This is a genomic window from Nocardioides bruguierae (assembly GCF_023656415.1).
GTDB classification, from domain to species: domain Bacteria; phylum Actinomycetota; class Actinomycetes; order Propionibacteriales; family Nocardioidaceae; genus Nocardioides; species Nocardioides bruguierae.
The window spans coordinates 1-57,671 of the sequence record NZ_JAMOIL010000007.1 but is presented as its reverse complement, the minus strand read 5'-3'; the positions used below and the strand labels follow the sequence as shown (position 1 = coordinate 57,671).

The 57,671-nt window shown below is 74.4% G+C and carries 45 protein-coding genes and 1 pseudogene (1 of these 46 running past the window's edge); 24 read left to right on the top strand and 22 right to left on the bottom strand.

Annotation, left to right across the window (positions count from 1 at the left end; all coding sequences use genetic code 11):
- Positions 1-2,220, bottom strand: partial view of an amidase family protein gene (locus M8330_RS06655; protein WP_250826681.1) — the 5' portion only. 357 nt of this gene lie to the left of the window's left edge; 2,220 of the gene's 2,577 nt are visible here — the first part of the coding sequence; it begins with the start codon at positions 2,218-2,220; its stop codon lies off the left edge, out of view.
- 263 nt (positions 2,221-2,483) lie between these two features.
- On the opposite strand from M8330_RS06655, the gene M8330_RS06650 reads away from it, so the two are divergent.
- The gene (locus M8330_RS06650; protein ID WP_250826680.1) at positions 2,484-3,443 is read left to right on the top strand and encodes an endonuclease domain-containing protein; all 960 of its coding nucleotides are present in this window, start codon (positions 2,484-2,486) and stop codon (positions 3,441-3,443) included.
- 43 nt (positions 3,444-3,486) lie between these two features.
- Here the strand turns inward: M8330_RS06650 and M8330_RS06645 are convergent, their stop codons facing one another.
- Together M8330_RS06645 and glmS are read right to left on the bottom strand one after the other, a co-directional pair.
- Positions 3,487-3,840 (bottom strand): holo-ACP synthase, encoded by a 354-nt coding sequence (locus M8330_RS06645; protein ID WP_250826679.1) that lies wholly within the window; start codon positions 3,838-3,840, stop codon positions 3,487-3,489.
- A 7-nt stretch (positions 3,841-3,847) separates the two neighbouring features.
- The gene (gene glmS, locus M8330_RS06640) at positions 3,848-5,692 is read right to left on the bottom strand and encodes a glutamine--fructose-6-phosphate transaminase (isomerizing) (protein WP_250826678.1); all 1,845 of its coding nucleotides are present in this window, start codon (positions 5,690-5,692) and stop codon (positions 3,848-3,850) included.
- Between the two features lie 190 nt (positions 5,693-5,882).
- Here glmS and coaA point away from each other — a divergent pair, with 190 nt between their 5' ends.
- A complete protein-coding gene (gene coaA / locus M8330_RS06635; protein ID WP_250826677.1) occupies positions 5,883-6,905 on the top strand; it encodes a type I pantothenate kinase in 1,023 nt (340 codons plus the stop codon).
- A 26-nt stretch (positions 6,906-6,931) separates the two neighbouring features.
- On the opposite strand, the gene M8330_RS06630 is transcribed toward coaA, so the two are convergent.
- The 5 genes and pseudogenes from M8330_RS06630 to rplM all read right to left on the bottom strand — a co-directional run bounded on the left by M8330_RS06630 (position 6,932) and on the right by rplM (position 11,053).
- Entirely contained in the window at positions 6,932-7,738 is an 807-nt protein-coding gene (locus M8330_RS06630; RefSeq protein ID WP_250826675.1) for an ABC-2 transporter permease, read from the bottom strand.
- Complete coding sequence (locus tag M8330_RS06625; protein ID WP_250826674.1) at positions 7,735-8,706, bottom strand: ABC transporter ATP-binding protein; 972 nt, start codon at positions 8,704-8,706, stop codon at positions 7,735-7,737. The genes M8330_RS06630 and M8330_RS06625 overlap by 4 nt, the downstream gene beginning before the upstream one ends.
- A 60-nt stretch (positions 8,707-8,766) precedes the next feature.
- A pseudogene (glmM, locus tag M8330_RS06620) lies at positions 8,767-10,064 on the bottom strand (phosphoglucosamine mutase).
- A 12-nt stretch (positions 10,065-10,076) separates the two neighbouring features.
- Complete coding sequence (gene rpsI / locus M8330_RS06615; RefSeq protein WP_250826673.1) at positions 10,077-10,577, bottom strand: 30S ribosomal protein S9; 501 nt, start codon at positions 10,575-10,577, stop codon at positions 10,077-10,079.
- A 32-nt stretch (positions 10,578-10,609) separates the two neighbouring features.
- The gene (rplM, locus tag M8330_RS06610; RefSeq protein WP_250056825.1) at positions 10,610-11,053 is read right to left on the bottom strand and encodes a 50S ribosomal protein L13; all 444 of its coding nucleotides are present in this window, start codon (positions 11,051-11,053) and stop codon (positions 10,610-10,612) included.
- 465 nt (positions 11,054-11,518) lie between these two features.
- On the opposite strand from rplM, the gene M8330_RS06605 reads away from it, so the two are divergent.
- Positions 11,519-12,808: a citrate synthase gene (locus tag M8330_RS06605; protein WP_250826672.1), complete on the top strand. Its 1,290-nt coding sequence runs from the start codon at positions 11,519-11,521 to the stop codon at positions 12,806-12,808.
- Positions 12,809-12,908: 100 nt separating this feature from the next.
- On the opposite strand, the gene M8330_RS06600 is transcribed toward M8330_RS06605, so the two are convergent.
- Both M8330_RS06600 and M8330_RS06595 read right to left on the bottom strand, forming a co-directional pair.
- Complete coding sequence (locus tag M8330_RS06600) at positions 12,909-13,346, bottom strand: hypothetical protein (RefSeq protein WP_250826671.1); 438 nt, start codon at positions 13,344-13,346, stop codon at positions 12,909-12,911.
- Positions 13,347-13,417: 71 nt separating this feature from the next.
- Positions 13,418-16,549 (bottom strand): choice-of-anchor A family protein, encoded by a 3,132-nt coding sequence (locus tag M8330_RS06595; RefSeq protein ID WP_250826670.1) that lies wholly within the window; start codon positions 16,547-16,549, stop codon positions 13,418-13,420.
- A gap of 397 nt (positions 16,550-16,946) precedes the next feature.
- Here M8330_RS06595 and M8330_RS06590 point away from each other — a divergent pair, with 397 nt between their 5' ends.
- The 4 genes from M8330_RS06590 (at position 16,947) to M8330_RS06575 (ending at position 22,301) form a co-directional block, all read left to right on the top strand.
- Complete coding sequence (locus M8330_RS06590) at positions 16,947-18,452, top strand: S1C family serine protease (protein ID WP_250826669.1); 1,506 nt, start codon at positions 16,947-16,949, stop codon at positions 18,450-18,452.
- A 780-nt stretch (positions 18,453-19,232) separates the two neighbouring features.
- Entirely contained in the window at positions 19,233-20,477 is a 1,245-nt protein-coding gene (locus M8330_RS06585; RefSeq protein WP_250826668.1) for a sensor histidine kinase, read from the top strand.
- A 209-nt stretch (positions 20,478-20,686) separates the two neighbouring features.
- On the top strand, positions 20,687-21,625 hold the full coding sequence (locus tag M8330_RS22370) for a sensor histidine kinase (RefSeq protein ID WP_250826667.1): 939 nt from the start codon (positions 20,687-20,689) through the stop codon (positions 21,623-21,625).
- Positions 21,618-22,301 (top strand): LuxR C-terminal-related transcriptional regulator, encoded by a 684-nt coding sequence (locus M8330_RS06575; protein WP_250056837.1) that lies wholly within the window; start codon positions 21,618-21,620, stop codon positions 22,299-22,301. The genes M8330_RS22370 and M8330_RS06575 overlap by 8 nt, the downstream gene beginning before the upstream one ends.
- Before the next feature lie 77 nt (positions 22,302-22,378).
- On the opposite strand, the gene M8330_RS06570 is transcribed toward M8330_RS06575, so the two are convergent.
- Positions 22,379-23,185, bottom strand: coding sequence for a response regulator transcription factor (locus M8330_RS06570; protein ID WP_250826666.1), 807 nt, complete (start codon positions 23,183-23,185; stop codon positions 22,379-22,381).
- A 536-nt stretch (positions 23,186-23,721) separates the two neighbouring features.
- On the opposite strand from M8330_RS06570, the gene M8330_RS22365 reads away from it, so the two are divergent.
- From M8330_RS22365 to M8330_RS06555, 3 genes are read left to right on the top strand one after another with little or no spacing between them, the layout of a single operon-like run.
- On the top strand, positions 23,722-24,738 hold the full coding sequence (locus M8330_RS22365) for a sensor histidine kinase (protein WP_250056839.1): 1,017 nt from the start codon (positions 23,722-23,724) through the stop codon (positions 24,736-24,738).
- A complete protein-coding gene (locus M8330_RS06560; RefSeq protein ID WP_250056840.1) occupies positions 24,704-25,402 on the top strand; it encodes a response regulator transcription factor in 699 nt (232 codons plus the stop codon). Before M8330_RS22365 ends, M8330_RS06560 begins: the two co-directional genes overlap by 35 nt.
- The gene (locus M8330_RS06555; protein WP_250826665.1) at positions 25,399-26,871 is read left to right on the top strand and encodes an exopolysaccharide biosynthesis polyprenyl glycosylphosphotransferase; all 1,473 of its coding nucleotides are present in this window, start codon (positions 25,399-25,401) and stop codon (positions 26,869-26,871) included. The genes M8330_RS06560 and M8330_RS06555 overlap by 4 nt, the downstream gene beginning before the upstream one ends.
- A gap of 781 nt (positions 26,872-27,652) precedes the next feature.
- Here M8330_RS06555 and M8330_RS06550 read toward each other — a convergent pair.
- The 3 genes from M8330_RS06550 to M8330_RS06540 form a co-directional block, all read right to left on the bottom strand.
- Positions 27,653-28,384: a hypothetical protein gene (locus M8330_RS06550; RefSeq protein WP_250826664.1), complete on the bottom strand. Its 732-nt coding sequence runs from the start codon at positions 28,382-28,384 to the stop codon at positions 27,653-27,655.
- A complete protein-coding gene (locus tag M8330_RS06545; protein WP_250826662.1) occupies positions 28,381-32,034 on the bottom strand; it encodes a PKD domain-containing protein in 3,654 nt (1,217 codons plus the stop codon). Before M8330_RS06545 ends, M8330_RS06550 begins: the two co-directional genes overlap by 4 nt.
- A gap of 102 nt (positions 32,035-32,136) precedes the next feature.
- Positions 32,137-33,360 (bottom strand): glycoside hydrolase family 26 protein, encoded by a 1,224-nt coding sequence (locus M8330_RS06540; RefSeq protein ID WP_250826661.1) that lies wholly within the window; start codon positions 33,358-33,360, stop codon positions 32,137-32,139.
- A gap of 272 nt (positions 33,361-33,632) precedes the next feature.
- On the opposite strand from M8330_RS06540, the gene M8330_RS06535 reads away from it, so the two are divergent.
- From M8330_RS06535 to M8330_RS06500, 8 genes are all read left to right on the top strand, one after another.
- Positions 33,633-35,375 carry a GumC domain-containing protein gene (locus M8330_RS06535; RefSeq protein WP_250826660.1) on the top strand — a complete coding sequence of 581 codons (1,743 nt, stop codon included), beginning with the start codon at positions 33,633-33,635 and terminating at the stop codon, positions 35,373-35,375.
- Positions 35,368-36,903: an O-antigen ligase family protein gene (locus M8330_RS22360; RefSeq protein ID WP_250826659.1), complete on the top strand. Its 1,536-nt coding sequence runs from the start codon at positions 35,368-35,370 to the stop codon at positions 36,901-36,903. The genes M8330_RS06535 and M8330_RS22360 overlap by 8 nt, the downstream gene beginning before the upstream one ends.
- Complete coding sequence (locus M8330_RS06525; RefSeq protein WP_250826658.1) at positions 36,900-38,120, top strand: hypothetical protein; 1,221 nt, start codon at positions 36,900-36,902, stop codon at positions 38,118-38,120. The genes M8330_RS22360 and M8330_RS06525 overlap by 4 nt, the downstream gene beginning before the upstream one ends.
- Positions 38,121-38,192: 72 nt before the next feature.
- Positions 38,193-39,104: a sulfotransferase gene (locus M8330_RS06520; protein WP_250826657.1), complete on the top strand. Its 912-nt coding sequence runs from the start codon at positions 38,193-38,195 to the stop codon at positions 39,102-39,104.
- Positions 39,101-40,672: a lipopolysaccharide biosynthesis protein gene (locus M8330_RS06515; RefSeq protein WP_250826656.1), complete on the top strand. Its 1,572-nt coding sequence runs from the start codon at positions 39,101-39,103 to the stop codon at positions 40,670-40,672. The genes M8330_RS06520 and M8330_RS06515 overlap by 4 nt, the downstream gene beginning before the upstream one ends.
- Entirely contained in the window at positions 40,669-41,661 is a 993-nt protein-coding gene (locus M8330_RS06510) for a sulfotransferase (RefSeq protein ID WP_250826655.1), read from the top strand. The genes M8330_RS06515 and M8330_RS06510 overlap by 4 nt, the downstream gene beginning before the upstream one ends.
- Before the next feature lie 8 nt (positions 41,662-41,669).
- Positions 41,670-42,635 carry a glycosyltransferase family A protein gene (locus M8330_RS06505; RefSeq protein WP_250826654.1) on the top strand — a complete coding sequence of 322 codons (966 nt, stop codon included), beginning with the start codon at positions 41,670-41,672 and terminating at the stop codon, positions 42,633-42,635.
- A complete protein-coding gene (locus tag M8330_RS06500; RefSeq protein ID WP_250826653.1) occupies positions 42,632-43,240 on the top strand; it encodes an LbetaH domain-containing protein in 609 nt (202 codons plus the stop codon). The genes M8330_RS06505 and M8330_RS06500 overlap by 4 nt, the downstream gene beginning before the upstream one ends.
- A 102-nt stretch (positions 43,241-43,342) precedes the next feature.
- On the opposite strand, the gene M8330_RS06495 is transcribed toward M8330_RS06500, so the two are convergent.
- Positions 43,343-44,407, bottom strand: a complete 1,065-nt coding sequence (locus M8330_RS06495; RefSeq protein WP_250826652.1) for a glycosyltransferase — start codon at positions 44,405-44,407, stop codon at positions 43,343-43,345.
- A 237-nt stretch (positions 44,408-44,644) separates the two neighbouring features.
- On the opposite strand from M8330_RS06495, the gene M8330_RS22355 reads away from it, so the two are divergent.
- On the top strand, positions 44,645-45,886 hold the full coding sequence (locus tag M8330_RS22355; protein WP_250826651.1) for an LCP family protein: 1,242 nt from the start codon (positions 44,645-44,647) through the stop codon (positions 45,884-45,886).
- Between the two features lie 224 nt (positions 45,887-46,110).
- Complete coding sequence (locus tag M8330_RS06485; protein ID WP_250826650.1) at positions 46,111-46,413, top strand: GIY-YIG nuclease family protein; 303 nt, start codon at positions 46,111-46,113, stop codon at positions 46,411-46,413.
- A 200-nt stretch (positions 46,414-46,613) separates the two neighbouring features.
- Here M8330_RS06485 and M8330_RS06480 read toward each other — a convergent pair whose 3' ends face one another.
- Positions 46,614-47,654, bottom strand: a complete 1,041-nt coding sequence (locus M8330_RS06480; RefSeq protein WP_250826649.1) for a GNAT family N-acetyltransferase — start codon at positions 47,652-47,654, stop codon at positions 46,614-46,616.
- Entirely contained in the window at positions 47,651-49,345 is a 1,695-nt protein-coding gene (locus M8330_RS06475) for an ABC-F family ATP-binding cassette domain-containing protein (protein ID WP_250826648.1), read from the bottom strand. Before M8330_RS06475 ends, M8330_RS06480 begins: the two co-directional genes overlap by 4 nt.
- 127 nt (positions 49,346-49,472) lie before the next feature.
- Between M8330_RS06475 and M8330_RS06470 the strand changes: the two genes are divergently transcribed.
- Positions 49,473-50,174, top strand: coding sequence for a maleylpyruvate isomerase family mycothiol-dependent enzyme (locus tag M8330_RS06470; protein WP_250826646.1), 702 nt, complete (start codon positions 49,473-49,475; stop codon positions 50,172-50,174).
- Positions 50,175-50,177: 3 nt separating this feature from the next.
- On the opposite strand, the gene M8330_RS06465 is transcribed toward M8330_RS06470, so the two are convergent.
- Genes M8330_RS06465 through M8330_RS06455 form a run of 3 tightly spaced genes read right to left on the bottom strand, consistent with a single transcriptional unit; the run spans position 50,178 to position 52,572 of the window.
- Positions 50,178-50,786: a class I SAM-dependent methyltransferase gene (locus M8330_RS06465; protein WP_250826645.1), complete on the bottom strand. Its 609-nt coding sequence runs from the start codon at positions 50,784-50,786 to the stop codon at positions 50,178-50,180.
- Positions 50,783-51,703 (bottom strand): tRNA pseudouridine(38-40) synthase TruA, encoded by a 921-nt coding sequence (gene truA, locus M8330_RS06460; RefSeq protein ID WP_250826644.1) that lies wholly within the window; start codon positions 51,701-51,703, stop codon positions 50,783-50,785. The genes M8330_RS06465 and truA overlap by 4 nt, the downstream gene beginning before the upstream one ends.
- 50 nt (positions 51,704-51,753) lie before the next feature.
- Positions 51,754-52,572 carry a hypothetical protein gene (locus tag M8330_RS06455; RefSeq protein ID WP_250826643.1) on the bottom strand — a complete coding sequence of 273 codons (819 nt, stop codon included), beginning with the start codon at positions 52,570-52,572 and terminating at the stop codon, positions 51,754-51,756.
- A 159-nt stretch (positions 52,573-52,731) separates the two neighbouring features.
- On the opposite strand from M8330_RS06455, the gene M8330_RS06450 reads away from it, so the two are divergent.
- On the top strand, positions 52,732-54,414 hold the full coding sequence (locus tag M8330_RS06450) for an NAD(P)/FAD-dependent oxidoreductase (protein WP_250826642.1): 1,683 nt from the start codon (positions 52,732-52,734) through the stop codon (positions 54,412-54,414).
- 4 nt (positions 54,415-54,418) lie between these two features.
- On the opposite strand, the gene M8330_RS06445 is transcribed toward M8330_RS06450, so the two are convergent.
- Positions 54,419-55,330, bottom strand: a complete 912-nt coding sequence (locus M8330_RS06445) for a PfkB family carbohydrate kinase (protein ID WP_250826641.1) — start codon at positions 55,328-55,330, stop codon at positions 54,419-54,421.
- 122 nt (positions 55,331-55,452) lie between these two features.
- Here M8330_RS06445 and M8330_RS06440 point away from each other — a divergent pair, with 122 nt between their 5' ends.
- Positions 55,453-55,806, top strand: coding sequence for a GntR family transcriptional regulator (locus M8330_RS06440; RefSeq protein WP_250826640.1), 354 nt, complete (start codon positions 55,453-55,455; stop codon positions 55,804-55,806).
- 83 nt (positions 55,807-55,889) lie between these two features.
- Positions 55,890-56,864: a ketopantoate reductase family protein gene (locus M8330_RS06435; protein WP_250826639.1), complete on the top strand. Its 975-nt coding sequence runs from the start codon at positions 55,890-55,892 to the stop codon at positions 56,862-56,864.
- A gap of 75 nt (positions 56,865-56,939) precedes the next feature.
- Here the strand turns inward: M8330_RS06435 and rplQ are convergent, their stop codons facing one another.
- Positions 56,940-57,497 (bottom strand): 50S ribosomal protein L17, encoded by a 558-nt coding sequence (gene rplQ, locus M8330_RS06430; protein WP_250056891.1) that lies wholly within the window; start codon positions 57,495-57,497, stop codon positions 56,940-56,942.
- Positions 57,498-57,671 lie beyond the last annotated feature (174 nt).

Below are 57,671 nucleotides of genomic sequence, written 5' to 3'. Positions count from 1 at the left end.
GGTGACGTCGATGCCGGTCGCACCCGCGCGCTTGGCCTTGAAGGTGTAGGTGACCAGGGTGGTCTCACCGTTGTCGGACGGGCTGGTGCCGAGCTTGGTGTGGGTCAGCGACAGGCTGCCCGGGGTCCGGTCGACCCAGCGCTCACCGGTGGAGGGGGTCTCCACGCCACCCTTGACGACCTTGACGACGCTGGTGTCGTAGTCGAGGTCCACGCCGTAGGCGTACAGGTCGGCGGCGTCGGTGGAGACGGTGACGGTGAACCGCTCGCCGGCGGAGACGCTCTCCGGGGCGTCGACGGTGACGGAGCCGTCGCCCGCCTCGGCGGTCTCGTCGGAGCCGGTGCCGGCGAAGACGTCGCCGTCGATCTCGCCGTAGAGCGCCGGGGTGGTGCGGTGCTCGGTGGCCTGCTCGTAGTCGTAGGCGTAGCCGATGAGGTCGCCCTCGGTGTAGTTGCGACCCAGCAGCTCGAGGTTCACGCCGGCGCCGGTGATGGTGCCGTCGGCCTCTGTGGCCTGGCCCATCGGCACCGTCACCGCGGGCATGCCGGTGTTCGGCGAGAGCCGCAGGTTCGTGCTCTGGGTCGAGTACGGGTTGCCGCTGGGGTACATCAGCGCGTCGAGGCCGTAGTCGTCCATGAGGCCGGTGGTGACCTCCTCACCGTTCTCGATCGCGACGGTGTGGGTGCTCATCCAGGTCTCGTACTGCTCCTGGGTGACGTCCGCGCGGGTCTGGTAGGTGCCGATCCGGCTCGGCGCCATCCAGCCGTCGTCGATGAGGCCCTGGAGGGAGCGGACGGTCTCGTCGGCGTCCAGGTGGGCGTCGATGTAGTCGTTCAGGTCGTGGTTGAACTCGTTGGTCGAGCCCGAGCCCTCGCTCAGCGTGGCGGCCAGCGGGTTGTCGGTGCTGGTGTCGATCTCGACGACGGTCGCGCCCTGCGCCTCGAGGTCGGCCTTGGCCTGCTCGAAGAGGCGGGTGGTCGTCGCGTTGGTGCCGACCATCGAGGTCAGGTAGCCGATCGTCGTGCCCTCGAGCGCGGTCGGGTCGAGGTAGGAGGTGTAGGAGTCGGGCACGAGGCCCTCCTGCTCCTCGGTGACCGGGTCGTTACCGTCCACGCCGGTGACGGCGTCGAGCGCGATCGCCGCGTCCGCGACGGACCGGGCGATCGGGCCGCCGGTGTCCTGGGTCAGCGCCAGCGGCACGATGCCGTCGCGGCTGGCCAGGCCCACCGTCGGGCGGATGCCGACCAGCTGGTTGTAGGTCGAGGGGTTGCGGATCGAGCCGCCGGTGTCGGTGCCGAAGCCGATCGCGCCCAGGTTGGCGGCGATCGAGGCGCCGGTGCCGCCCGAGGAGCCGCCGGCGGTGCGCTCGGTGTCGTACGGGCTCGCGACGTAGACGGTGCCGCCGCGCTCGGAGAGGGTCGTGAACTGCGAGGAGAAGCCGTAGGCGAACTCGTCCAGGCTGGCCTTGCCGAGGATGACGGCACCGGCGCTGCGCAGGCCGGAGACCATGAACGCGTCGGTCTCGGTCTGGTTGTCGGCCCAGGTGCCGTTGCCGGCCGAGGTGGGCATGTCCTCGGTGTCGTAGTTGTCCTTCAGCAGCACCGGGATGCCGTCCAGCATGGAGCGGGGCCCGCCGTGCTCGGCGCGGTAGGCGTCGGACTCCGCGGCCGCGGCCAGCGCGTCCTCGTCGCCGGTGGTGATGATCGAGTTGAGGGCCCGGTCGGTGTCCTCCTCGCCGGTGACGCCGTCGGTGTCGATCACGGTGGTGTCGAGCGCGGCGATCCGGTCCAGGTAGGCCTGGGTGAGCTCCACGGCGGTCACGACGCCGGCGTTCATCGCGGCCTGCATCTGCACCGCGGACGCCTCGACGACGTCGAAGGAGCCGTCGTCGTAGAGCATGCGCATGGCCACGTCGGCCAGGTCGGCGCTGGTGATCTCGCCGTCGTCGTCGGTGTCGGCGGCGGAGACGTCCGCCCAGCCGGCGTCGGCGTCGGTGGTGCCGATCGCCGCCTCGACCACGTCCAGGTCGTCGGTGGTGACCTGGTCGTCGCCGGTCACGTCGGCCTCGGTGTAGTACGGGGCCAGGAGGACGGCGCCCGAGGCCGCCTCCTCCGCCGCCAGGGCCGAGCCGGTGGTGCTGCCGGCGACGGCCAGGCCGGCCAGGGCCAGGGAGGCGGTGACGGCCGCAGCCGTCATCCGCCGCGTGCGCGAGATGCTCACGGAAGTCCTCTCGTCGGGGTGGTGGTCCGGCCCGGACGCTAAGCACCCCGTATTACGGACGATCGCAGATCTGCTCGGGCGTATTGCGCCGTCGTGACGATCTCCTGAGAATCTCAGGCGCCTGTCAGGAAGTGTTTACGGCCCACGCTGTCGTGTGCCTGAGCGGTCGTCGGAGCAACCGCTGGGGCACACGACCCCGTCGGGTGCGTCCCCGCCTGTGGACGGCCGCCTCCGCCCGGCTCGGAGCGGGCAGGAGGGAGCACATGGCACCCGACCCGCTGCGCCGCCTCCCGGTGGAGGCCGAGACCCGTGACCTGCTCGCTCGGCTCGCCCAGGAGCAGGGCGGGCTGCTCGCTCGTCGCCAGCTGACCCGGCTCGGGGTCCCGCGCGGCGCCGTGCGGGCCCAGCTCGACGCCGGCCGCTGGAGCCTGACCACGCCGCGCGTCGTCCAGCTGAGCACCGGGGAGGCGACGACGCGCCGGCGTGAGTGGATCGGGGTCCTGCACGCCGGCCCCCGCAGCATGCTCGGTGGGCTGTCGGCGCTGCGCCTGCACGGCCTCGCCGGCTGGGAGCCCGACCAGGTCACCGTCTGGGTCGATGACGAGCTGGCGTTCGAGCCGGTGCCGGGGGTGCGGTTCTTCCGCAGCCGACGTCCGTTCGAGCTGCTGCGTGGCCCGGGGCTGCTCCCCCGGGCCCGGTGCGAGCCGGCGGCGCTCGTGCACGCCGGCTACCGGCTCGGGCCCCGGGCGGCGGACGGGCTGCTGGCCGCAGTCGTGCAGCAGCGGCTGACCACGCCGGAGCGGCTCCTCACCTGGGTGCAGACCCTCCGGCCGCTGCGCGGAGCGCCCCGGTTCCGCGCCGCCCTGGGCTGGGCCGCGGCCGGTTCCCACTCCCGTCTCGAGCAGGACGTCGTCGATCTCTGCGCCGGCGCGGGGCTGGAGCCGCCCCGGCAGCAGCACGGCCGCACCGACGCCGACGGTCGCCGCCGGTGGACGGACTGCGAGTGGCTGCTGCCGGACGGTCGGGTCCTCGTCCTGGAGGTGGACGGCGGCGCGCACGTCGAGGCCCGCCACTGGGCGGCCGACAAGCGACGGGCCCGCCGGCTCAGCAGCGCCGGTCGACTGGTGGTGGGCTGCACCGCCTACGAGGTGCGGCACGAGCCGGCGGAGGTCATCGCCGACCTGGTGCGCCTCGGGGTGCCACGGGCGAGGTCGTGTGCCTGAGCGGTCGTCGGAGCAACCGCTGGGGCACACGACCCTCGCGGGGTCAGGACTCCAGCACCACCACGGCGGAGGCGACACCGGCGTCGTGGGAGAGCGAGACGTGCACGGAGGCGCAGCCGAGGTCGGCGAGCGCGGCGGCCACGCTGCCGCGGGCCTCGAACCGGGGGCGACCGGAGGACTCCGAGACGATCTCGCAGTCCTGCCAGGAGAGCCCCGCCGGCGCGCCGAGCGCCTTGGCGAGCGCCTCCTTGGCCGCGAAGCGGGCCGCCAGGGAGGCGACCGTGCGGTCCCGCTCCCCCGGCGTGAACACCCGGGTCAGCAGGCCCGGGGTGCGGTTCAGCGTCGCGGAGAAGCGGTCGATGTCGCAGACGTCGATGCCGACGCCGAGCACGGCCACGCGGGGCTCACTCCACGGTGACGGACTTGGCCAGGTTCCGCGGCTGGTCGACGTCGTGGCCCTTGGCGGTGGCCAGCTCGCAGGCGAAGAGCTGGAGCGGCACGACGGCCACCAGCGGCTGGAGCAGCACGGGCACCCGCGGCAGGGTGATGAGGACGTCGGCGTAGGGCTCGATGGAGGAGTCGCCCTCCTCGGCCAGGCACACGGTCCGCGCACCGCGGGCGCGCACCTCCTGGATGCCGGAGATCATCTTGTCGTGCAGCTGGTCGCGGCCCCGGGGCGGCACGACGCACAGCACCGGCATGTCCTGCTCGATCAGCGCGATGGGGCCGTGCTTGAGCTCGCCGGCGGCGAAGCCCTCGGCGTGCAGGTAGGCCAGCTCCTTGAGCTTCAGCGCGCCCTCGAGCGCCACCGGGTAGCCGGCGTGCCGGCCGAGGAACAGCACCGAGCGGGAGTCGACGTGCTCGCGGGCCAGGTCGTAGACCTGCTCGGACTTCTCCAGCACCGCGGAGATGTGGTCCGGCATCGACTCCAGCTGCTGGAGCACCTGGTTGATCTCGTCGCCGAACCGGGTGCCCTTGACCTGCGCGAGGTAGAGCGCCAGCAGGTAGCAGGCCACGAGCTGGGTGAGGAAGCCCTTGGTGGAGGCGACGCCGATCTCGGGGCCGGCGTGGGTGTAGATGACGGCGTCTGACTCGCGCGGGATGGTCGAGCCGTTGGTGTTGCAGATCGCCAGCACCTTGCTGCGCTGGGTGCGCGCGTGCCGGATCGCCTGCAGGGTGTCGGCGGTCTCGCCGGACTGGCTGATCGCCACGACGAGCGTGGAGTAGTCGAGGATCGGGTCGCGGTAGCGGAACTCCGAGCTCAGCTCGACCTCGACCGGGATGCGGCACCAGTGCTCGATGGCGTACTTGGCCACGAGGCCCGCGTAGAACGAGGTGCCGGCCGCGATGATGATGATCTTGTCGATGTCGCGCAGCTCCTGGTCGGAGAGGCGCATCTCGTCGAGCTGGAGGGCACCGGAGCGCGAGCGGCGGCCGAGCAGCGAGTCGGCCACGGCACGCGGCTGCTCGAAGATCTCCTTGCGCATGAACCAGTCGTGGCCGTCCTTCTCGGCGGCCGACAGGTCCCAGTCGACGTGGTAGACGCGGCCCGAGGCCGGCGTCCCGTCGAAGTTGCTCACCTCGACCCCGGAACGGGTGATGGTGACGACCTGGTCCTGGTCGAGCTCCATCGCCTCGCGGGTGAACTCGATGAACGCGGCGACGTCGGAGCCGAGGAAGTTCTCGCCCTCGCCGAGCCCGACCACCAGCGGCGAGTTCCGACGCGCCGCGACCACCCGGTCGGGGTCCTGGGCGTCGATGGCCACGAGCGTGAAGGCGCCCTCGAGCCGGCGGCACACGCGCTGCATCGCGGTCGTCAGGTCCTCGCCGGACTCCACCTGCAGCTCCAGCAGGTGCGCCACGATCTCGGTGTCGGTCTCGGAGACGAGCTGGATGTCGTCGTCCTCGAGCCGGCCGCGCAGGGAGTCGAAGTTCTCGATGATGCCGTTGTGCACGACGGCGATCCGGCCGCCGTAGCCGCGGTGCGGGTGGGCGTTGCGGTCGTTCGGTGCGCCGTGCGTGGCCCACCGGGTGTGGCCGAGGCCGATCGTCGAGACCGGCAGCGGCTCCTCCGCGATGGCCTTCTCCAGGTTGGCGAGCTTGCCCGCCTTCTTGTTGCCGGCGATGGCGCCCTCGTGCACCAGCGCGACGCCCGCGGAGTCGTAGCCGCGGTACTCCAGCCGGCGCAGCCCGTCGATCACGACGTCCTGCGCCGAGCGCTCACCCACGTACCCGACGATCCCGCACATGGAAGGGGAGTCTAGGCGGACGAGGCGTGAGAACCGCGTCGGCGACGCCGGGCCCGGGGGTGTCGCCGCGTGACCTGCCCCGACGCGCCCTCCCCCACTCGGACGACACGTGTCGGCCATCTGCTGGGGGCGCTCGGAAGCCGGGGTGCGACCTGTGTCGCGCGGCACCCGTGCTGCAAGAATCGCCGTCATGCCCCAGCCCGGTCAGCAGCACGCCGCGCCTGCGTCGGCCCCGCCGACCGGCTGGTTCCCCGCCGTCCAGGGCGAGACGCCCCGCGAGACCTCGCCCTACCTGGAGCTGGACCGCGACGCCTGGGCCGCCCTGGCCCGCGAGACCGAGAGCCCGCTGACGGCGGAGGAGATCCACCGCCTGCGCGGCCTCGGCGACAGCCTCGACATCGAGGAGGTCCGCGAGGTCTACCTGCCGCTGTCGCGCCTGCTCAGCATGTACGTGGAGTCGGCGAAGAAGCTGCACCAGGAGCAGGAGCACTTCCTGCACCAGCGCACGCCGCCGCGCACGCCGTTCGTGATCGGCGTGGCCGGGTCCGTGGCCGTCGGCAAGTCCACCACCGCCCGCGTGCTCCAGCAGATGCTGGCGCACTGGCCCCAGCACCCCAACGTCGCGCTCGTGACCACCGACGGGTTCCTCTACCCCAACGCCGAGCTGGAGCGCCGGGGGCTGCTGCAGCGCAAGGGCTTCCCGGAGTCCTACGACCGCAAGGCGCTGCTGCGCTTCGTCATCGACATCAAGTCCGGCAAGGACGAGGTCGCCGCGCCGGTCTACTCCCACCTGGTCTACGACGTGGTGCCGGACGAGAAGGTCGTCGTCCGCTCCCCCGACATCGTCATCGTCGAGGGGCTCAACGTGCTCCAGCCCTCGCGCAGCCGCGAGGACGGCCGCACGGGCCTGGCGGTCAGCGACTTCTTCGACTTCTCCGTCTACGTCGACGCCCACACCACCCACGTGCGCGACTGGTACACGCAGCGGTTCCTCAAGCTGCGCCAGACCGCGTTCCGCGACCCCGACAGCTACTTCCGCAAGTACGCCGCGCTGACCCACGACGAGGCGGTCGCCGAGTCCGAGCGGATCTGGGACACCATCAACGGCCCCAACCTGGTCGACAACGTGCTGCCCACCCGCTCGCGGGCCACGCTGGTGCTGCGCAAGGACGCCGACCACTCGGTGCGCTACGTCCGCCTGCGCAAGCTCTGACGCGCGGGCCTGCGACGCCCCTCGGCTCAGAGCACGTCGCGACGGAAGGTCGTGCGCGCCCCCACCGTGACCAGCACGACCCCGTAGGCGAGCAGGACGAGGGCCCCGGCCCACCCGGGCAGGAGGTCCGGGCCCCCGGAGCCGGCGGTCATGGCGCCGAGCAGGCTCGCGCCGGTGACCGCGTCGGCCGCCGCACCCGGCAGGAACGAGGCGACGCGCGCGGCCCCGTCCACCGTGCCCAGGGCGATCCGCGCGACCGGCTCCACGAACTGGGTGAATACCAGGACGCCGACGACCGCGGCCACCTGGTTGGTCACCACCGACCCCAGCGCCACGCCCAGCACGCACCACAGCGTCGTCACCACCACGCCCAGCACGAGGGCCCGGACGACGGCGGGGTCACCGACCGCGGCGCCGTCACCGAGCACGGCGAGCACCGGGAGGCCCAGCGAGACGCCGAGCGTGCCCGCCACGCCCAGCACCAGCCCCACGGGCACCGCCACGGCCAGCTTGGCCACCAGCACCCGCCACCGCCGCGGCTCGGCGAGGAACGTGGCCGTGAAGGTGCCGTGCCGCGCCTCGGAGGTCACCAGGAGCGTGCCGACCAGCAGCGGGAAGACGTAGCCGGCGGTGCCCAGCGAGCCCAGCACGAGCAGGGTCTGGTCGGCCGGGGCGAGGTCGGGCGCCGTCTCGGCCGTGGCCAGGGCGAACGAGGCGGCCAGGACGACGGCGGTGAAGCCGAGGTAGACCAGCATGACCAGCGCCAGCACCCACCACAGGCGCGTGGTGACGAGCTTGCGCCACTCGGTGCGCAGCAGCGCGACCGGGCTCATCGGGCGACCCCCTCGGCGGCACTCTGCCCCGGATCAGGGCTCTCCCCGGGATCAGGGCCCGGCTGCGTCAGCCGGAGGAAGACCGACTCCAGGTCGCTCCCACGCGGCTCCAGCCGGTGCAGCTCCAGGCCGGCGGCGTGGGCGGCGGCACCGACGCCGGCGGCCTCGGCACCGGCCAGCACCACCCCGCCGGTGGCCGGGTCGGGGGCCGTCGTCCAGCCGTGGCTCCGCGCCAGGGCGGCCAGCCCGGCGGCGTCGGGGGCGAGCACCAGCGTCGCGGGCTCGGCACGGCGGGCGAGGTCGACCAGCGGCTCGGCGACCACCAGCCGACCGGACGCGACGACCACGACGTCGTCCACCGTGTGCTCCACCTCGCGGAGCACGTGGCTGGAGACGAGCACCGTGCGGCCCTGCCCCGCCAGTGAACGCAGGAGGCTGCGCAGCCAGACGATCCCCTCGGGGTCCAGGCCGTTGGCCGGCTCGTCGAGCACCAGGACGGCGGGGTCGGCCAGCAGCGCGACGGCCAGGCCCAGGCGCTGCTTCATGCCGAGGGAGAAGCCGCCGACGCGGCGACGCGCCACCGCCTCCAGACCGACGAGGGCCAGCACCTCCCGCACCCGTGTCTCGGGCAGCCCGAGGGGTGCGGCCGCCACCCGGAGGTGCCCGAGGGCGGTGCGACCGGGGTGCAGGGCGCCCGCGTCCAGGCAGACGCCGACGAGGCGCGCCGGCGCCGGGTGCTCGCCGTAGGGGCGGCCGCCGACCAGCCCGCGGCCGGCGCTGGGACGCACCAGGCCGAGCAGCATGCGCAGCGTGGTCGTCTTGCCCGCCCCGTTGGGCCCGAGGAAGCCGGTGACCCGGCCCGGGGCGACGGCGAACGACAGGTCGTCGACGGCCCGGACCGCACCGAAGTCCTTGGTGAGGCCCACGGCCTCGAGCACGGGCGCGTCCGGTGGGGGTGCCGGGGTCATGGCAGCGACCCTAGCGATCCAGGGGCCGGGCCCCACCCGACGACGCGGTGCCGGCAGGGCTCAGAGCGCGAGCCGCTCCCGGACCACCTCGGCCAGCCGGTCCGCGACGCCCTGGGCCACGTCGTGGGTGGGCGCCTCGACCATGACGCGGACGACGGGCTCGGTGCCCGAGGGGCGCAGCAGGACGCGCCCGGTCTCGCCGAGCGCGGCCTCCTCCAGCGCCACCGCGGCGAGCACCTTCTCGTCGTCGGCGCGGGTCTTGTCGACGCCCCGGACGTTGACGAGCACCTGCGGGAGGCGGGTGACCACGCCGGCCAGGTCCGCCAGCGTGCGACCGGTGGCGCGCATCCGCTGGAGCAGGTGCAGGGCGGTGAGCAGACCGTCGCCGGTGGTGGCGTGGTCGGAGAGGATGACGTGGCCGGACTGCTCCCCGCCGAGGGAGTAGCCGCCGACCTTCATGGCCTCGAGCACGTAGCGGTCACCGACGGCGGTCTGCACGACCTGGACGCCGGCGTCCTTCATGGCCAGGTGCAGGCCGAGGTTGCTCATCACGGTGACGACGAGCGTGTCGTCGGCCAGGCGGCCGGCCTCGTGCAGGCCGAGGGCGAGGACGGCGAGGATCTGGTCCCCGTCCACCACGGCGCCCGTGGCGTCCACGGCCAGGCAGCGGTCGGCGTCGCCGTCGACCGCGATGCCGACGTCCGCGCCGTGCTCGAGCACCGCGGCGCGCAGGGGCTCGAGGTGGGTGGAGCCGCAGCCGTCGTTGATGTTGAGGCCGTCGGGACGGTCGCCGATGGCGATGACCGTCGCGCCGGCGGCGCTGAGGACGGCCGGGCCGACCTCGTGCGCGGCACCGTGGGCGCAGTCCAGCACCACGGTGAGGCCCTCGAGCGGGCGGGCGTGGCCGCCGTCGAGGGTCGAGAGCAGGTGGTCGGCGTAGTCGTCGGCCGTGCCGGCGTACTTGGTCACGCGACCGACGTCGGCGCCGGTGGGCCGCAGCGGTGCGGCGTCCATGGCGGCCTCGATGGCGCGCTCGACCGCGTCGTCCAGCTTGACCCCGCCGCGCGCCAGGAACTTGATGCCGTTGTCGGGCATCGGGTTGTGCGAGGCGCTGATGACGACGCCGAGGTCGGCGTCGAGCAGGTCGGTGAGGTAGGCGACGCCGGGGGTGGGCACCACCCGGAGCCGGAGCACGTCCACGCCGGCCGAGGCCAGGCCCGCGACCACCGCGTGCTCCAGGAACTGCCCGGAGATGCGGGTGTCACGGCCGACGACGGCGAGAGGCCGAGAGCCAGGTCAGCGGTGAGCTCACCGTTGGCCAGGCCTCGGACCCCGTCGGTCCCGAAGAGTCGTCCCAAGACGGGTCGGGATCAGCGCTTGGAGAACTGCGGCGCCTTGCGCGCCTTCTTCAGACCAGCCTTCTTGCGCTCGATGACGCGGGCGTCACGCGTGAGCAGCCCGGCCTTCTTGAGCGAGGGGCGGTTGGCCTCGACGTCCACGTTGTTCAGCGCACGGGCCACGCCGAGGCGCAGGGCGCCGGCCTGACCGGTGATGCCGCCGCCGTGGATCAGGGCGATGACGTCGAAGCGACCCTCGAGCTGCGTGGTGGCGAACGGCTCGTTCACGACCTGCTGGTGCAGCTTGTTCGGGAAGTAGCTGTCCAGGGCGCGACCGTTGACGGTCCACTGGCCGGTGCCCGGCACGATGCGGACACGGGCGACGGCCTCCTTGCGGCGACCCACGGCAGCGGCCGGCGCGATGGTGGCGGGACGGGCCTCGGCGTCGGCGGACGGGGCCGACTCGGAGCTGTAGGCGACGCCCTGCGCGTCGGTGGTGAAGGTCTCCTCGACCTCGGTGGCGTTCTCAGCCATGTCTCTTGGTTCCTTTACGTCTCGTCGAGAAGTTACTGGGAGATCTGGCTGATCTCGTAGGGCGTGGCCTGCTGGGCCTGGTGCGGGTGGTTGGGACCCGAGTAGACCTTGAGCTTCTTCAGCATCTGCCGGCCCAGCTTGTTCTTGGGGAGCATGCCCCAGACAGCCTTCTCGATGGCCTTGCGGGCGTCGGTGTCGAGGACCTCGCCGATGGGCGTGGAGGTCAGACCACCCGGGTAGCCGGAGTGGCGGTAGGCCATCTTGGTGGTGGCCTTGTTGCTCGACAGGGAGACCTTCTCGGCGTTGATGACGATGACGAAGTCACCGGCGTCGACGTGCGGCGCGAACATCGGCTTGTGCTTGCCGCGGATCAGGTTCGCCACGGTGACGGCGAGGCGACCCAGGCGCACGTCGGCGGCGTCGATGACGAGCCACTCGCGCTGGATGTCGCCGGGCTTGGGGCTGTAGGTGCGCACGGCTGTACCTACTCTCTCGTTCGTTCGGCCCGGTCGGGGTGCCGACCGGGTGGTGCAACCGCGACTCCTGACGAACACGGCCCGGTTCGCACCTGGCGGCACCCACCCCTGCGTCACAGGGGCTCGCGGTGCCCGGCTCACGTCCGGATCTGCACCCCGACCCGTGACGGGTCGGGACGCGGCAGAAGTCGCGACAGGACACAGTAGGCGTCCGGCGCCCCGGGAGTCCAAACCGCGCGAGGTCGCCCCTGGAGCGCGGGAGGGGCTCTCGGCCGGACGGGGTCTAGCGCGGGCCACGTCCAGCGTCCCGCACGACTGCCGGGCAGCGCCACGTTGCCGACACTTGTAGGATTGCGGACGGTCCCGTCCGGACTCCGGATGCGGGTGGCGGCCAGGGCGGACGTGGCCCGGAGGGTGGGACACCCGCTACCGGCCCCGACGTGGCGCGGACTACAGTCGGGCGTCGTGACCGAATCTCTGACAGTCCGCGACAACCGCACCGGACAGGAGTACGACGTCCCGATCACCGACGGCACCATCCGTGCCGCCGACCTCGGGAAGATCAAGACTGACGACGAGACCCCCGGCCTGGCCGTGTACGACCCGGGCTTCGTCAACACCGCCTCGTGCCGCTCGTCCGTCACCTACATCGACGGTGACAAGGGCATCCTGGAGTACCGCGGGTACCCGATCGAGCAGCTGGCCGAGCACTCCTCGTTCCTCGAGGTCGCCTACCTCCTGATCCACGGCCACCTGCCCTCCGAGGAGGAGCACGACGCGTGGGTGCACGAGATCACCTACCACACGTTCGTGCACGAGAACGTGAAGACGTTCATGCAGGGCTTCCGCTACGACGCGCACCCCATGGGGATGCTGATGGCGTCGACGGGGGCCCTGTCGACGTTCTACCCCGAGTCGCGCGACATCAGCGACGAGCAGAACCGGCACATGCAGATGGTCCGGATGATCGCGAAGATGCCGACGCTCGGCGCCTGGGCCTTCCGCCACGCGCAGGGCAAGCCGTACGTGTACCCGGACAACGACCTGTCCTACACGGGCAACTTCCTCTCCATGCTCTTCAAGATGAGCGAGAGCAAGTTCGAGGCCGACCCGCGCCTGGTCAAGGCGCTGGACACGCTCTTCATCCTGCACGCCGACCACGAGCAGAACTGCTCCACCAACGCCGTGCGCTCGGTCGGCTCCTCGCAGGTCGACCCCTACTCGGCCGTCGCGGCCGGCGTCGGCGCCCTGTACGGCCCGCTGCACGGCGGCGCCAACGAGGCGGTGCTGCGGATGCTCAAGCGCATCGGCAGCAAGGAGAACATCCCCGCCTTCATCGAGGGCGTGAAGGCCGGCAACGAGCGCCTCATGGGCTTCGGGCACCGCGTCTACAAGAACTTCGACCCGCGCGCCACGATCATCAAGAAGGCCTGCGACGACGTCTTCGAGGTCACCGGGGTCAACCCGCTCCTCGAGATCGCCAAGGAGCTGGAGAAGATCGCGCTCGAGGACGAGTACTTCGTCAAGCGCAAGCTCTACCCCAACGTGGACTTCTACTCGGGCCTGATCTACGAGGCCTTCCAGTTCCCGCCGGAGATGTTCACCGTCCTGTTCGCCATCGGCCGCACCCCGGGCTGGCTCGCCCAGTGGAGCGAGCTGGTGACCGACAAGGAGCAGAAGATCGCGCGCCCGAAGCAGATCTACACCGGCGACCGCACCCTGCAGTTCACGCCGGCCTCGCAGCGCTGGGCCTGAGCCCCGCTCCCCTGCTGAGCAGCACCGGCCCCGGACGACTCGTCCGGGGCCGGTGGCGTTCCGGAGCCCTGCCGCGAGGTGAGCGCGGCCCGGGCGGCGCTCAGAGACCGGAGAGGTCGTCCGGGATCTCGATGTCGCCCAGGTTCTCCTCGGTGAGCAGCCCGTCGGCGTCGATGCGGGGCGGCACGGCCTCGAGCGCCTGGCGGACCAGCGCGATGCGCGTGCGGACGAGCACCGCACGCTGGAGCCGGTTGACGTCACCGAGCGTCTCCTCGACGGCGGCCTGCACCTGCTCGTCGGTGAACTGCGGGCGGGTGCCGGGCTCGACCTCCACGTCGGGCAGCGCCACGAGCACCGGCAGGATCTGGTCCCCCAGGCCCGAGAGCAGCTGGTAGCGCCCGAAGCGGCCCAGCTCGTGCCACACGTCCTCGACGTCGCGGCCCTTCTTGCGGACCTCGCGTTGGGTCGCCAGCACGCTCTTGGCGGCGCCCTCCATGGCACGGGTCATCTCGTTCTCGGTGAAACGCACGGACCCCATCCTCCCACCCGCGCGAGCGGGGCGTGGGAGGATGGGGTCCGTGCTGCGTCCCGTGAGTGCCTCGGCGTGCCTCAGCGCAGGGCGACCCGGGTTCGGGCCACCGGCCCGCGCTGCGGGTCGACCACGACGACGGCGGCGGCCTGGCCCCGGCTCACCAGCCGACGACCGGCCCGGGTCAGGCTCAGGCGCACCTTCGCCGTGCCGGAGCCCTCCAGCCGGGCGCTCGAGCGGGCCAGGACCTTGCCGCGGGCCCTGACCGTGACGGTGCTGCCGCCCATCACCGAGGCCGCGACCTTCGTGGTGAGGGTCGAGGACGTCGTCCGCGCGACCGGAGCGACCACGACGGTGGTGCTGCCCGGGGACACGATGGCGGTCACCGTGGAGCTGTTGTTGCCGCCGTCCGCGTCGACGTCGGTCGAGGCGACCGTCGCGGTGTTGTCGATGGCGACCGGGGAGGCGGTGCCCACCCGCTCGGTGGTGGTCCGGTCCCCGACGCACCACAGGGTCAACGTCGCCGTGGCGGACTGCCCGCCCGGGTTCAGCAGCCGGAAGGCGCGGGTCTTGATCCGCGGGTCGTTGCCGAGGTTCACCAGCCCGCCGGTCAGGCGCCAGGACGCGAGCACGCCCTTGGCGTCGTCCGCGCAGACCACCTGCTCCTCCACGACCGAGCCTGCCGGCACCGTGACGGTGCGGGTGACGGGCGTGAGCACCAGGTCGTGGGTGTGACCCTGCACGGCCGTGGTCGAGGTGCGCAGGCAGCTCGCGGAGACCGTCACGACGGTCTCGGCGTCGGCCTCGAACGTCCAGCGCCAGCCGCGGGCCGTGGTGCTCTGCGAGCCGACGAGGGTGACCACGCCGCCGTTGGTCGTCCAGCCGGGCGCGACCGGGCGGGTGCCGGCCACGCAGGTGGCCTCCACCGCGGTGGTGCCGGCCGGCAGGGTCGCCGTGGTCGTGGCCATGGCGGAGTCGACCTCGAGGGCGTGGACGTGGCCGTTGCCGTGCCCGGTCTGGGAGTCGGCCTGCTCGGTGGTGGCCGGCAGGCAGGCGACGAACGCCTTGGTCTGGGCCCGGCCGGTGGCGTCGTTGCGGACGACGGCTGCCCACGTGTGGGAGTCGGCCGCGGCGGCCGAGAGCACCCGGACGTCCTCGAGGGTGCCGGTGCCCTGGTCGACGTGGTCGACGCGGAGGCTGCCGTCGGTGACGAGGCCGCCACCGGTGCAGGTGACCTGCACCGAGCGGGTCTGGCCGGCCTCGAGGTCGACCTGCTGCTCCACCTTGAACGGGGTCAGCCAGTGGTAGGCCTGGGCGTGCGGGCTGCGGCCGGCGCCCGCCGTCGGGTCGAGCGCCACGTCGATGGTGCGGACGACGGACGCGCCGGCCTCGAGGTCACCCAGCTCGCACGTCACGACCCGGGCGGCCACGTGGCAGTCGCTGCTGCCGAACGAGCGCAGCGTCACCCCGTCGGGCAGCGGGTCGGTGAGGACCACGCCGGTGGCGGTGGCGAGGCCGATGTTGGCCACCGTGAACGAGTAGGTGACGACGTCACCGCCGGTGGGGGTGGCGTCCGAGACCGTCTTGCTGACCGTCACGTCGGAGCGCGGGGCGGTGCCGCCCCCGGACCCGCCGCCCGTGCCGCCTCCGGTGCCGGGGCTGCTGGTGGTCGCCGTCGGGGACTCGGTGGGCGTCTCGGTGGGCGTCTCGGTGGGCGTCTCGGTGGGCGTCTCGGTGGGCGTCTCGGTGGGCGTCTCGGTGGGCGTCTCGGTGGGCGTCTCGGTGGGCGTGCCGGTGGGAGTGCCGGTGGGAGTGCCGGTCGGCGTGCTGGTGGGGGTGCCGGCCGACGCACCGGCCAGCCGGTACTTCACCGCGTAGTGCGAGATCTGCTTGGCGCCGCCCTTGTAGCTGAAGGTGACGGTGTCGACGGGCTCGTCCAGGTCCACGTACACCGGCCCGTTGCCGTTGTTCACGAAGCCGGCCTTCACGCAGTAGCCCTCGATCTCCCAGGGGCCGACCGCGTCCGGGTTGCCCCGGCTGGTCTCGAGCGCCACGACGTCGTCGAGGTCGTAGGTGACCGTCATCGGGCCGGACGGGGTGTCGATCTTGCCGGAGTTCAGCGGCGCGCAGACGCCGCTGTTGACCGCGGAGACGTCGACGGCGGCGGCCGCCGCCTCGGGCAGGCAGACGGTGCTGGGGAACAGGTTCAGGTGGGTCTCGATCGCCGCGTCCAGCGAGGCACCGACGACCTGACCGGTGAGGTGGCTGGTGGCGCCGAGGGTCACGTCGGCGCGGGGGGCGAGCAGGGTCCCGGGGAAGGTGTTGGCGAAGGCCGCGTCGACGGTGTCGGCGTCCGGCGCGTTCCACAGGAAGCCGGCGAAGTCGTCGGCCAGGCCGTCGTTGGTCTGGACGGCGCCGTCGCGGTAGCCGCCGAGCCAGAACGAGGCGCCGCGACCGAGGGTCACGTCGCCGGCCGGCAGGTTGACGACGACGGTCGAGCCGGCCGGGACGTCGAGGTAGACGCCCTCCACCTGTGCACCGAGCTGCTCGGCGGTGGGGCTGAAGACGTTCAGCAGCGGGCTCGTGCCGGTCAGCTCCAGCTGCCGCTTGCTGCCGTTGTCGTAGACCCCCACCTGCGTGGTGCCGGTGGACGGCAGCGTGGCGAGCGCGTCGGAGAGCGAGGAGAGGTAGAGGAAGGCGGCGTCGAAGTCGACCGGGCTGCTCACCGCGCCCGCGGCGCGGTCGGGGTCGTTGACGTTGATCGTGGCGCCACCGAGGTCCCCGACCGCGTAGGAGCCCCGGGTCAGGTTGACGGTCCCGGAGACCGCGCCGGCGACGAGGGCCGCCGAGCCCGCGGCGACGTCGGAGCGGGTGGCCACGTTCGCGGCGCCGACCCGCAGCGTGCCGCCGACGGCGACGAGGCCCTCGGACTCGCTGGAGTAGCGGCGGTCGTCGCCGGAGACGAGCTCGGTCCACCCTGTCGCATCGCCCAGCAGCTGCGTCACGGCCACACCGCTGACGCCGCCCACGGAGCAGGCCGTGCTGCTGCCACTGCTCCCGTTGCCACCGCCGTTGCCGTTGGCGTCGGCCGAGGCGCTGGTGAGCGCGACGAAGCCGCTGCTCAGAGCGAGCGCGGCGGCGGCCGTCAGCCCGGTCAGCGCGGCCGCCCGGCCACGGGTCGAGCGTCGCGCTGCGACGAGCGGTGCCTTCATGCGTACGTGTCCCCCCGCACTCCTGGCCGGTCCCCTCCCGGGACGGGCCCCGGGACGCGCGCGTGCCCCGCCGGCACCTCCCTGCGCCGTCGGACCCGCGTCCCCGTGGATCGTTGTACCGCGTCCCGTCCCTGGTCCGTGGCTTTTCCCGCGCGCGGTCCGGTCCAGTGGGACGCGGTCGTGCACCGGGTCTCACCGTCCCACGGGAGCAGGCACGCGGACGGCTCGGTGGACGTCTTGTTACTGAGCCGTTCCGGTGCCGTGGGTCGCGTCCCGGCGGTGTCGGGGGCCGGGCACGGCGCGGTCGCACAGGACTCACAGGTTCCACACAGCCACAGCGGGCTCTTTCAACCGTCGTCTCAGCCTGGTCACAGCATCGTTGGCGACGATCGAGGACATGAGCGAGACCCCGTCCGGCCCCCCGAGCGACGGCTCTGCGGAGCCGCGTCGCAGCTACCCCGACCACCCGAACAGCAACCCCTACCAGCAGCGGGACGCGTCCCAGGGCGACCAGGGCTCGGGTGACCAGGGCTCGGGTGACCAGGGCTGGACCAGCGGCGGCGCCGCGTCCCCGGGCTACGGGGCCTCCCCTGCCTCGTCCACGGAGGAGACCGCTCCCCTGCGGGCCACCCCCGGCGCCGGCCCGACCCCGGCGCCCCAGCAGCCCGGCTACGACGCCACCACGTGGCAGCCCCCGGTGTGGGGCGCCCAGGACGGCGCCACCGCGACGCTGCCCGCCCAGGCCCCTGCTGCCCAGACCGCTCCGCGCAAGCGACGCGGCGGGCTCGCCGCGTCAGTCGTCGCCCTCTCCCTCGTGCTGGGTGCCGCGGCCGGCTTCGGCGGCGCCGCCGCCTGGAGCTGGTACGACGACGAGGACGGCTCCACCAGCACCGCCAGCGCGGCGACCTCGCAGGTGGTCACCAGCAACGACACCGACGCCTCCACGATCGAGCAGGTGGCCTCCAAGGTCCTGCCCTCCGTGGTGATGATCGAGGTGGTCGGTGCCCAGGAGTCCGGCTCGGGCTCGGGCATCGTGCTCTCCTCCGACGGCACCATCCTCACGAACAACCACGTGGTGGAGGTGGCGGGCGACTCCGGCTCGATCACCGTCGACTTCAACGACGGCAGTCACGCCACCGCCACGATCGTCGGCACCGACCCGCTCACCGACACCGCCGTCATCCAGGCGCAGGGCGTCAGCGACCTGACCCCTGCCGACATCGGCGTCTCCTCCGATCTCAAGGTCGGCGAGGGCGTCGTGGCCGTGGGTTCCCCCTACGGCCTGGACGCCACCGTCACCAGCGGCATCGTCTCCGCGCTCGAGCGCCCGGTCGACGTCGGCTCCGACGACCAGGGCAACGCCACCGTCTACCCGGCCATCCAGACCGACGCGGCGATCAACCCCGGCAACTCGGGTGGCCCGCTCGTCGACCTCGAGGGCAACGTGGTCGGCATCAACGCCTCGATCCAGACCGCCTCCTCGTCCTCCGCGTACGGCACCACGGAGGAGGGCGGCTCCATCGGCCTCGGCTTCGCCATCCCGATCGACGAGGTGTGGCCGGTCATCCAGCAGATGATCGACGGCGAGACGCCCACCCACGCCCGCCTGGGGATCTCGGTCTCGGACGTGCAGAGCGGGACGACGGCCACCGACGGCACCGTCACCGACGGGGCGCAGGTCCAGGCCGTGACGGACGGCTCCGCCGCCGGCTCGGCGGGCCTCCAGGTCGGCGACATCATCACCCAGGTCGACGACACGATGATCACGAGCAGCGACTCGCTCGTGGCCACGATCCGTGGCTACCGCCCCGGTGACGAGGTCACCGTGACGTACCTGCGGGACGGCACGGAGTCCACCGCGACCCTCTCCCTGGACTCGGACGGCGGCACCGCCTCGTCCTGACCCCTCGCCCGCGCTGCGGGCCCCTGATCCGGCCGGTCCTGGTCCCACCGGTCGTCCGAGAGGCGAAGCCCCGTCCCGGTCCTCCGGGGCGGGGTTTCGTGGCTCCGGACGGGGGGGTACCCCGGGGGGTAAGAATCCCCTGAGATGGGGGTGTCGGACATCCGGGATCGTGTCCGAGTTCGGCGTCCCTCCAGGGGGTTTCGCGCCGCGCACCAGTGGCAAGTTGCTGCCCGCGTCCACCTCGTGCCTGCACACCGGACCGCAGCGCCCCCGATCTCGGTAACGACCGGCAGCAGCGCACGTTCTCGCAGGTCACGAGGTACGCAGCCGCTTGCGCCGGCCGGCCCTCCAGAGCGGCACACGTGTCCGGGACAGGTGTTCTCCGTACTCGGAGCGCCCGCCCCGGACCCTCCCGGCCTCCGCGGCTCCACAGACTTCAACGGTCGTTCCACGCGGGCGGCCGATCAGAAAAGACTAGCCACCGGGGTTTGAACCGACTTTCCTCGGCGCCACGAGCACTGTTCGTCGAGCCGGTGAGGGACCGGCCCCGGAGGGTGCCGACAGCGACGCAGAGGGGCGTCGCGCATGCACCGAGAAGCATCACGCACACGCCGCGGAGGCGGCGCAGGGCGGGCGGCGACCAGCCGCCCGGAGTGGGGGGAACATGACGAGCGCACCGTGCTCGAGACGCCGCGACGCGGCGCGAGCAACCAGACCCGAGACGACTCCCGGTCGCCGCTCGGGGCACGAGCCGGCCGGCGACGCCGGGCGACAGCCGCAATGACCATCGAGGTCCTGCAGCCGGTGGCCCCGTTGCTGCTGCTCGACCTCGCTGTCTACGTCCAGCTCGGGCTGGTCCTGGCGCTGCGCTCGCTGCCGATGCGGGCACTGCTCCTCGCCTCCGTCCTCGCGTTCCTCGGCCTGCGCCGGGCGCAGTACGGGACCGACTCCACGGTGACCGAGTCACTGCTGGTCCTGTCGGCCGCACTGTGCCTGGCGCTGGTGGCCGTGCGCGCGCGCCGACCTCGTCGGCACGTCACCGACCTGCCCGCCTGCCCGGAGCACGCCGCCCCGGCCTCGACGACCTCGGCGGGCGGCACCACCGTCCGCGGCGGGCTCGACGCCATGACCGCCCACGAGGTCCGCTCGATCTCGGCCGGGCTCGCCGGCGCCGCGACCCTGCTCGTCGACCCCGCCCTCCAGGGCGGTCCGCGCGAGCGCATCTGCCAGCTCATCGCGGCCGAGGCACAGCGCCTGCAGCGCCGCCTGGGCTCCCCCGGCGTGGCACCCGGCGCTCCCGCCTGGACGGCTGCCGTCGTGGCGCAACCGTGCTGCTCGGGCCAGCACGGGCAGGCCGAGCCCGCCGCCTCGGACGCGGCGGGGAACCCCGCCGCGGGCGCGCCCGTCCCACGGATGCCGGTCGTGCACGAGCCGCCGCCGCGCGGCACGTTCGTGGGCCCGATGACCACGCACGCGCCTCGCCCCCAACCGGTACGCGCGTACACCCGAGCGCCGGAGTGCGACGTGGACACGATCGTGGCCTCGCTGGCCCTCAGCCACCGCGCCCGCGGTCGGCGCGTCAGCGCAGGCACCACCGGGTTGCGGGTGGCCGCGCCGCACGACGACCTCGCCGAGATCCTCGGCGTCCTCCTCGACAACGTCGCCGAGCACGCCCCGGGCTCGCGCACCGAGGTGCGTGGCACCCGCGTGGGGGCGCTCGCCGTCCTCCGGGTCAGCGACGACGGCCCGGGCATCGACCCCCGCCTGTGCGCGACCATGTTCCAGCCCGGCGTGCAGCGGCAGGGCTCGCGCGGCTCCGGCCTGGGCCTCACGTCCGCCCGCGCGCTGGCCCGCCGGCACGGGGGCGACCTCCGCCTCGTGCGCGGGTCGGTGGGCTGCACGTGGGAGGTCGTGCTGCCGGTCGCCGGGTCCGTCTCCAGCGTGTCCGGCACGCCCGCGCAGCGGGTCAAGGCCGCCGGTGCTGGTGTGGACCGGCGGTCGGCCCAGCGGGGTGTCGTGGCGTGACCAACGTCCGGAATCGTCCGGGATATCCTGTCGTTCCAGGCTCGGAGAGCGCCTGCGTGTCAGTCGACACCTGTTTCGTTACCGCGTTTTCCGGGCAGGATGTGCAGCGGACGGCACAGTGGGTCTCCGGGCGCCGGACGACGGCGTGCCGTCCGAGTGGGGGGGAGATCCGTATGCGAACGAACGGGACCGTGCGACAGCAGTCCGCCGTGTCGCGGCTTCGGTCGCGCCTGGCCTCCGCCGGCTCCTTCGGCGACCTGGGCGGGGCCGGCGGCCTGGCGCCGCAGCCCGCGACGGCCGGCGAGGACGACGGGGCGCTCGACCGAGCCGTCCTCGCTGCCGCGCTGCACGAGGTCCGCTCCATCGCCGCCGGCATCGCCGGCGCCGGTGAGCTGATCCGCGACCCCGAGGTCTCCGCGGCCCACCGTGACCGCATGGCGGCCCTGGTGGTCGCCGAGGCCCGCCGCCTGGAGCGCCGTGCCGCCGCGCACGGCGTCGGCGACGAGTGCTCCTGCCGCGCCGTCACCGCGGTGCCCCTCCGTGAGCCCGTCACCACGCTCGCGGCCACGCACCGGGCCCGCGGCATGCGACTCACGCTGGACCCGGCCCTGCTCACGCTGGACGTGGCGGTGCCGGCCGACGACGTGGCCGAGATGCTCGGCGTCCTCCTGGACAACGCCGCCCGGCACGCGCCGGGCTCCGCGGTCCACCTCACGGCCCGACGACACGGCCCCGACGTGTTCGTCCGGGTCTCGGACGACGGCCCGGGCATCGCCCAGGCCCAGGTCCGCGTGCACAGCCTGCGCCGCGCCGGACGGGGCACCCCGACCCCGTCCCGCCACGGCCACGGCATCGGGCTGGCGTCCGCGCGGACGCTGGCCGCCCGTGCCGGTGGGCACCTGTACCTCGTGCGGACGTCGCGACGCGGCACCACGTGGGAGCTCCAGGTCCCGGCAGCACGGCCCGCTCCCACCACCCCCACGCACCCAGGCCGCTCGGGCCGCCCGGTCGGGGACGAGCACCCCGCGGACCACCACCGCGGACACCACCACGACCACCGCTACGAGAACGACGACACCTGTGACAACGATGAGCGCGTGCTCCCCCAGCACGCCGAGGAACGCTGGGAGGCGACCCACTGTGGGTGAGAGGATCGTCCTCGTCGAGGACCACCTGCTGTTCGCCGAGGCCATGGAGCTGGCGATCTCCCTGCGAGGCCACGAGGTCTCGCGGGTCGTGCCGACCGAGGCACGGAACCTGACCACGCTGGTCGACAGCATCCTGCGCCGCAAGCCGGTGCTGGTGCTGCTCGACCTCGACCTGGGGCCGCTCGGCGACTCCACCGACATCATCTCCACGCTCACCTCGGCCGGCAGCGCCGTGGTCGTGGTGACCGGCAGCACCGACGAGGCGGACTGGGGTCGCTGCCTGGCGGCCGGGGCACGCACCGTCGTGCCCAAGTCCCGCCCGCTGCCCGAGATCATGGGTGTGGTGCGCCGCGTCCTGAACCACGAGCGCGTCATCGACCTGGGCGAGCGGGAGCGACTGGTCACCGTCGCCCGCGCCCGCAAGGACGAGCTCAGCGACGCCGCCCAGCGACTGGGGCTGCTCTCGCCCCGCGAGCGCGTGGTGCTGGCCCAGCTCATGGCAGGGCGCAGCGTCGCGGACACGGCCGCCGCCGAGACGCTCTCCCAGGCCACGGTGCGCACCCAGGTGAAGTCGATCCTGGCGAAGCTCCAGGTCTCCTCGCAGGTGGCCGCCGTCGGGCTGGCCTACCGGGCGGGGTGGACCCCCGGGGACGTGAGGAGCGCCAGCAGTCGCTAGGCGCGGCGCTGCGCTGCGGCCGACTCGGCGGCCGCGGCGCTCGCACGCCGGCGTCGGGAGCCGGGTACGGGCCTCGCTCAGAGGTGCGGGACGGCGCGGAGCTGCTCGACGAGCAGCACCGCCTTCACGCGGTCGGCGACGCCGAGCTTGCGCAGGACCTGCTTGAGCACGGTGCGGACGGTGGCCTCCGCCAGTCCGAGACCGCGTGCGGTGCCCTCGACGTCGGCGCCGCGCACGAGCGCGTCGAGGACGTCGCGCTGGCGCGCGGTCAGGCCCGAGAGCCGGCGAACGGCCTCGCGGTGGTCCTCGGAGAGGTCGGCCCAGCACTCGCGGGCCGAGTCGAGGACGCCGTCGGGGTCCCAGGCGTCACCGCGGGGAGCCTCCGCGGGACGGTCCCCCTCGGCGAGCCGGTCGACCAGGGTGCGCATGCGGTCCAGGGAGGCGCCGACGATGACGGTCGCGCCGGCCTCGGCGAGCGGGGCGGCGGCAGCGCCGGGGTCCTGCGGGCAGGAGACGAGCCACGGCAGGCGCGGCTGCTGCTCGATCAGCCACAGCAGCTCGGCGAGGGTGTCGTCGACGGCCAGGGTCGCGATGACCAGGCCGACCTCGGCCCGCATGGACGAGAGCTGGATACGCACGGAGTCCTGGCCGGGCGCGGGTCGCGGGTCCAGCCCGCGGGGGCGCGCACCGAGGTGCTCGAGGCCGAGGACGACGGTCTCCTGGACCAGGCGCTGGTCCGCCGCGACCGCCACTCGGGTGCCGCGCGAGGGGCCGGTGCCCTGCTCGCGCGGGCTGCGGGCCGTCGTCCGGCCGGTCTCGCTGCCGACGACCTGCAGGCGCGCGGGGGCGTCCGAGGCCGCGGCGACCGCGTAATCGGCGTTCATCTCAGGGGTCCTCCGTGAGGGGCGGTCGTCAGGGGGTGGTCGACCGTGGGGCAAACGGTACCCACGATCGGGGCCGGAACGCCTGCTAACCGCGCCGGTCCCGTTTCTTGGGGATGGAAAGCCTCGCCAGGGTGACCTCGCGCACGAAGACGTGACCGCGCCACGCCGAGGGCTCCGGCACACATCCCCTGTTTCGGGGATGCCCGGGCTCCGGGGCCGTCGGAGGATCGTGACCGGTCCGCCGTCCCCGGACCGCGGGCCGGCCCTGACGTCGACCACCCTCCCGGTCGAGCACCGGGGCCGGCCCCACACCTCGCCGCACGGCGCACCGGCGTCCGAGCCGTCCCCCACGGGGGCAGGTCACGTACACGCGTTCACCGAGGCGCGCCCGCGGCCGTCACCAATCCTGGGTAATGCGCTTCCGGTCCGGGCACGTCGTGCCGTCGGCCACCCAAGACTGCGGACGTGGGGGACGGCCGTGGGCCGCCTCCCGCTCATGACGGTCGAACGAGTGCGGACGAGGGGGGTGTGACGACGTGGGTGCTCAGCGGTCCGAATCCCGGCTGCGCGCGGTGCGCAACGGTCGCCGCCCCCGCCCCGGCGTGGGCGCGCTCGTCACGATGGCGGCGGACTCCGGTCGCCTCGCGGTCGCGGCCGTGGGCCTCGTCCTGGCCGGCGCGGCCGTGCTGGTGCTCCAGCTGCTGGCCGAGGTCGTCTCCTGGATGATCACCTCCGGCGTCAGCGCCTACGCCGGCCTCGCCGTCGGGCTCGGCCTGGCCGTGCCCGGCGTGGTCGTCATCGGTGTCCAGGCCGTGCGCCGCGTCGTGCGCCGCATGCACGACGCCGAGGCCCAGCAGGACGCGCTCGACGCGGAGCTCCAGCGGCTCGACAGCGAGCTGCGCACCACCGGCGGCCGCATGCACGAGGTGGGCTCCATCGCCGCCGGCCTCGCCGCCGCGGCCAAGCTGCTCGACAGCGCCGGGCACAGCGCGGACGAGGCCCACACCCTGCGCCTGCGGCAGATGCTCCAGGCCGAGGCCGAGCGGCTCCACCGCCTGGTCGACGACAGCCTGCCCCGGCCCGTGGCCCTCTCCAGCGTGGACGAGGTGGTGTGGCCGATCGTCGTGCGCACCATCGCTGCCGGGCAGCGCGTCGCCTTCCGCCCCGGCGACGCCCTCGTCAGCGCCGACGCCGACGCGGTCGCCCAGATCCTCAGCACCCTGCTCGACAACGCCCGTCGGCACGCGCCCGGCAGCAGCGTCCAGGTCGACGCCGACCTCGTCGACCTCGACACGGTCGAGATCTCGGTGACCGACGACGGCCCGGGCATCGACGCGGTCACCGCCGACGAGCTCTTCACCTGGGGTGCGCGCGGCTCGGACTCCCCCGGCCACGGGATCGGCCTGCACGCCGCCCGGCAGCTCGCCCTCCAGGAGGGCGGCGACCTCCGTCTCGACCCGACCCCCTACGGCAGCCGCTTCGTGCTCACGCTGCCCGGAGCCTCCGGAAAGGAGCGCCATGACGTCCCCCGCCGTCCCGGCCACGTCGCGTAAGGACTTCCGCGTCGTGATCGTGGAGGACCACACCCTGTTCGCCGAGTCCCTCGAGCTGGCACTGACCATCGAGGGCTACACGGTGCGCCGGTTCACCCCGGGCCCCGAGGCGACGGCGGGACACGTGCTGGCCGGCATCCAGCGGCTGCGGCCGCGCCTGGTGCTGCTGGACCTCGACCTGGGTCCCGGCGGCGACGGCGGCCGGTTCGTCTCGGGCCTGGCGCAGTCCAACACCGACGTCGTGGTGCTCACCGGTGAGTCCGACCGCAGCCGCTGGGGCGAGTGTCACCAGCAGGGCGCCCGCAAGGTGCTGCCGAAGTCGGCGCCGCTGGAGGAGATCCTCGGCGTGATCAAGCGTGCCCAGCGCGGGCTCCCGCTGCTCGACCCCGGCGAGCGCGAGAGCCTCGTGCACGCCTGGCAGGCGGGTCGTGCGGAGCACGCCGACACCAGCCGCCGCCTCGCCTCGCTGACGCCCCGTGAGCAGCAGGTGCTCGCGCACCTGATGACCGGCGCCACCGTGCGGGACGTGGCCCGGGCCGACGTCGTGGCCGAGGCCACCGTCCGCACCCAGGTCAAGTCGATCCTCGCCAAGCTCGAGGTCTCCTCCCAGCTGGCCGCCGTGGGCCTGGCCCACCGCACCGGGTGGAAGGGGCCCCGCGCGTGACGGACGTGGCCCGCGCCGTGGAGCCGACCTTCGAGGAGCACCCCTGCGAGGGGCGTCTCCTCGACGAGCAGCGGGAGCAGAGGGCCGACCGCCGGGCCGTGCCTGCCCGCCCCGGCTCCCCGCTGCGGCTGACCCGACCCGGTGACCACGCGGCCGCTCGTCGCGAGCTGGTCACCGTCGCGCGGGTGCTGCCGTTCCTCGACCTCGCCCTCCTGCTCCCGGCCCTGCTGGGCGCACGCGCGCTGATGCACGGCCCCCGGGCCCTCGAGGTGCTCGCCCTGGCCGGTCTCTGGATCGTGGTCGTCGCCGCGCACGGCTGCTACCGCCCGCTCATCACCCGCAGCCGTCGCTCGGCGCTCGAGCGGGTGCTGGCCGCGGCCGGTGGCTACGGCCTCATCCTCTGGGCAGGCTCCGCGGTCGGGTTCCTCGACCCCGTGGGCGAGCGCGCCGGCGTCATCCTCGTCGTGGCCGTGCTGGTCACGGCCGCCGTGCACGTGCTGGCCGCGGGCTTCACCCGCCCGCGGCGCGTGCTCGTCGTCGGCGACGCCGACTCCCTGGCGGACGCCGGCGCGGTGCTGGGCGCGCAGCGCGGCTGGCAGGTCGTCGGCAGCTGCTCGCCGGCCGAGGACGGTCTGCTCGCCGCCCCGGCCCTGGCCGCGCGTCGCCGCGCCGACGCCGTCGTCGTCCTGCCCGGGGCGCACGTCGACACCCCCGGCCTGCGCCGCCTCGCCTGGGCGCTGGAGACCGACGGGGTCTCGATGCTCGTGGGCACCGGCCTGGTCGACGTCTCCCAGCGCCGTGCGGAGATGACCCAGGTCGGCGGCTGGTCGATGCTGCACGTGCAGCACGTGGAGCGCAGCGGTGTCGCTGCGGTCGTGAAGTCGGCGCTGGACCGGGTCGCAGCCGCCGGGCTGCTGCTCCTGCTGGCACCGCTGATGGTGTCGCTGACGCTGGCGGTGCGGCTCGACAGCCGGGGTCCGGCGCTGTTCAAGCAGGTCCGCGTGGGCCGCGACGGCCAGACCTTCACCATGCTGAAGTTCCGCTCCATGCACGTGCCCGGCAGCGTCCCCGCCGCCGACGTCGCCCTCGTCAACGAGGCGGACGGCGCCAGCCCGCTGTTCAAGATGCGCCGCGACCCGCGCGTCACCCGGGTCGGCGCGTGGCTGCGCCGCTACTCGCTGGACGAGCTGCCGCAGCTGGTGAACGTCGTGCGTGGCGAGATGTCGCTCGTGGGCCCCCGGCCCGCCCTGCCCACCGAGGTGGAGCAGTACCGCGAGGACGCCCGCCGGCGGCTGCACGTGCGCCCCGGGCTCACCGGCCTGTGGCAGGTCTCCGGCCGCTCCGACCTCACCTGGGCCGAGAGCGTCCGCATGGACACCCTCTACGTCGACAACTGGTCGCTCGGCCTGGACCTCGCGATCCTCGGCCGCACCATCTCCGCAGTCCTCTCCCACCGCGGCGCCTACTGAGCGCTCGCGCACGCCGTCTCCTCCTCGGCCCCGTCGGTCCCACCGGCGGGGCCGAGGTGCGTCCGCACGTCTCCGGTCGTCGAGGCGCGAGGAGCCCCACCACCCCACCGGTCGTCGAGGCGCGAGGAGCACCCGCGCACCACCGGTCGTCGAGGCGCGAGGAGCGCCAGCGACGAGCCACGAGACGCCCGCACCCACCCGACCCCACCGGCCCACGCACAGGTCCTGGTCTCGCGACGGCCGCGGACGGCCTCCTCGACCCACGGACACATCCCCACACCCGACCCCACCGGTCGTCGAGGTGCGAGGAGCCCCAGCGACGAGCCACGAGACGCCCGCACCCACCCGACCCCACCGGCCCACGCACAGGTCCTGGTCTCGCGACGGCCGCGGACGGCCTCCTCGACCCACGGACACATCCCCACACCCGACCCCAACGGTCTTCGAGGAGCGAGGAGCGCCAGCGACGAGCCACGAGACGCCCGCACCCACCCGACCCCACCGGCCCACGCACAGGTCCTGGTCTCGCGACGGCCGCGGACGGCCTCCTCGACCCACGGACCCATCGCACCCCGCGCACCACCGGTCGTCGAGGAGCGAGGAGCGCCAGCGACGAGCCACGAGACGCCCGCACCCACCCCACCTCCCGGCCCACGCACAGGTCCTGGTCTCGCGACGGCCGCGAAGACCCGCGCCCTCCGGACGCAGCACGACGCCGAGCCGGCCCTGGCGGGCCGACTCGGCGTCGGTGGTGGTGCTGGGTCGTGCTGGGTGCGGTCGGTCAGCCGCCCGCGGGGAGGCTGATCTGCCAGCAGCCGCTGGCGTCGGCGGTCTCGGCCCGGATCGTCCAGCTGCCGGAGGTCGGCAGCGTGAGGCCGACCTGGTAGGCCGCCATGCTCTCGTCCGCGCCCGGCCGCTCGATCTCCACGACCACCGGCGAGAGGCCGGCCTGCGTGGCCGTGACGGTGAGGGCACCGTCCTGCTCACTGGTCGTGGGGACGACGTAGAGCCGCAGCTGGCGCAGGTCGGCACCGACGGAGTCGGTCCCGTCCTCGTCGCGCCACCCGTCGATCTCGCTGACGAACGGGCCGGCGAGGAAGTCGCCGGACAGCACGTCCTGGTGCGAGCGGGTCGCCACGCAGCGGTGCTCGAAGGTGCCCGGGGCACCCTCGAACAGGGCCGTCTGCGCGGACCCGCCGCCGGAGCCCTTGCCCGAGCCGGATCCCTCGCTGGAGGGCGACCCGGAGGTCGCCTCCGCGGAGGAGGACGCGGAGCCCGAGGCGGACCCGGAGGCCGACCCGGAGCCCGACCCAGAGCCCGACCCAGAGGCCGACGGGGAGTCGGAGGCCGACGCAGACGGGGTCGCCGACGCCGTGACGGAGGCGCTCGCCGAGCCGGCCGCCGAGGCGTCCGCCCCGCCGTCGTCCGCCCCGCACGCGCCGAGGGCCAGGGCCGTCACCGCGGCGACCACGGGGGCCGCCACGGTGAGGCTGCTGCTGCGTCGGGTGCTCATGACGCGGGCCGGAGGCTGACGGTCCAGGACACGCCCTTGGCGGAGGTGTCGTTGGTGGTGGCCGTGCGCGCTCGCCAGGTGCCGGCCGACAGCGGCCCGGCGTCGGCGAGGACGCTGCTGACGCGACCGCTGTTGTTGCCGTAGGCCTCGGTGCGCGTGGTGAGCGCGTTCGGCACGGTCCAGGCGGTGGTCGTGGAGGACTTGTCGGTCCACACGTTCACCACCCAGCCACCCTCGGCGGCCGTCACCGGGGCCGAGACGTGCTCGGCGGTGCGGCTGTCGGTGGTGGAGCCGACCTGGAGGACGGGGTCCGCCGTGTCGACGCCGCGGTAGGCACCGAGCACGAGCGAGGACTTCAGCGTGTCACCCAGGGCGGTCGTCACGGTGCTGCCGGCGTCGGAGGCCGTGGCCACGCGGGTCCACAGCACGCTCTCGAGACTGCCCTGACCGTCCTCGGCCACGCGGGTCCAGCCCGCCGGGTCGGCCGGGTCGGTGCCGTCCACGCCGTAGCTGCCGACCAGGACCAGCAGGTCACCGGCCTGCACGTCGCTCGGGATCGAGAGCCACGGGTTCGCGGAGTTGCGCGACCGCGAGTCCGAGGCCACGTAGGTGACGGGGTCGCTGCTCGAGGAGGTCGAGACCGTCACGTCCGTCGTGGTCGTGTCGCTGGCCCCGTCGTCGTCGGTCACCGTGAGGGTCACCGTGTAGGTGCCGGCCGCCGGGTAGGTGTGGTCGGTCGTGGCACCGGTGGCGGTCACGCCGTCACCGAAGGACCAGGCGTAGGACGCCACGCTGCCGTCGCTGTCGGTCGAGCCCGAGCCGTCGAGCTGGCAGACCAGGTCGGTGCAGGCCGCCACCACGTCGGCGGTCGGGGCGACGTTGGCCGCCGAGACGGTGACGGTGCGGGTCACGGTGTCGCTGGCCCCGTCGTCGTCGGTCACCGTGAGGCTCACGGTGTAGGTGCCGGGGCCGGCGTAGGTGTGCTCGACGCTCGCACTGGTGCCCGTGGAGGCGTCACCGAAGGACCAGTCGTAGGAGTCCACGCTGCCGTCGCTGTCCGAGGAGCCAGAGCCGTCCAGCTCGCAGGTCAGGTCGGTGCAGGACGCCGCGATCGCCGCGGTCGGGTCGACGTTGGGCACCGCGGTGACGCTCCACGGGTCGACCAGCAGGGCCCGGCCGCGCCAGTCCTGCGTGGTGTCCACCGTGGTGAGCGGGCCGGACGGCGTGGCGTCGGAGAGGTCGAGCGAGGAGAGCGAGCCGTTGCTGCCGGAGACGACGTAGAGGGTGTCGCCCGCGGCCAGCAGGCCGGCGGCGTTCGCGAAGCTCACGCCGGAGACCGACGTGCTGAACTCCTGGACGCCGACGATGCCGCTGTCGGGGGTGAACCAGCGCCAGAACAGCTGCGAGGAGCCCGACTTCGTGTAGTAGACGCGGTGGTGGGCGTAGGTCAGGCCGGTGATCGAGGAGAGCTGGCCGTAGAAGGTCGGCAGCTTGCCCGTGTAGGTGCTGCCGCTGCCGTTGGCGACGTCCTTCCACTCGGTCTCGACGTAGGGGTCGATCGTCGTGGAGGCGCCGAGGCCGTTGGCTCGGATGGGCGCCGAGTGCAGGTAGCCGTCGGTGCTGCCGTACCAGAGGCTGCCGCCGGCGGTGAAGGCGCCGCGGACGGCGGTCCAGTCGATGCCCTGGGTGTCGACCGAGGTGGCGGCGCCGGTGGTGGTGCCGTCGAACTCGACCGAGGTGAGGGCGCTGTCGGCGGCCACCGGGGCCTCGCCGTCGGTGTCGACGATCTCGATGGCGTTGATCAGCGGGTTCTCGGTGACGTGCGAGAGGTCCACGGTGATGGAGCCGTCCGAGACCAGGTCGACAGCACGCATGGTGCCGGTCTGGTCGCCGGCCGCGGCCACGATGTCGAAGTCGTTCAGCACCGTCGTGCCCTCGACCTGCACGTCGAAGACGCGGGAGCCGACGGTGGAGGTGCCGGAGTAGCGGTTGGCGAAGTAGAGGCGGACCTCGACGTCGGTGCCGGCGGTGACCGGGAAGGTCCAGGTGGCCCGCGGGGAGTCGCTGTAGGACCACGCCTCGGAGTCGAAGACCGACGCCGGGGTGGACGACGGCACGGTGCTGTCGAGCGCGGCCGACGGGCTGTAGCCCGCGGTGGAGACCGAGCCGCTGCGGTAGGTGCCGTCCGCCGTCCAGGCCGGACCGCCGTCGGTCGAGGCGACCTCGGAGCCACCGGCGTTCACGCGGTACAGCACGTTGCCGGCGTCCTCGGCGACGCTGCCGCCGACGAGCACGGACTCACCGATGGCGGTGGTGCTGGAGTCGACCGGGGTGGTCGAGCCGGCGGGCAGGAGGGCGACGCGACCGCGGCGCCACTGGAAGTTGCCGAGGTACTCGGTGTCGCTGGCGATCCAGAGCCCGTCGGAGGTGTCGAGGAAGTCGAAGACCGCGACGCCACGCGGGTTGCGGCCCGGGTTCCAGGCCAGGGGCAGGCCGTTCTCGGTGTCGAGCGCGGCGAGGCCGGGCCGCGGGACGGCGCCCTGGCCGGCGGCGTCGGAGGCGCCGGAGTTGTTCATCCAGCGGAGGTGACCGCCCACGTAGACGGCGTCGTCGGTGATCTCGACGCCCCACATGGTGTCGCCGCCGGAGTGGTCCACCCAGGTCGGGTCGATGTCCTGGCCGCTCGCGTCGACCTCGAAGCGGGCCGCCGCGTCGCACAGCGTGTCGGCGACGCCGCCGCCGGTGGTGGTGATGACGAAGTAGGAGCCGTCGGGCGAGATGTCCAGGCCGCGCACGTAGCTGTCGAAGGCCCACCAGTAGCACAGCGGCTCGTAGCCGGTGGTGCGCCAGCTCGGGTCCACCGCCACGTCCGAGCCGTTGTTGTCGAGCAGGACCACCTGGTCGCGGTCGTAGCCGTCGACGTCGGTGAAGTTGCCGATGGCGATGATCGTGGAGCCGTCCGGGGTGGCGACGACGTCCTTGACGCCGACGCCGCCCTGCGCGCCCTGCCCGGAGTCGTTGTGGTGCCCGGAGGCCTGCACGTCCATCCACTCGTCGACCGCGCCGGTCAGCGGGTCGAGCGCGACGATGCCGCCGTGGGCGGCGCCGCCGACGTTGGAGAAGTTGCCACCCACGACCAGCCGGCCCGCGACCGTGGTGAGGCTGAGCGCCTTGCCGTTGGCGGCGGGCGCCGAGAACCCGGAGACGGGGGCGCCGGTGCTGACGTCCAGCAGCGCGACCCGGCGCTGGCGTGCCCCGTCGATGGTGTTGAAGGAGCCGGCCACGTAGACGGTGCCCGCCACCGGGCCCTCGAGGACGTCCTCGACGGTGCCGTCGATCTGCGGGTTGAACGCGGTGACCACGCGACCCGTGGAGGCGTTGAAGGCCACGACGCCGGTGCGCGTGAGCGTCGTGCCGTCCGTGGAGGTGACGTTGGTGAACGTGCCGCCCGCGACCATGATGTTGCCGGTCTGCGCGACGGCGTTGACCTGGCCGTTGTTGATCTGCGGGGTGGAGGCCACCGGGACGTCCTCGGGGAGGACGGCGGAGGCCGGGGTCACCAGCGCGGGCAGCACGAGTGCCGGCGTCAGGGCGACCGTCAGGCTCGCCAGGGTGAGGGCGAGTCGACGAAGGGGACGTGGAGCGGGCAACGGAACTCCCGGGGCCGGGCACGGCCTCTCGGCACGCGCAGGGACTGCAACCCCGTCAGCGTCAGGGTGACAGGCCCCACTCCGGCCCCGGTCGGTCCTGTCTTACCCAGAAATGGGGACCACGCTCGCGACCGGGTCGGACCGGCGCAGCACGCGGAAGCCACGCAGCGACCTGGCGGAGGTGTCGATGGTGACGTCACCGGCGATCGCGGCCTCGTCGTGGTCGAAGTACATCATCGCCTTCAGCCGCGGCGCCGTGGCGAGCCGGTTGCCCATCTTGCGCAGGAAGCTGCCCTTCCACCGCGGCCGCCCCGGGCGCTCCCCCAGGCCCCACTCGCCGAGCATCAGCGGCTTGTGGGGGTGGCGGTGCGTGGCCCAGCGGTAGAAGCCGCGCCAGTCGCTGCTCCAGTGGCGGTTGAGGAGGCCGCGCAGGCCGTCGGGGTCGTAGCCGCCGAGGTCCTGGGACATGTAGGAGTCGTAGGCGATCCAGTCGACGTACCGCGCGCCGGGCCACAGCTGGTGGAACCAGGGCTTGAGGTGCCAGCCCTCGAACCCCATGTAGTTCATCACCCACACCACGTTGGTGACGCCCTCGTCCTCGAAGACGTCGACGACGTGGCGGTACATGGCGCGGTAGGCGAGGGCGGTGTAGCCGCTGCCCTTGGTGTCCACCACCTCGTCCTCGGGCTCGTGGTGCACCGTGAGGAACATCTTCCGGTTCCAGGCGCTCTTGAGGTAGCGGGCCTGGGCGCGGATGCGCTGGTCCGCGTCGCCCTGCGCGACCTCGCGCCAGGTGTAGCCGTCGTCGACCTTCCAGTTCGCGAACAGCAGGCGGGGGCCCTGCCCGCCCTGGCGCAGGGCCTGCTTCTGCACGTCCGAGGGGAAGCGGTCGTCACCGCGGTAGTAGAGGTGGACCGTGCCCAGCCGGCCGCCGGAGGAGCGCTCGAAGCGCCGGACGGCGTGCACCCACGACTCGCCGGCCCGCGGCTGGACGTAGGCGCCGGTGAGGACTCCACCGCGACAGCGCGGCACCAGGATCTTCGTCAACCGGCAGCCACCGGCGGCCGCGCGCAGGGCTGTCCCTCCCTGCGACGCGGCCGCCGAGCCGTCGTCCTGACCGTCGGCCGCACGTGCGAGGGGCGCCGCGCCGGTGCCGGGCGGGAGCATCGCCGGCAGCAGGGTCAGGACGAGTCCGAGGGCCACGAGCAGCATCAGGGCTCGGGGTGCCCTGCGGGTGCTCGTGCGTCGGTCGTGGATCGTGGTGCTCGCGCAGGTCCCGGCCGGGGACGTCGTCGTCAGCCGAGGCATGGGCGGGGTCTGGTTCATCGGACCTCCGGGTGCTTCAGGGGTGCTGGGACAGGGTGAGGGAGCGTGCGAGGGCGAGCCATGACCTACCCCAAGTTGGGTATGCGAGTGTTCTGTGACCTGTGTCACGTTCGCATCCACGAGAACGTGGGGCGCCCGGACGGACCGGGCCTCGACCTGGGGTTCGGCTCTACCTACCCGGGTCTGAGCCCTGCGGCACGCGCGTACCCACTTTTGGTGAGCGCGCTCGGGAGACACCCGTCGGGCGCGCCCGGACACGGATGCTGCTGGCCATGGACGAACACCTCACGACCACCGTCGACGCCGGCTACTACCGGCGGGTCCTCGTGCGGGGCCTGCGCGTCGTGCTCGTCTGCGTCGCACTGGGCGTGGCGCTCGGTCTCGTGGTGTTCACCGTGCTCCCGCGCACCTACACCTCCACCGCTTCCCTGCTGGTCACCAGCACCGGCGTCAGCGGCACCTCGTCGGTCGGTGAGTGGACGGTCGACGACGAGGTCAACCTGGACACCGAGGCCCAGCTGGTCACCTCGGCCGAGGTGGTCGACCGGGCGCTGACCTCGCTGGGCGACCAGGCCGACGCGTCGACGGTGGCCGACCAGGTGAGCGTCCAGGTGCCCTCGAACACCACGGTCCTGTCGATCACCTATTCCGCGGAGACGCCCGAGCTGGCACAGGCCGGCGCCGAGGCGTTCGCCCAGGCCTACCTCGACAGCCGTCGCTCGGTCGCCCAGGAGGACGTCGACCAGCGCATCTCGACGCTGCAGGACCAGCTGGAGTCCGCCCGTACCGAACAGGCGACCCTCCAGCGCCAGGCCGACCGGGCCGGTGGCGCCGAGGCGGCCTCGCTCCAGGCGGAGGTCCAGGCGGCCGCCGCGGCCGCCTCCGACCTCGCGCAGTCGGTCTCGTCCCTGCGCTCGATCCTCATCACCCCGGGCCGCGTCATCAACCAGGCCGAGGTGCCCGACGGCCCCACCAGCCCGCAGGCCCTGCTGGTGCTCGGCTCCACGACGGCCCTGGGCCTGCTGGTCGGGCTCCTGCTGGCCGCCTGGCGCGAGAAGGCCCGCCCGCGGCTCGTCGAGGGCCAGGACGTGGAGCGCGAGACCGGCCTCTCCGTCGTCCTCGACCTCCCGACCCACCCGGCCACGCCCTCCGAGGCGCTGGGCCACACCGACGAGGTCGTCACCGCCCGCGAGTGGCGCCGCTTCCTCTCCGGTCTCGACACCGACCGGGTGCTCCTGGTGCCGGGCGACGACCGCGCCGACGCCCTCGCGTGCGGCACCGCGCTCGCCTGGCAGGCCGCCCGCCGCGGCCGGCCGGTCCGCCTCGTGCTCGAGCAGCTCCCCGAGGACGGCGGGCTGCCCGTGCCCGCCGGTGCCACCGGCTCCTCCCTGGTCTGGGACATGGTCGACGGCGCGCCCGTCGGCGTGTGGAGCGGCACCTCCGGCGGCGGCACCGTGACCGTCGTCGGCCACGACGGCGACCCCGCGACGCTGCTCGGCACGACCGACGGCGACGCTGACTCGGACACCGACTCCTCGACGGCCGCGGACGACACCCTCGTCGTCCTCGTGGCCGGTGCCGAGGGCGAGCTCACCGAGGCCGTCGGCGTCGCCGACGGCGCGGCCGCCCTGCTCGTGATCGCCGGCGGCGCGTCCGCCGCGTCGGTCCAGACCCACCTGCCCACGCACCTGGTGGCCGACGGCCGGCTGCGCGGCGCCCTGCTGCACCGCCTTCCCGCCCGCCGGGTCGTGCCGGTCGTCGTGGGCGCCCTCGCCCCGGACGACGCCGAGGACGCGCCCGTCCCTGCCGGCGACGCGGTGACGGTGCTGCCGATCGCCGCCCTGCACGGCGCTGGACCGGACGAGGCCGCCGATGACTCCCGCGGGGCCGACGACCTGCCGATGGCCGAGGACGTGGACGCGGACCAGGACGACGAGGCCCCGATCGACGCCGACGAGGACACCGAGGACACCGAGGGCGCCGACGAGCAGCCGGAGCCCGCGGGTCGTGCCTGAGACCGCCGCCGACCCCTCCAGCCGGCCCCCGGGCGGCACCACCGAGGTGCCCGCGCCCCGGTACGTCCGCGGGCTGCCGGCCGCGCTGCGTCCGCGCGACCCGCTCTTCCCCCTGGCCGTGCTGGTGGTGCCGCTCCCGCTGTGGTGGGTGCTCGGCCTGGCGAACCTCGGGTGGTTCGCGATCAGCGGCGTCATGCTGCTGGCGCTGGTCCGCCGACGCAGCCTGCCGCTGCCGAAGGGCCTCGGCTGGTGGATGCTGTTCTGCCTCTGGCTGGTCCTCAGCCTGCTGGCGCTCGGGGTCAACCCCGAGGACACCCGCGTCCAGAGCGTCGGCGACCGGCTCGTGCCGGTGGCCTTCCGGTTCGCCGAGTACGCCGCGGCCACCATCTGCCTGCTGTGGGCGTACGCCACCGCGGTGGACGGCGGCCGACCCGCCGTCGTCCGCATGGCCCGGCTGTTCGCCCTGATGCTCGCCTGGACCGTGGGGGGCGGCGTGCTCGGCGTGGTGGCCCCCACCTTCGAGCTGACCAGCCCGGTGGAGATGCTGCTGCCCAGGTCGCTGGCCTCGGCCGGCTACGTCTCCGCGCTGGTGCACCCGGCGGCGGCGCAGATCCAGGACGTCCTCGGCTCCGGCGAGGGCAACGGACGCCCCAGCGCGCCCTACCCCTACACGAACTCCTGGGGCAACGCGCTCGGCCTGCTGCTGCCCTGGGGCGTGGCGGCCGCGACGCTGGCCCGCGGCCGGTGGGCCCGCCTCGGCTGGGCCGCGCTCCTGGTGGCCGTCGTGCCCGCCGCCGTCCTCTCGCTCAACCGCGGCCTGTGGGTCGGGCTGGCGCTCGCGGTGGGCCTCGCCCTGGTGCTCCTCGTGCGGCGCGGCCACGTGCTGCCGGCCGCCGCGACGGTGCTGGCCGGGGTCGTGGCGCTCGGCGTGCTGGCGGTGTCGCCGCTGGGCAGCGTGGTCACGGAGCGACAGTCCGGCGACGCCCCCAGCAACGACATCCGCGGCTGGAGCATGATGCGTGCCGTCGAGCTCGCCGAGGGCTCGCCGGTGCTCGGCTACGGCGGCACCCGCGCCCAGATGGGCAGCCTCCAGAGCATCGCGATCGGCCCCACGGCCGACTGCCCGAACTGCGGCAGCCTGCCCATCGGCACCAACGGCCAGGTCTGGTTCGCACTCACCGGACAGGGCTTCGTCGGGCTCGGGCTGTGGGTGGTCTTCCACCTCGTGGTGGCCTGGCTGCTGTGGCGCGGTCGCCGAGGACCCGGGCCGGGCTCCCCCGGTCGTCGCGACCCGGCCGACGTGATCGTCCAGGCCGCCGCGGTCACCGCCGTCATGTCGCTGTGGTTCGCCCTGGTCTACGACCGGACGGTCGCCACCGGCTGCCTGGAGATGCTCACGCTCGGCGTCGGCCTGGCCGCGCTCGGGCTGCCACCGCTCGACCGGCCCTCCCCCGAAAGCACCACCGACGGCACCACCACCGACGGCACCACCCCGCTCGCGTCCACCACCCCGGAGGCCGTCCGATGACCACCATCCCGCTGCCCGTGCCCGCCGGTCTGCCGTTCGCCTCGGTGCTCTCCGACGGCACCGGCGAGACCACCCGCTACCGGGTGCTGCGCCGCGACGACGGCGTCCGCGCCCTGGTCCCGGACGCCGGGGTCGGCGTGCTGCGCGAGGTCCTGGGCCGCGCGAACGACCCGGAGCCGTGGAGCCGGCACGTGGCCCGGCAGGGCTTCGCGACGGGCGCCGGGCTCGGGCTGCTCGCCACCGAGCGCGCCCACCTCGCCGACGCCACCCTGCGCACCCGTCTCGAGGCGCTGGTCGAGGGCTCCGGCCTGGAGTTCAGCCACCTCGCGGTGCACTTCGGCCCCCCGCGACCCAACCGCAAGCCCGTCGTCCACCTCCTCGACGACCGGGGCGTCCTCGTCGCCGTCGCGAAGATCGGCGCCGGGCCGGTGCCCGCGGCCCTGGTGCTGCGCGAGGCGGCCGCGCTGGCCGCGCTCTCCGAGCAGGGGCCGCTCGTGCTGCTCCAGGTGCCGACCGTCGTCGGCGTCGGCCCCGGCCCGGGCGACAGCACCGTGCTCGTGCAGACGGCGCTGCCGGTCGCCGGACGGGCGCGGCTGCCGCAGGAGCCGGAGCGCCGACGCGCCCTCGTGGAGCTCTCCTGCGGACGCACCAGCACCGGTGCGCGCGCCTGGCTCGCCGGCCTCGCCGAGCGGGTCGACGGCCTGCCCGACGCCGACGCCCTCACCGACCCCGACGCCCGCGACCTCGTGGACGCGGCCCGCGCGCTCGTCGCCGAGACCGAGGAGGCCGGGTGGGTGGACGACGTCCGCTGCGGCCCCTCCCACGGCGACTGGGCACGACAGAACGTGGTGGGCACCCCGGACGGCGTCGCCGCGTGGGACTGGGAGCGCTACGACCGCGACCGCCCCGTCGGCTACGACGAGGCCCACCTCGCGCTCCAGGAGGTGCGGCGGGCCGCCTCGTCCGGTCGACGTACCCAACGTGGGGGAAGCCGTCTCCAGGCCAGCGCCGACGCGTTCGCCCGCTGGCAGCCTCCTCACCAGGCCGGAGCACGTCCCGAGCGGGACCTCGGTCTGGCGCGGCTGCTCGTGCTCGACCTGGTCGCCCGCTACGGCGGGGACGCCACCACCACGGCCGGCGGCGACGCCGCCCGGGTGCAGGGCGGGCTGGCCCGCCTGGCCGGGTGGACGCTCCCGCTGCTGCGCGAGACCGCCTGACCCGCAGCACTCCCCCAGCACCCCCTGCACCCCCTGCACCACCCCACCCCACCCCACGAGGAGCCCCGCGTCATGGCCACCGCCACCAGCAACGCCGGAACCACCACCCGCAGCAGCCGCGACGCCCGGGACGGTCGCGACCTCCTGCGCACCTCGGCGCGGGCCGTGCGGGACGGCGTGGGCTCGATGACCGCCGGACGCCGGGCACTGCCGGGCCTGCTGATCACCGGTGGGCAGCGCTGCGGCACCACGTCCCTCTACAAGGCGCTCGTGCAGCAGCCGCACCTGCACCGCCCGGTGTGGCGCAAGGGCGTGCACTTCTTCGACACCGACTTCGACAAGGGCGTGGACTGGTACCGCTCCCACTTCCCGCTGGTCTCCACCGTGCGCCGCTCCGGCGAGCGCCACGGCCTGGCCGCGACGTGCTTCGAGTCCAGCCCGTACTACCTCTTCCACCCGCTGGCCGCGGAGCGGATCAAGGCGACGCTGCCCGAGGTGCAGGTCGTCGTGCTCGTCCGCGACCCCGTCGAGCGGGCCGTCTCCGCGCACGCCCACGAGCGCGGCCGCGGCTACGAGCCGCTGGACCTGCTGGACGCCCTCGACGCCGAGGAGTCCCGCCTGGCCGGCGAGGAGGAGCGGCTGGCCGACGACCCCACCTACCGCTCCCACGCCCACCAGCACCAGGCCTACCGGGCGCGCGGCGAGTACGCCGTCCAGCTGGAGAAGCTGGCCGGCGTCATCGGCCGCGAGCGCATCCACGTCGTCGACAGCCACCGCTTCTTCGAGGACCCGGCCCCCGTCTACACCGCCCTGCTGGACGCCCTCGGCACCCGTACGGTCGTGCCCACCCGCTTCGAGCAGCACAACGCCCGCCGCCCCGCCCCGATCGACGCAGGCCTGCGCCGCGAGCTCGAGGCCCACTTCGCCCCGCACGACGAGGCCCTCGCGTCCTGGCTGGGGGCTCCTGCCTCCTGGCGCGCGTGAGCACCCGTCTGGGCCGCCAGAGCCTGCTCAACCTCGTCGGCTACGGCGTCGGGGGCGCCGGCCAGCTGCTCGTCGTCCTCCTCACCGCGCGGGCCCTGCCCCTGGCGGACGCCGGGCGAGTCTACGCCCTGATCTCGGCGGCGCTGATCGTGGCGGCCGTGCTGCGGCTGGGCACCTCGGCCTCCGCCGTCCTGTTCCTCGCGCGCGAGGGCGAGCCGGACGAGGAGACCACCCGGCGGATCGCCCGGATGGTCCTGCTGCCGGTCGCCGGCGTGTCCCTGCTGGTCGCGACCGTCGGCGTCCTCGTCGCCGTGGCGATCGACTCCGCCGCGCTCGCGGTGGTGGCCCTGACCCTGCCGGCCACCGCGCTGGTCGAGCCGTTGCTGGGCATCAGCCGCGGCACCGGCCGGATGCTGCCGACCGTGCTCGCCGACCGGGCCGGGCGTCCCCTGCTGCAGGTGCTGCTCCTCGGCGGCGCGTGGCTCGCGGTGACCCTGGCCGGCGGCAGCCTCACCGTCACCGCCGTCGTCGCCTGCTGGTGCGCCCCCTACCTCGTCGGCGCCGTCGTCGCCTGGTGGTCGACCCCGGCCCTCCACCGGCTGCGCACGTGGCGGCACGGGTGGCCCCGGCCGCTGCCCGGCGAGGCGCGGGAGATGGTCCGCTTCTCGGCCTCGCGCTCGGCCACCGAGATCATGCAGATGGCCTTCGCCCGGCTCGACGTCGTGCTGGTCGCGGCGCTCGCCGGCCCGGAGCAGGCCGCGCTCTACACCGTCGTCACCCGCTTCGTGGTGGTCGTCCAGCTCGTGCAGCAGGCCATCGCCACCGCGACCGAGCCGCCGCTGGCGGCCGCGGTGGCCGCCGGCCGCCGCGCCGACGCCGCCGAGCTGTACCGCACGTCGACCGCGTGGATCGTCAGCATCGTCTGGCCGCTGCTGCTCCTCGTCCTGGCCAAGCCGGACTGGTGGCTCGGCGTGTTCGGCCCCGCGTACGCCGGGTCGTTCGCCGTCGTCCTGCCGCTGGGGCTGGCGATGCTCGTGGCCAGCGCCGTGGGCTCCGCGGAGTCCGTGCTCACGATGGCCGGCCGCTCCGACCTCGTGGTGGGCACCAACGTCGTCGCCCTGGTCACGATGATCGGCGTCGACCTGGCGCTGATCCCCGCCCACGGCGCCACCGGCGCCGCGATCGGCTGGGCCTCGGCCATCGTGATCAAGAACGTGGCCGCCCTCGTCCTCAACACCCGCGGCCCCGCGGGCCACCCCTTCAGCGGCGCGTGGCTGCTGGCCGTGGGTCTGCCCGTCGTGCTCGTCGTGGCGCTGCCCGGCCTGCTGGGCGCGCTGGTCCCGGCCGTCGCGGACGCCGCCGAGCTGCTGGGCCTGGCCGCCCTGGCCGTCACCTACGTGCTGGCCCGCCGCCGGCTGCGGCTCGACCGGCTCGTGGCGATCCCCGCCCGCCGGCGGCGCGCCGCGGCCGCCGCGGCCTCCCCCGACGTCTCGTCCTCCGCCTCGCCGGCTGCCTCACCGGCTGCCGCGGACCCCGCCGTGACCCCCGACCCCCAGGAGGCGCGATGAGCGCGCAGACCACCCCCGAGACCTCGCCGTCGGGCGCTGCCGACCCCGGGCCGGCCGGCCCGCCCGTCCTGTACCTGGCCGGCATCGGCCGCAGCGGTACCACGCTGCTCGAGCGGGTCCTCGGCGCCGTGCCCGGCGTGGTGGCCCTCGGCGAGACGATGCACCTGTGGGAGCGCGGCCTGGAGCGCGGCGAGCGCTGCGGCTGCGGCGAGCCCTTCACCGCCTGCGAGTTCTGGGCGGCCGTCGGCGAGGACGCCTTCGGCGGCTGGGAGCACGTGGACACCGCCCGGATGGCCGCGCTCAAGCAGCGCGTGGACCGGGCCAGCCGGGTCCCGGCGCTCGCCGCCGGGGCCATGGCCGACGACGTGCGCGAGTACGCCGCCGCCTACCGGGCCGTGCACGCCGCGGCCGCCCGGGTCAGCGGCGCCCGCGTCGTCGTCGACTCCTCCAAGCAGGTCTCGCTGGCCTGGGCGCTCGCCCTGGGCGGGGCGGACGTCCGCCTCGTCCACTGCCTGCGCGACGCCCGCGGCGTGGCCCACTCCTGGGCCCAGGAGGTTGCCCGTCCCGAGGCCGTCGACGCCGCGCACGGCGAGATGCCCCGCTACTCGGCGGCCACCGTCTCGGCCCTGTGGCTGCTGCACAACGTGGAGATCGAGGCACTGGGGTGCCGGGTGCCGAGCATGCGTCTGCGCTACGAGGACTTCGTCGCGGACCCGCGCACGACGACCCGCGAGGTGCTCTCGCTGGTCGGGCTGGCGCACGCGCCGCTGCCGCACGTCACCCACGACGCACTGGAGCTGGGCGTCACCCACTCCTGCGCCGGCAACCCGATGCGCTACACGCACGGCAGCGTGCCGGTGCGGCGCGACGAGCGCTGGCGCACCGGCCAGCCGGTGGCCCAGCGTCGCGCCGTCACGGCGCTGACCTGGCCGCTGCTGCGCCGCTACTCCTACAGCACCTCCTACGGTCAGGCGGCGAGCACCCGATGAGTCCGGACGTGACCAGCCAGCGCCCCGCCGCGTCCCCGGCCCCCGAGGTGGGCCCCTGGCCCGGCTCCTGGCCGAGCGTCGGCGTCGTCGTGCCCACCGGCGGCACCCGGCCGCACCTGCTGCGGCGTGCCCTGGACTCCGTGGCTGCCCAGGACTACCCGGGCGAGGTGCGCGTGGTCGTCGTGCACGACCGGGTCGAGCCCGACACGGGGCTCGTCAGCGACGGGCCCCGTCCCGTGGACGTGGCGGTCAACACGCGCACGCCCGGCCTGGCCGGCACCCGCAACACCGGCATCCTGGCCATCGGCACCGACTACGTCGCCTTCCTCGACGACGACGACCACTGGCTGCCCGGCAAGCTCACCGCCCAGGTGCGCCGCGCCACCGCCGAGGACCGGCCCGCCATGGTCACCGCCTCGATGCGGGTGGACTTCGACGGGGTCAGCACCCCGCGCCTGCTCGGCACCGACGCGATCGACCACACCATGCTCACCCGCAACATCGTGGCCACCGCCCACTCCAGCGGCATGCTCTTCGACCGCGCCGCGCTCGTGGAGCGCATCGGCCTGGTCAGCGAGGACATCCCCGGCTCGCAGAACGAGGACTGGGACGTGAAGCTCCGTGCGGCACGGCTCGGCCCGATCGCGCACGTCGACGAGCCCCTGGTGGTCGTCGACTGGAACCGCACCTCGCACTACGCCCGCTCGTGGGACACCAAGATCGCGTCGTGGGACTGGATGCTCGCGCACCACCCGGAGATCGCCCGCGACCGCCGCGCGTCCGCGCGCGTGCACGGCCAGCTGGCGTTCGCGGAGGCCGCCCGTGGTCGTCGCGTCGCCGCCCTGCGGCACGTCGCCCGCGCCGTGGTCGGCTTCCAGGGCGCCTGGCGCTCGGTGGTCACCCTCGCGGTCGTGGCCGGTGCCCGCCCGGACGCCGTCATCGACGCGCTGCACCGCCGGGGGCGGGGCCTGTGAGCGCCACCGCGACCGCGCCCGTCGGCGGCCACGTGGTCGCCGGGCGGCTGCCCGCGCCCGCCCGCGCGCTCGTGCACCTCGGCCTGCGTGCGGTGACCCGCGCCTACCGGCTGCGCTACGGCCGCCGGCTCGTGGTCGGCGAGGACGTCATCATCTTCGGCGGCCTCAAGCTCCAGCAGGGCACCACCCTGCACCTGGGCGACCGGGTGCGCGTGCGCCGCGGCGTCATCGTCAACGGGGGCGGCGAGGTGCACGTCGGCGCCGACACGCTCCTCAACGGCTGCTGGATCGGCGCGACCACCCGCGTGGACGTCGGCCGCCGCTGCCTCGTCTCCGACTGCTTCGTCACCGACTCCGACTTCCACAACCTCGACCCGGCCGAGCGGCACCTGCCGCCCGGCCCCCGCAGCCGCAAGCCGGTCGTGATCGAGGACAACGTCTGGATCGGCGCCCAGGCCTGGGTGCTCAAGGGCTCCCGCATCGGCCGCGACTCGGTCGTCTCCGCGGTCTCCGTGGTGCGAGGCGACGTGCCGCCCGCGGTCGTCGTCCTGGGCAACCCCGCCACGGTGGTCAAGCACCTCCCGCCGGCGCCCGAGCACGTCTGACCCTCGACCACGACCGACAGGGGCCGCCCCGGTGATCACTCACCGGGGCGGCCCCTTCGTCGTGCCGGGCCGTTCGTGCCCGTGCTCCCGGGCGCGTGCGGCTCAGCCGACGCGAGCCACCTGGAAGCGCGCAGGGACGGCGCGCTTCCGGGCGGCCTCGGCGAGGTGCGCCGAGGTGAGGGTCTCGCCGGGCTCCACGAGCACCACAAGGCCGCGCTCGGCCAGCTCGCGGCACATCCGGATCTGGTGGTCGTCGACGTGCTCGCCGCGCTCGGGGCAGCGGGGCACGACCACGGGCACGTGGCCGGCCTCCAGGGCGGTGAGCACCGAGCCGGCACCGCCGTGGGTGACCACGACGTCCGCGTCGCGCACTCCCGCCAGCATCTCCTGGGCGCTCAGCCAGCGCTGGGGCTGCTCGCCCGCCACCCGGCAGTCGGTGTTGCCGACCTGCCAGGTCACCGGGGTGGTGGGGGCGGCGGCCAGCACGTCGTCGACGAGGCGGGTGAAGCCGAACTGCTCGGTGCCCAGCAGCACCGCGAGGGAGCGCGGGGCGCGGGCGACGGTGTGGGTCTCGACGGCGAAGCCGGAGTAGATGTCGTGGGCCCGCAGCCAGGTGCCGGCCCAGGTGGCCGAGGACTGGTGGAACAGGCGGGAGCCGGGGATGCTCGCGGCGAGGCGGCCGGTGAGCGAGGGGCGGTCCAGCCGGGCCACGCTCTCGACGTAGACGACGGGCGTGCGGAAGGCGGCGGCCGCCACGAGGTGCGGCACCGCCTGGAGCGCGCCGGCGGAGAGGACGACGGCGGGGCGGACGCGGCGGTGCAGCATGAGCGCGCGGGCCAGGCCGGCAGCCGCCTTGGTCATCTCGCGGCTGGCGATCCGGGGCACGAAGGTGACGGTGCCGCCGTCGGCGGTGACGTCCTTGGTCTGGCCGGTGCGCGGCACCACCCAGTGCCGGTCGACGGGGTCGATGCCCCAGGCGTCGGCGAGGGCCCGCAGCTCGGCGAAGTGGCCGCCGCCGGAGCTGACCAGCATGACGGGGCCGGTGCCGCCGTCCCGGAGGAGGGGCAGGGCGTCGGGCAGCACCTGGGGTGCCGGAGCACGGCGCTTCGCCCGGCGGAGCACGACCGGTGCGGTCGTCTCGGGACGGGACGGTGCGGTGATCGACATGGGTGTCACTCCTGCTGTGGGGATAGCCCAAGCAGACGTCCGTTCAACACATGTTCGTGCTGGTCACCCGTCGACTTACCTCAGATGCGGGTGGGTCGGGCCACCCACGTACCCCACTTGAGGTAGGTCATGACGGGACCCGGTCGAGGTGGGTGCTGGGGCTCCTACCGTCACGGTGTCGGCAGCGTCCCCTGCGCTCCGAGCACCCCCGAACACCCAGACTGCGAGGAGCCCGTCGTGGCCCGAACCTCCGAGCGCGAGAGCCGCTCCACCCCCTCGTCCGGTGCCCCCGGCGACGCCGGGCTCTCCGGCATCGGCCTGGCCGATGACGAGCGGGCCGAGCACGAGGGCGCCGAGCACGGGGGCGGCACGCCGCCGCCGGAGCCGCCCGCCACGTCCGACGGCGCCGCCCCCGCGGGCCGGCGTCGCCGCCGCGTCCGGATCGCCGTCGTGGTCGTGCTCGCGCTCCTCGCCGTCGGTGCCGGCGCGACCGGCTGGGGCGTGCACTCCACCGAGAAGCAGCTGGACTCCCAGGTGACCCGCGTCGACGACGTCTTCTCCGGCCTCACCCTGCGCCCCGACAAGGTCGAGGAGGGCGCCGCGGCACAGGCCCTCAACATCCTGCTGCTCGGCTCCGACGCCCGCAGCGACACCCCCACGACCGGCACCGCCGCCGGCGGGACGGGCACCGACGCCGACATGAGCGCCGAGGACTGGGTCCCGGGCTCTCAGCGCTCGGACACGATGATGCTGCTGCACCTGTCCGCGGACCGGCAGTCGGCCTCGCTGATCTCCTTCCCGCGGGACTCCTGGGTCGACGTCCCCGGCTGGGGCTCGGCCAAGATCAACGCCGCGTTCTCCTGGGGCGGGCCGTCGCTGGCCGTGCAGACGGTGGAGCAGCTCACCGGGGTCTACATCGACCACGTCGCCTGGGTCGACTGGGACGGCTTCGAGGCCCTCACCGACGAGCTCGGCGGCGTCGACGTGTGGATCCCGGGCACCGTCTACGACTCCGCGCGCGACGTCACCTGGACCAAGGGCATGCACCACCTGGACGGCGAGGAGGCGCTGCTCTACGTGCGCCAGCGCTACGGCCTCACCGGCGGCGACCTGGACCGCGTGCGCCGTCAGCAGTACTTCATGAAGGCCCTCATGGACACCTTCCGGCACCAGTTCAAGGCCACCGACCCGCTGCACGTGCGCGACATGGTCTCGGCGCTGACCCAGCACCTCTCGATCAGCTCCGAGCTCACCCTGGACGACCTCAAGGACCTGCTCATGGACCTCACGGACCTGCGCACCTCCGACGTCGACTTCATGACCGCACCGGTCACCGGGTTCGGCGACGAGGACGGCCAGAGCGTCGTCTACCTGGACACCGCGGCCGGTCGGTCGCTGTGGCGAGCGGTGCGCAACGACAAGGTCCGCGCCTGGTCCCGCGAGAACGTCGACTCCCTGACCATCGGCGTCGTCCGCTGACCCAGCCGGTGGCCGGGCTGACCGCTCGGTGTGCGAGGAGCACCGCACCCCACCGGTGGTCGAGGTGCGAGGAGCGCCGCACCCCACCGGTGGTCGAGGCGCGAGGAGCGCCGCACCCCACCGGTGGTCGAGGTGCGAGGCCGTCCACGGCCGAGCCTCGAGACCGCCGTCCACAGGCGCGGCGTCTCGCGCATGACCCCGCTAGCTCCGGGCAGACCACAGACATGGCCTGGACCTACATGCTCCGCTGCGCGGACGGCGCCTACTACGTCGGCAGCACGACGGACCTCGGACGACGCCTGGAGGAGCACCAGGAACGGCGAGGTGCGGCCTTCACCAAGCCGGAGAAGAGACGCCCGGTGACGCTGGTGTGGTCCCAGGAGTTCGACCGCGTCGAGGACGCCTTCAGGTACGAGAAGCAGCTCCAGAACTGGAGCCGAGCCAAGCGTGAAGCGCTCATCGCCGGCGACCTCGACGCGGTCCGCGAGGCCGGGCGTCGGCCGGGTGCCAGGCCCCGCCACAGGTGAGGGGTCGCCGGTCTCGAGGCTCCTCGCTGGCGCTCGTCACACCTCGACCACCGACCAACCGCTCCTCGCTGGCGCTCGTCACACCTCGACCACCGACCAACGGCGCTCGTCACACCTCGACCACCGACGGACCGCACCGGTGGTCGAGGTGCGAGGCCGTCCACGGCCGAGCCTCGAGGCCGCCGCCAGCAGGCCGAGCCCTAGAGGGTCCTCTTCTCCAGCCCGCCCAGGCACTCGACGGGGCGGAACCCGAGCGCCTCGTTGACGCTCACCATCCAGGGGTTGTCGAGGGCGTTCCAGGTGATCACCTCGCGCACCTCGGGCTGGTTCTCGCCCAGCAGCCGGGTGGCGGCCACCTTGAGCGCGACGCCGAGCCGGTGGCCCCGGTGGTCGCGGTCGACCAGGGTGCCCCACTGGTAGGCGCGGGTCGGCTCGTGGACCGTCGTGACGACCTCGGTGTAGGCCACCACGGTGCCGTCCGGCGCGAGCGCCGCCGCCCGGTAGGGCGTGCGCCCCTGCCGCACGAACAGCTCCTCGCCCTCGCGGACCCGCTGCACGTCGGCCAGCTCCGGCTCCCGGGTGAGCCCGCCGGTGGGGGCCTCGGTCTCCAGGCTCGCCTCCAGCACCGCCCAGCCGCCGACGAGGTCGTCGGGCACGTCGCCGACCCAGGAACGGAGCTCGTAGTCGGCGTGGTGCGGGGCGGCGGAGGCCGCGAGGTCGTCCAGGACGGCGGGGGCCACCGGGAGCGCCAGGCGACGCTGCACCTCGACCAGCTCCAGCGCATAGCCGCGGGCGCGGCCGAACTCCAGGCCGGGGAGACCAGCGGGGTCCTGCCCGAGCTCGAAGGGCCACGAGGTCTCGGTGCCCAGCACCGTCCGCCCGTGCTCGGCGCAGTACGCCTCGAGGTGGGCGAGCAGCGCGGTGCCGTGGCCGCAGCGCCGGTGCTCGGGCAGGACGCCGAGCATCACGTGCCCGACGGTGAGGTTGTCGCGCAGCGGCAGCTCGACCATGCCCCAGGCGACGGTCTGCTCGGCGCCGTCCGGGCCCGGGACGGTGCCGGCCCAGGCGGTCATGACGCGCGTGGAGCCCGTGCCGCGCAGCGCCTCGCGGGTCTCGGGCTCGGTCCACACCACGAAGCTCTCGCCCCGGTCGGCGCGCTCGGCGTCGCGGTAGACCCGGTGCCAGGCGGAGTAGTCGGCGTCGTCCTCGACCCGCACGGGCCGGATGGTCAGGCCGCTCATCGGACCCGCTCCACTCGTCCCTCGTCCCACACCGGTTCCGGCGCCTCGTAGACCGACCCGTCGGCCCCGTAGACGAGGAACCGGTCGAAGCCGCGGGCGAACCACCGGTCGTGGGTCACGGCGAGCACGGTGCCCTCGAACGCGGCCAGGCCCTCCTCGAGCGCCTCGGCCGACTGCACGTCGAGGTTGTCGGTGGGCTCGTCGAGCAGCAGCATCGTGGCGCCCGAGAGCTCCAGCAGCAGGATCTGGAACCGGGCCTGCTGCCCGCCCGAGAGCGACTCGAAGGTCTGCTCGGCGCTGGCGGAGAGCTCGTAGCGGTCCAGGACGCGGCTCGCGGCCTCGCGCCCCATGCCCTGGCGTCCGTCGGGGTGCCCGTCACCGCGGTGCAGGATGTCGACGAGCGTGCGGCCGATCAGCTCGGGGTGGTGGTGGGTCTGCACGAACCAGCCCGGGCGCACCCGCGCGCCGAGCCGGGCGCGGCCGGTGTGCCGCACCGGCTCGATCTCGACCTCGCCGACGGGTCGGTGCTCGACGTCGGGGTCGCTGCCGCCCGCGGCCAGCAGCCGCAGGAAGTGCGACTTGCCCGAGCCGTTGGAGCCGAGCACGGCCACGCGCTCGCCGAACCAGACCTCGAGGTCGAACGGCTTCATCAGGCCGGTGAGCTCCAGGCCCTCGCAGACCACCGCGCGCTTGCCGGTGCGACCGCCGGCCAGGCGCATGGTCACGTTCTGCTCGCGTGGCTGCTCGGTCGGCGGGCCGGCCTCCTCGAACTTGCGCAGCCGGGTCTGAGCCGCCTTGTAGGCCTTGGCCATGCCGTCGTTGAACTCGGCCTTCACCTTCAGCCGCAGCACCAGTGCCTTGAGCTTGGCGTGCTCCTCGTCCCAGCGGCGCCGCAGCTCCTCGAAGCGGGCGAACCGGTCCTTGCGGGCCTGGTGGTAGCTGGTGAAGCCGCCCGGGTGGGTCCACACCGTGTTGCCGGCCCAGCCGAGCTCGACGGTGACGACGCGGGTCGCGGTGTTGTCGAGCAGCTCGCGGTCGTGGCTGATCAGGAGGATGGTCTTGTCGCTGGCCCGGATGCGTCCCTCGAGCCAGACCTTGCCCGGCACGTCGAGGTAGTTGTCGGGCTCGTCGAGCAGCAGCACCTGGTCGGGTCCGGCCAGCAGGTACTCCAGCACCAGCCGCTTCTGCTCGCCGCCCGACAGCGTGGCCAGCGCGCGGTACTTGGCCCGGTCGTAGGGCAGCGCGAGCGCGGCGGTCGTGACGACGTCCCAGACGACCTCGATGTCGTAGCCGCCCGCGTCGGCGTACTCCGCCAGCGCCTCGGCGTAGCGCATCTGGGTCTTCTCGTCGTCGCTCTCCATGAGCTTGAGCTCCAGGGCCTCCACGCGCGCGGACGCCTCCCGCACCCGTGCCGGGGAGACGGACAGCAGCAGGTCGGCGACCGTCGGCTCCTCCCCGAGGCCGGCCTTCACGTCCTGGCGCATGACGCCCAGCCCGCCGGAGCGCGTCACCACGCCCCCGTGCGGCTCCAGGTCGCCGGAGACGATCCGCAGCAGCGTCGTCTTGCCGGCCCCGTTCGCGCCGACCAGCGCCACCTTCGCGCCCTCGCCGACCCGGAAGCTCACGTCGTCGAGCAGCACCCGCCCGTCGGGGAGCTCGTACCTGACACCGGCGACGTCCACATGACCCACGGGGCACGATCCTCCCCCATCCGACGCGGTGGGTCACCTCGATATCGCGGGGCCCGGTGCCGGTGCCGGCCTGAGGGAAGACTCACGACCGGGTGCCAGGGTGAGAGACGCCTGAGAGGATCGTTGCATGCAGCACCCGTTCACCGACCTGCTCGCCTCGGCCGTGGAGCGCTTCGCGGCGCTGACGGCCGAGGTCGACCCGACGCTCCCCGTGCCCGCCTGCCCCGACTGGGCGGTCGTCGACCTCGTGGAGCACCTGGCCAGCGTCCACTCCTGGGCCCGCCACGCGATCCTCGAGGGCAACCCGGAGGCACCGCTGCTCGACTCCACGCCGGCCGACCTCTCGCTGCTCCCCGGCTGGTACCGCGGGCACGCCGAGGCGCTGCTCGCGGTGCTGCGCAGCACGCCGGACGATGCCGAGGCATGGACCTTCGGGCGCGGCGCCGGCACCGCCGGCTGGTGGCAGCGCCGCCAGACCCACGAGACGCTGCTGCACACCCGCGACCTGCTCGCGGCCGCCGGCCGCGAGGACGAGTGGCACGTCGACCCGGCGCTCGCCTGGGACGCCCTGGACGAGGTGGCCTCGATGTTCTACCCGCGCCAGGTGCGGCTCGCCCGCTGCGACATGCTCACCACGGCGCTGCGGCTCGTCCCCACGGACCTGCCCGCCGGGCTGCTGGCCGAGACCGGCCCGGTCGTCATCGGTGACGTCGAGGACGCCGTCGAGCTCACCGGCACCGCGGGCGACCTGCTGCTCCAGGTGTGGAAGCGGCTCCCCTGCACCGACGAGCGCGCCGCCGGCGTCCTGGCGCACGCGATCACGCCGTAGGCCTCAGGCGCGGCGGGTCTCCAGGACGCGGAACCCCTTCGCGCTGGCGATCCGCTCGGTCGGCCAGCCCTGCTCGCCCAGCCACCGCTGGAGCGAGTCGCCACCGAGGTTCTTGCCGACCACCATCACGGCCCGGCCGCCCGGCGCGAGCCGCGGGAGCCACCGCAGCAGCAGCTCGTGCAGCGCCTGCTTGCCGATGCGGATGGGCGGGTTCGACCAGATCTCGTCGAACTCCGCCTCCGCCGGCACCTCGTCGGGCAGGCAGGCCGTGACGCGGTCCTCGACGCCCAGGTCGGCGGCGTTGCCCCGGGTCAGCATCAGGGCGCGCTCGTTGACGTCCACGCTGGTCACGTGGGACGTCGGCGAGGCCAGCGCGGCCGCGAGGCCGATCACGCCGTAGCCGCAGCCCAGGTCGAGCAGCCGCGGGGCGGTGGGCGGCTCGGTCTCGCGGAAGAGCACCGAGGTGCCGATGTCGAGCCGGCCGTGGGCGAACACGCCCGACCCGGAGCTCAGCGCCAGGTCCTGGCCCCACACGTGCGTCTCGACCCGAGTGCGCGCGAAGGGCACGCTCGGGTCGGCGGTGAAGTAGTGCTCCGCGTCGTCCGTGCTCATCCGCGGTCCCCCTCGTGCTCGCTGTCGTCCGGGCCCTCGTCGGGCTGGGTGTCGGGCTCGATGTCGGGGCAGGCGTGGCCCGCGACCTCGTCGGCGCGCCGCCGTGCCCGGGTGCGCTCGTTGCGGGCGCCCAGGTCCGCGTCGGCAGGGTAGGCCACCTCCTCCAGCACCAGCCCGTGGGCGTGGGCGACGGCCACGTGGGAGGTGCGCTCCCCGGCGGCGAGGACGGCGGCGGGCCACTCCACCGGGCGGCGGCCCTCCCCCACGGCGAGCAGGCACCCCACGAGCGCGCGCACCATCGAGTGGCAGAAGGCGTCGGCACGCACGTGCGCGACGGCCAGCCCCGCCTCGTCCCGGGCCCAGGTGAAGTGCTCGAGGGTGCGGATGGTGGTCGCGCCCTCGCGGGCCTTGCAGAAGGCGGCGAAGTCGTGGCGGCCCTGGAGGGTCTCGGCGGCCCGGGCCATGAGCGGCACGTCGAGCGGTCGGGACCAGCGCAGCACGTGCCGCACGGCCAGCGGATCGAGGGTGGCCGGGCTGTCGCTCACGCGGTAGGCGTAGCGGCGCCACAGGGCCGAGAACCGCGCGTCGAAGGCGTCGGGCACGGAGGCCACGGCGCGCACCGCCACGTCGGCGGGCAGGATGCCGTTGAGCCGGCGCACGAGCGCGTCGGTCGGTGCCACGGGCGAGCGTCCGGCCGAGGAGGCCAGCACCGCCTCGTCCACGTCGACGTGCAGCACCTGGCCGCGGGCGTGCACCCCGGAGTCGGTGCGGCCGGCGCAGGTGACCGGCACCGGGTCGGTGCGCAGGGCGGTGCCGAGGGCCTCCTGGACGGTCTCCTGGACCGTGCGCAGCCCCGGCTGGCTCGCCCAGCCCGAGAAGTCGGTGCCGTCGTAGGCGAGGTCGATCCGCAGGCGCACGGCCCCATCCTCCCGCACCCGGGCGCGGGAACCGGCATCTGCCGGGCGGCCTACCCGGGGGCGTCTGTCGCCAGGCGGGCGGGCCGCGGCTGCGGCAGCGTGCGCGAGAGCGCCACGACGACCGCGGCGGCCACCACCAGCGCCCGGGCGCCGCCCCACGGCAGCCGGGTCTCGAGGAACGAGGTCCCCAGCGACGCCGCGAGGGCCCCGGCGACCACGACCGCCAGCACCGTCCACGCCGCCGGACGCGGCAGCGCCGACGACAGCGCGAGCGCGGCACCGATGGGGAGCGAGCACGCCAGGGTCCAGGCCAGCAGGTCGGCACGGTCACCCGAGCCGCCCGTCAGCAGCCCCGTCACGAGCACCGGCCCCACGACCAGCACCACCACGCCCGCCGCCACGCCGGTCGCGCGGACGGCCACGGGCTGCGACCACGTCGCGTACGGGCCGCGCACCAGCAGGACCAGGCAGGTCGCGGCAGCGAGCCCGCAGACCACCGCCAGGAGCGCGGCCAGCGCCGTGACCAGCGGCTCGGCCGTGATCTGCTCCGTGGAGCAGCACCCCCGGTACAGCGGCCAGCGTCGGGTGGCGACGAGGCCGGTGCCGGCCAGCTGGGCGGTGCACAGCCCGGCCACGCCGAGGGCGGCCCCGGTGACCACGGCTCCCCGGCGCATCAGCAGGACGAGGCCCGCGCCGAGGGTCGTCGCGGCCAGCAGCACCTGCAGCGGCCCGTAGACCGTCGGCCCGCCCGCCGTCCACGCCCCGCCGACGCGCCCCAGGCCGTCCGTGGCCAGCACCAGGCCGGCGACCAGGCCCGCGACGACCACGACCGCCCCCACGAGCCGCACCCGCCCCGCACCCGTCTCCATGCCCGGCACCGTAGGGCGCCGCGGCCGGCCCACGCGCGGGAAGCGGCCCCGCTCCCCACCCTGGGGTACGCGCCGCACCGTGCCCCGCACCGTGCACCGAGCCGTGCACCGAGCCGTGCACCCGGCCGAGCGAACCGGCACCTGCCTAGGCTGCACCCTGTGAGCACCACCCCGCCCCCGGTCCTGCTGCTGGTCGCCGACCAGCACCTCGGCGACCTGCGCGCCGGCTTCGCCCGTTACACCGGCGAGTACGACGTGCGCGCGGTGCGCAGCCTGGAGGAGGCCGAGCGGGTCGTCGCCGGCATCCGGGACGACGGCGGGGCACTGGCCCTGGTCGCCACCGACGCGGTGCTGCCGGACGCGGACCCGGTGGCGGCGTTCGCCCGCCTGCGGTCGCTGGCACCCCACGCCCGCCGGGTCGTCGCCGCGCACTGGGAGCTCTTCCTGGCCGAGGCCGAGCGGCTGCGGCCGGCGATGGCCAAGGGCAAGTACGACGCCTACCTGCTGATGCCCCGCGGCATCCGGGACGAGGAGTTCCACCAGGCGATCACGGAGCTTCTCAGCGACTGGGCCTCGACCGCTGCCGGGCCCGAGGTGGTGAGCGTCAAGATCCTCTGCGACGGCCTGCACCCCGACCTGCACGGCGTGCGCGACTTCCTGGACCGGATGGGCATGCCCTACCGCGTCTACGACCCCGAGTCCGAGGTCGGGCTGGCCGTGCGGCAGGCCCACGCCGCCGAGGTCGGCGAGGACCCGGCCTACCCGCTGGTCGTGGCGATGAACCGCCCCGCCGTCCAGGCCGCCACCGCCCAGAAGGTGGCCGCCACGTTCTACGGGTCGGCGGAGGGCGTGGACGTGCCCGGCACGGTCGACGTCTGCGTCGTCGGTGGTGGGCCCTCCGGGCTGGCGGCCGCGGTGTACGCCGCCTCCGAGGGGCTCTCGGTCGTGGTGCTGGAGGCCGAGGCCATCGGCGGGCAGGCCGGCACCAGCTCGATGATCCGCAACTACCTGGGCTTCCCCCGCGGCATCTCCGGCATGCGGCTGGCGCAGCGCGCCCGCAACCAGGCGCTGCGCTTCGGCACCCGGTTCGTCACGGGCTGGCGCGTGGAGGGCATGGAGCCGGGCGAGGACGGCGCCCCGCACGTGCTGCGCACCGCCGGCGGCCACGTCTCGGCGCGGTCGGTCGTGGTCGCCACCGGCGTCGCCTACCGCAAGCTCCGCGTCGACCCCGTCGAGCAGCTGGTCGGGCGCGGCGTCTTCTACGGCGCCGCCATGAGCGCCGCCCGGGAGATGGAGGGCGCGGACGTCTACGTCGTGGGCGGCGGCAACTCCGCCGGTCAGGCCGCGGTGCACCTGGCCCGCTTCGCCCGGTCGGTCACCATCCTCGTCCGACGGCCGGCGCTGACCGAGACCATGAGCCAGTACCTGATCACCGAGATCGACTACCACGAGCGCATCGCGGTGCGGACCTGCACCGAGGTCACCGACGGCGGCGGCGACGCGCGCCTGGAGTGGCCCGAGCTCACCTGCACCACGGACGGCAGCACCGAGCGCGTGCCCGCCCAGGGGCTGTTCCTGCTGCTGGGCGCGGAGCCCCACTGCGACTGGCTGCCTGCGCAGGTGGCCCGCGACGAGCGCGGCTTCGTGCTCACCGGCCGCGACGTCCCCCGCGAGCGGTGGACCGACGGGCTGCCCCCGGAGAACCTCGCCACCACCGTGCCCGGCGTCTTCGCCGCGGGCGACGTGCGGGCCGGGTCGATGAAGCGCGTGGCCTCCGCCAGCGGCGAGGGCGCCTCGGTCGTGCCGCTCGTGCACGCGTGGCTGGCACCCGAGCCGGAGTAGCGGCTCAGGCCTCCGCGGCATCCAGCTCCGCGCGGGTCGGCGGGTCCGCGCCGGGCCGGGAGACGGTGACCGCGGCCGCCGCGGCGGCGTGCGCGAGCAGGCCCTCGATCTCGCCCCGAGCCAAGTCGCCGATGCGCCCGCCCAGGCGACCGAGCCCGGCCAGGCCGTCGACCAGCGCCGCGGAGAACGTGTCGCCTGCACCGATGGTGTCGGCGACCGTGACCCGGCGTCCGGGCACGTCCGTGCGGCCGGCGGAGTCGAACCACGAGGCGCCGTCGGCACCGCGGGTCACCACGACCACCGACGCCCCCAGGGCGCGCAGGTGGGCGGCGCCGGCGTCGAGGCCCAGGCCGGGCCAGAGGTGGTCGAGGTCCTCGTCGGAGAGCTTCACCAGGTCCGCGAGGGCCACCACGGCCTCGGTGGCCGCCACGACGTCCGGCCCCGTGCCGGTGATGCTGGGCCGGGCGTTGACGTCGTAGGTGATGGTGGCGTCGGGGCGCGCGACGGCGGCGACCGCCCGCACCTGCTCGGCGCCGGGGGCCAGCACGGCACCGATCGAGCACACGTGGACGGCCAGCGGCGGCGGGTCGCTCGGCACCTCGCCGATGCGCCACTCGAGGTCGAAGTCGTAGCTGGCCGAGCCGTCCTCGGCGATGGTCGCCACCGCGGAGGAGGAGTGGTCGATCACGGCCGGGTCCGAGGCGAGCAGCACGCCGTTGCGGTCGAGGTGCTCGGCCAGCATCGTGCCGTGCTCGTCGCCGGTGAAGGCCGTGGCGAACCGGACGGGCCGACCCAGCCGCGAGAGGGCCACGGCCACGTTGGCCGCGCTCCCGCCGGGCCGGGCGACGACGGCGCCGTCGGGGGTGTGCACCACGTCCACGAGGGCCTCGCCGACGACGAGGAGGTCACGCTCCATGCGCCGGTTCTAGCACGCGGGTGCGACGCGGGTCACCTCGGTCAGGACCAGGGCGGTCCCGGTGTGCCGCTCGGGCGCCCCGGCGCCGCCGACCGGGCACCCCGCGCCCCTAGGCTGGGCGCGTGGCCCTCCTCCCGCTCGACCCGCACTCCCCCGAGCCCGCCTCCGAGCAGCTGCGGCTCCAGGTCGCCGACCGTGCTGCGTCCGGCGACCTGCCGGTGGGCACGCGGCTGCCGCCGGTGCGCGCCGCCGCGGAGCAGCTGGGCCTGGCCGCGAACACCGTGGCCAAGGCCTACCGCGCCCTGGAGGCCGCCGGGGTCGTGGTGACCGAGGGCCGCCGCGGCACGTTCGTCAAGCAGCAGCGCGGCACCGACGGTCTCCTCGCGGCGCACGCCGGCGCCCTCGTGGACGCAGCACGCGAGCGCGGCCTGAGCCTCGCCGAGACCCAGCGGCTCCTCGAGCGCACCTGGGGCTGACCGCGCGGCCGTCTCCGCGCCGGCCCTCACCTCCGACGGCCCTGGCACACGGCTGCGCCCGCCCCGCGGCTAGCGTGAGGGACGTGCGCTACGTGATCGTCGGAGCAGGAGCCATCGGGGGCGCGGTCGCCGCGCTCCTGCACGAGGCCGGGGTCGAGGTGCTGCTGGTCGCCCGGGGCGCCACCCTCGAGGCGGTGCGCCGCGAGGGCGTGCGCCTCACCGTCGCCGACGCCCCCGAGAGGTCGGTGCCCGTACCGGTGGTCGCCCACCTCGACGAGGTGGTCTGGGACGAGGCGCGCGACGCGCTGGTGCTGGCGGTGAAGTCACAGCAGACCGAGGCGCTGCTCCCCGCCCTGGCGGGCGTGCCCGCCGGCGTCCCGGTGTTCTGCCTCCAGAACGGGGTGGAGAACGAGCGGCGGCTGCTGCGCCTGCGCGCGGACGTGCACGCCGTCGTGGTGATGATGCCCGCCTCCAGCCTGGAGCCGGGCCGCGTGCTGCTGCACAGCGGTGGCCGGCCGGGGCTGCTCGACACCGGGCGCTACCCCACCGGCACCGACGCTGCCGACGAGGCGTGGGCCCGCGACCTCGGTGCGGCCGGGTTCGACGTGGTCGCCCGCCCCGACGTCATGGCCTGGAAGCGCCGCAAGCTGCTGCTCAACCTCGGCAACGGCGTCGACGCCGCCTTCGCCGACTCCCCGGACGCCGACGCCCTGGACGACCTCGTGCGCGCCGAGGGCGAGGCGGTGCTGGACGCGGCCGGGCTCCCGGTGGTCAGCGCCGCGCAGGACCGGGAGCGCCGCGGCACCCTGCTGCGCCCCCTCGTCCGGCGGGACGAGGCGGGCAGCTCGACCTGGCAGAGCCTGGCGCTCGGTGCCGGTGACGTGGAGACCGACCACCTCAACGGCGAGGTGCTCCTTCTCGGCCGGCTGCACGGGGTCGCGACGCCCGCGAACCGGCTCGTGGCGGACGCGGTGCACCGCCTCGTCCGGGACCAGGGAGCGCCCCGCAGCCTGGACGCCGCCGCCGCGCTCGCCACGCTGGGCGCCGCCCGCGCCTGAGCGGCACCGGAGCCCTCCGGAACGGACGAACCCGCCCGGCGTGCGCCGGACGGGTTCGTCGTGGTGAGGGGTGCCTCAGGCCTTGTCGCCCTCGGTCTCCTCGGTGCTCTCCTCGGCGGAGTCCTCGGCCGGGGTCTCCTCGGCGGGGGTCTCCTCCGCCTCGGTCGCCTCCGCGGCGGGCTCCTCGACCGGCTCCTCCACGGGCGCGGCCGGGGCGGCCGGAGCAGCCTTGGCCTTGGGCTCGTAGGCCTCGGTCACGAGCTCGATGACGGCCATCGGGGCGTTGTCGCCCTTGCGGGGGCCGATCTTGGTGATGCGGGTGTAGCCGCCGGGACGCTCGGCCATGGCCGGGGCGATCTCGGTGAACAGCTTGTGCTGGGCGTACTTGGTCACCGCGTCGGTCTCGGGGTCGAGGCCCGAGAACAGCTCCTTGAGCACGAGACGGCGGCTGTGCAGGTCGCCCTTCTTCGCACGGGTGACGAGCTTCTCCGCGTAGGGCCGCAGGGCGCGGGCCTTCTTCTCCGTGGTGGTGATGGCGCCGTGCTCGAAGAGCGCGGTGGCCAGGTTGCGGAGGATGAGGCGCTGGTGCGCCGCGGAGCCGCCGAGACGGGGGCCCTTGCTGGGCTGAGGCATGTGATCTCTCACTTTCTCCCCGGCCGTATGAGGTACCGGGGTAGTCGGCCGGCGGGTGCCGGCCTGGTTCAGGTGGGGTGCCCCGGACGGGGCGACCCGCGTCGTGGGGGGGGGGGGGGGGGGGCGGCCCCGCCCCCCCCCCCCCGCGCGCCCCCCCGGGGCCAGCACCCACCC

What these genes read in the sequence shown, in the direction of transcription:
- M8330_RS06485 (WP_250826650.1), top strand. Translation starts at nt 46,111, where the DNA reads ATGGCCTGGACCTACATGCTCCGCTGCGCGGACGGCGCCTACTACGTC.
- M8330_RS06540 (WP_250826661.1), bottom strand. Translation starts at nt 33,360, where the DNA reads ATGAACCAGACCCCGCCCATGCCTCGGCTGACGACGACGTCCCCGGCC.
- M8330_RS06535 (WP_250826660.1), top strand. Translation starts at nt 33,633, where the DNA reads ATGGACGAACACCTCACGACCACCGTCGACGCCGGCTACTACCGGCGG.
- M8330_RS06470 (WP_250826646.1), top strand. Translation starts at nt 49,473, where the DNA reads ATGCAGCACCCGTTCACCGACCTGCTCGCCTCGGCCGTGGAGCGCTTC.
- coaA (WP_250826677.1), top strand. Translation starts at nt 5,883, where the DNA reads ATGCCCCAGCCCGGTCAGCAGCACGCCGCGCCTGCGTCGGCCCCGCCG.
- M8330_RS06480 (WP_250826649.1), bottom strand. Translation starts at nt 47,654, where the DNA reads ATGAGCGGCCTGACCATCCGGCCCGTGCGGGTCGAGGACGACGCCGAC.
- rpsI (WP_250826673.1), bottom strand. Translation starts at nt 10,577, where the DNA reads ATGGCTGAGAACGCCACCGAGGTCGAGGAGACCTTCACCACCGACGCG.
- M8330_RS06525 (WP_250826658.1), top strand. Translation starts at nt 36,900, where the DNA reads ATGACCACCATCCCGCTGCCCGTGCCCGCCGGTCTGCCGTTCGCCTCG.
- M8330_RS06560 (WP_250056840.1), top strand. Translation starts at nt 24,704, where the DNA reads ATGACGTCCCCCGCCGTCCCGGCCACGTCGCGTAAGGACTTCCGCGTC.
- glmS (WP_250826678.1), bottom strand. Translation starts at nt 5,692, where the DNA reads ATGTGCGGGATCGTCGGGTACGTGGGTGAGCGCTCGGCGCAGGACGTC.
- rplQ (WP_250056891.1), bottom strand. Translation starts at nt 57,497, where the DNA reads ATGCCTCAGCCCAGCAAGGGCCCCCGTCTCGGCGGCTCCGCGGCGCAC.
- M8330_RS06590 (WP_250826669.1), top strand. Translation starts at nt 16,947, where the DNA reads ATGAGCGAGACCCCGTCCGGCCCCCCGAGCGACGGCTCTGCGGAGCCG.
- M8330_RS06630 (WP_250826675.1), bottom strand. Translation starts at nt 7,738, where the DNA reads ATGAGCCCGGTCGCGCTGCTGCGCACCGAGTGGCGCAAGCTCGTCACC.
- M8330_RS06465 (WP_250826645.1), bottom strand. Translation starts at nt 50,786, where the DNA reads ATGAGCACGGACGACGCGGAGCACTACTTCACCGCCGACCCGAGCGTG.
- M8330_RS06520 (WP_250826657.1), top strand. Translation starts at nt 38,193, where the DNA reads ATGGCCACCGCCACCAGCAACGCCGGAACCACCACCCGCAGCAGCCGC.
- M8330_RS06625 (WP_250826674.1), bottom strand. Translation starts at nt 8,706, where the DNA reads ATGACCCCGGCACCCCCACCGGACGCGCCCGTGCTCGAGGCCGTGGGC.
- M8330_RS06550 (WP_250826664.1), bottom strand. Translation starts at nt 28,384, where the DNA reads ATGAGCACCCGACGCAGCAGCAGCCTCACCGTGGCGGCCCCCGTGGTC.
- M8330_RS06570 (WP_250826666.1), bottom strand. Translation starts at nt 23,185, where the DNA reads ATGAACGCCGATTACGCGGTCGCCGCGGCCTCGGACGCCCCCGCGCGC.
- M8330_RS06510 (WP_250826655.1), top strand. Translation starts at nt 40,669, where the DNA reads ATGAGCGCGCAGACCACCCCCGAGACCTCGCCGTCGGGCGCTGCCGAC.
- M8330_RS06600 (WP_250826671.1), bottom strand. Translation starts at nt 13,346, where the DNA reads ATGGGGTCCGTGCGTTTCACCGAGAACGAGATGACCCGTGCCATGGAG.
- M8330_RS06455 (WP_250826643.1), bottom strand. Translation starts at nt 52,572, where the DNA reads ATGGAGACGGGTGCGGGGCGGGTGCGGCTCGTGGGGGCGGTCGTGGTC.
- M8330_RS06595 (WP_250826670.1), bottom strand. Translation starts at nt 16,549, where the DNA reads ATGAAGGCACCGCTCGTCGCAGCGCGACGCTCGACCCGTGGCCGGGCG.
- M8330_RS06495 (WP_250826652.1), bottom strand. Translation starts at nt 44,407, where the DNA reads ATGTCGATCACCGCACCGTCCCGTCCCGAGACGACCGCACCGGTCGTG.
- M8330_RS06585 (WP_250826668.1), top strand. Translation starts at nt 19,233, where the DNA reads ATGACCATCGAGGTCCTGCAGCCGGTGGCCCCGTTGCTGCTGCTCGAC.
- M8330_RS06650 (WP_250826680.1), top strand. Translation starts at nt 2,484, where the DNA reads ATGGCACCCGACCCGCTGCGCCGCCTCCCGGTGGAGGCCGAGACCCGT.
- M8330_RS06445 (WP_250826641.1), bottom strand. Translation starts at nt 55,330, where the DNA reads ATGGAGCGTGACCTCCTCGTCGTCGGCGAGGCCCTCGTGGACGTGGTG.